The organism is Pseudomonas sp. FP2300, from assembly GCF_030687595.1.
GTDB classification, from domain to species: Bacteria; Pseudomonadota; Gammaproteobacteria; order Pseudomonadales; family Pseudomonadaceae; genus Aquipseudomonas; species Aquipseudomonas bijieensis.
The window spans coordinates 4875937-4930867 of record NZ_CP117440.1 but is presented as its reverse complement, the minus strand read 5'-3'; the positions used below and the strand labels follow the sequence as shown (position 1 = coordinate 4930867).

Annotated in this window: 58 protein-coding genes and 1 tRNA gene (2 of these 59 running past the window's edge); 34 read left to right on the top strand and 25 right to left on the bottom strand. The window is 59.6% G+C overall.

Annotated features, from left to right (window positions below; genetic code table 11):
- The 3 genes in view from PSH86_RS21665 to PSH86_RS21655 are tightly spaced (at most 9 nt apart) and all read left to right on the top strand, a layout consistent with a single transcriptional unit that may run on beyond the window.
- Positions 1-745, top strand: the 3' portion of a protein-coding gene (locus PSH86_RS21665) for a circularly permuted type 2 ATP-grasp protein (RefSeq protein ID WP_109754353.1). The gene continues 665 nt to the left of window position 1, outside the view; the window shows 745 of its 1410 coding nt (coding positions 666-1410); its start codon lies beyond the left edge, outside the window; its stop codon occupies positions 743-745.
- A 9-nt stretch (positions 746-754) separates the two neighbouring features.
- On the top strand, positions 755-1705 hold the full coding sequence (locus PSH86_RS21660) for an alpha-E domain-containing protein (RefSeq protein ID WP_109754352.1): 951 nt from the start codon (positions 755-757) through the stop codon (positions 1703-1705).
- Positions 1702-2505 (top strand): transglutaminase family protein, encoded by an 804-nt coding sequence (locus PSH86_RS21655; protein WP_109754351.1) that lies wholly within the window; start codon positions 1702-1704, stop codon positions 2503-2505. The genes PSH86_RS21660 and PSH86_RS21655 overlap by 4 nt, the downstream gene beginning before the upstream one ends.
- Before the next feature lie 164 nt (positions 2506-2669).
- Here PSH86_RS21655 and PSH86_RS21650 read toward each other — a convergent pair whose 3' ends face one another.
- The gene (locus PSH86_RS21650) at positions 2670-3482 is read right to left on the bottom strand and encodes a cytochrome c (RefSeq protein ID WP_109754350.1); all 813 of its coding nucleotides are present in this window, start codon (positions 3480-3482) and stop codon (positions 2670-2672) included.
- A 611-nt stretch (positions 3483-4093) separates the two neighbouring features.
- On the opposite strand from PSH86_RS21650, the gene PSH86_RS21645 reads away from it, so the two are divergent.
- The 3 genes from PSH86_RS21645 (at position 4094) to PSH86_RS21635 (ending at position 8294) form a co-directional block, all read left to right on the top strand.
- The gene (locus PSH86_RS21645; RefSeq protein ID WP_176689331.1) at positions 4094-5299 is read left to right on the top strand and encodes an acetyl-CoA C-acetyltransferase; all 1206 of its coding nucleotides are present in this window, start codon (positions 4094-4096) and stop codon (positions 5297-5299) included.
- A gap of 26 nt (positions 5300-5325) precedes the next feature.
- On the top strand, positions 5326-7470 hold the full coding sequence (locus PSH86_RS21640; RefSeq protein ID WP_305484816.1) for a 3-hydroxyacyl-CoA dehydrogenase NAD-binding domain-containing protein: 2145 nt from the start codon (positions 5326-5328) through the stop codon (positions 7468-7470).
- Between the two features lie 89 nt (positions 7471-7559).
- Positions 7560-8294 (top strand): amidotransferase, encoded by a 735-nt coding sequence (locus PSH86_RS21635; protein WP_305484814.1) that lies wholly within the window; start codon positions 7560-7562, stop codon positions 8292-8294.
- 184 nt (positions 8295-8478) lie between these two features.
- Here the strand turns inward: PSH86_RS21635 and PSH86_RS21630 are convergent, their stop codons facing one another.
- From PSH86_RS21630 to PSH86_RS21620, 3 genes are all read right to left on the bottom strand, one after another.
- Positions 8479-9450, bottom strand: a complete 972-nt coding sequence (locus tag PSH86_RS21630) for a magnesium and cobalt transport protein CorA (protein ID WP_092204682.1) — start codon at positions 9448-9450, stop codon at positions 8479-8481.
- 135 nt (positions 9451-9585) lie between these two features.
- Positions 9586-10308, bottom strand: a complete 723-nt coding sequence (locus PSH86_RS21625; RefSeq protein ID WP_109754347.1) for a 1-acylglycerol-3-phosphate O-acyltransferase — start codon at positions 10306-10308, stop codon at positions 9586-9588.
- Between the two features lie 375 nt (positions 10309-10683).
- Positions 10684-11373, bottom strand: coding sequence for a crotonase/enoyl-CoA hydratase family protein (locus tag PSH86_RS21620; protein ID WP_109754346.1), 690 nt, complete (start codon positions 11371-11373; stop codon positions 10684-10686).
- A 307-nt stretch (positions 11374-11680) separates the two neighbouring features.
- Between PSH86_RS21620 and PSH86_RS21615 the strand changes: the two genes are divergently transcribed.
- Together PSH86_RS21615 and PSH86_RS21610 are read left to right on the top strand one after the other, a co-directional pair.
- A tRNA-Ser gene (locus PSH86_RS21615) sits at positions 11681-11770 on the top strand.
- A 275-nt stretch (positions 11771-12045) separates the two neighbouring features.
- Positions 12046-12549, top strand: coding sequence for a nuclear transport factor 2 family protein (locus PSH86_RS21610; RefSeq protein WP_232200305.1), 504 nt, complete (start codon positions 12046-12048; stop codon positions 12547-12549).
- A 6-nt stretch (positions 12550-12555) separates the two neighbouring features.
- On the opposite strand, the gene PSH86_RS21605 is transcribed toward PSH86_RS21610, so the two are convergent.
- From PSH86_RS21605 to PSH86_RS21595, 3 genes are all read right to left on the bottom strand, one after another.
- Complete coding sequence (locus PSH86_RS21605; RefSeq protein ID WP_249016500.1) at positions 12556-13371, bottom strand: DUF1206 domain-containing protein; 816 nt, start codon at positions 13369-13371, stop codon at positions 12556-12558.
- 170 nt (positions 13372-13541) lie between these two features.
- Positions 13542-14018 (bottom strand): GNAT family N-acetyltransferase, encoded by a 477-nt coding sequence (locus PSH86_RS21600; protein WP_116833129.1) that lies wholly within the window; start codon positions 14016-14018, stop codon positions 13542-13544.
- A gap of 75 nt (positions 14019-14093) precedes the next feature.
- On the bottom strand, positions 14094-15029 hold the full coding sequence (locus PSH86_RS21595; protein ID WP_116833128.1) for an AraC family transcriptional regulator: 936 nt from the start codon (positions 15027-15029) through the stop codon (positions 14094-14096).
- A gap of 571 nt (positions 15030-15600) precedes the next feature.
- Here PSH86_RS21595 and PSH86_RS21590 point away from each other — a divergent pair.
- The 4 genes from PSH86_RS21590 to PSH86_RS21575 all read left to right on the top strand — a co-directional run bounded on the left by PSH86_RS21590 (position 15601) and on the right by PSH86_RS21575 (position 19690).
- Entirely contained in the window at positions 15601-16950 is a 1350-nt protein-coding gene (locus tag PSH86_RS21590; protein ID WP_109754298.1) for an MFS transporter, read from the top strand.
- A 101-nt stretch (positions 16951-17051) separates the two neighbouring features.
- Complete coding sequence (locus tag PSH86_RS21585; protein ID WP_109754297.1) at positions 17052-17744, top strand: fumarylacetoacetate hydrolase family protein; 693 nt, start codon at positions 17052-17054, stop codon at positions 17742-17744.
- Between the two features lie 41 nt (positions 17745-17785).
- Complete coding sequence (locus tag PSH86_RS21580; protein WP_109754296.1) at positions 17786-18544, top strand: SDR family oxidoreductase; 759 nt, start codon at positions 17786-17788, stop codon at positions 18542-18544.
- Between the two features lie 189 nt (positions 18545-18733).
- A complete protein-coding gene (locus PSH86_RS21575; RefSeq protein WP_305484807.1) occupies positions 18734-19690 on the top strand; it encodes a 2-hydroxyacid dehydrogenase in 957 nt (318 codons plus the stop codon).
- 43 nt (positions 19691-19733) lie between these two features.
- Here the strand turns inward: PSH86_RS21575 and PSH86_RS21570 are convergent, their stop codons facing one another.
- A complete protein-coding gene (locus PSH86_RS21570) occupies positions 19734-20084 on the bottom strand; it encodes a hypothetical protein (protein WP_109754294.1) in 351 nt (116 codons plus the stop codon).
- Positions 20085-20239: 155 nt separating this feature from the next.
- Between PSH86_RS21570 and PSH86_RS21565 the strand changes: the two genes are divergently transcribed.
- A complete protein-coding gene (locus PSH86_RS21565) occupies positions 20240-20572 on the top strand; it encodes a type II toxin-antitoxin system HigB family toxin (protein WP_109754293.1) in 333 nt (110 codons plus the stop codon).
- A complete protein-coding gene (locus PSH86_RS21560) occupies positions 20569-21207 on the top strand; it encodes a type II toxin-antitoxin system HigA family antitoxin (protein ID WP_109754292.1) in 639 nt (212 codons plus the stop codon). The genes PSH86_RS21565 and PSH86_RS21560 overlap by 4 nt, the downstream gene beginning before the upstream one ends.
- 16 nt (positions 21208-21223) lie before the next feature.
- Here the strand turns inward: PSH86_RS21560 and PSH86_RS21555 are convergent, their stop codons facing one another.
- Complete coding sequence (locus tag PSH86_RS21555) at positions 21224-22192, bottom strand: DMT family transporter (protein ID WP_109754291.1); 969 nt, start codon at positions 22190-22192, stop codon at positions 21224-21226.
- A 253-nt stretch (positions 22193-22445) separates the two neighbouring features.
- Between PSH86_RS21555 and PSH86_RS21550 the strand changes: the two genes are divergently transcribed.
- A complete protein-coding gene (locus PSH86_RS21550) occupies positions 22446-23006 on the top strand; it encodes a GNAT family N-acetyltransferase (RefSeq protein ID WP_305484804.1) in 561 nt (186 codons plus the stop codon).
- A gap of 34 nt (positions 23007-23040) precedes the next feature.
- Here the strand turns inward: PSH86_RS21550 and PSH86_RS21545 are convergent, their stop codons facing one another.
- Positions 23041-24084 (bottom strand): S1C family serine protease, encoded by a 1044-nt coding sequence (locus PSH86_RS21545; RefSeq protein ID WP_158285167.1) that lies wholly within the window; start codon positions 24082-24084, stop codon positions 23041-23043.
- Positions 24085-24352: 268 nt separating this feature from the next.
- Here PSH86_RS21545 and PSH86_RS21540 point away from each other — a divergent pair, with 268 nt between their 5' ends.
- The 7 genes from PSH86_RS21540 (at position 24353) to PSH86_RS21510 (ending at position 30074) form a co-directional block, all read left to right on the top strand.
- On the top strand, positions 24353-25516 hold the full coding sequence (locus PSH86_RS21540; RefSeq protein WP_305484802.1) for a PDZ domain-containing protein: 1164 nt from the start codon (positions 24353-24355) through the stop codon (positions 25514-25516).
- 127 nt (positions 25517-25643) lie between these two features.
- Positions 25644-26009, top strand: coding sequence for a VOC family protein (locus PSH86_RS21535; protein ID WP_305484800.1), 366 nt, complete (start codon positions 25644-25646; stop codon positions 26007-26009).
- Positions 26000-26803 (top strand): diaminopimelate epimerase, encoded by an 804-nt coding sequence (gene dapF, locus PSH86_RS21530; RefSeq protein ID WP_305484798.1) that lies wholly within the window; start codon positions 26000-26002, stop codon positions 26801-26803. The genes PSH86_RS21535 and dapF overlap by 10 nt, the downstream gene beginning before the upstream one ends.
- 75 nt (positions 26804-26878) lie before the next feature.
- Positions 26879-27325: an NUDIX hydrolase gene (locus tag PSH86_RS21525; protein WP_176689642.1), complete on the top strand. Its 447-nt coding sequence runs from the start codon at positions 26879-26881 to the stop codon at positions 27323-27325.
- Positions 27326-27450: 125 nt separating this feature from the next.
- A complete protein-coding gene (locus PSH86_RS21520) occupies positions 27451-28587 on the top strand; it encodes a sterol desaturase family protein (RefSeq protein WP_305484796.1) in 1137 nt (378 codons plus the stop codon).
- Positions 28544-29362, top strand: coding sequence for a suppressor of fused domain protein (locus PSH86_RS21515; RefSeq protein ID WP_305484794.1), 819 nt, complete (start codon positions 28544-28546; stop codon positions 29360-29362). The genes PSH86_RS21520 and PSH86_RS21515 overlap by 44 nt, the downstream gene beginning before the upstream one ends.
- A gap of 88 nt (positions 29363-29450) precedes the next feature.
- Positions 29451-30074 carry an SMI1/KNR4 family protein gene (locus PSH86_RS21510; protein ID WP_305484792.1) on the top strand — a complete coding sequence of 208 codons (624 nt, stop codon included), beginning with the start codon at positions 29451-29453 and terminating at the stop codon, positions 30072-30074.
- A 47-nt stretch (positions 30075-30121) separates the two neighbouring features.
- Here the strand turns inward: PSH86_RS21510 and PSH86_RS21505 are convergent, their stop codons facing one another.
- From PSH86_RS21505 to PSH86_RS21490, 4 genes are all read right to left on the bottom strand, one after another.
- The gene (locus PSH86_RS21505) at positions 30122-30808 is read right to left on the bottom strand and encodes a hypothetical protein (protein WP_370873683.1); all 687 of its coding nucleotides are present in this window, start codon (positions 30806-30808) and stop codon (positions 30122-30124) included.
- A 20-nt stretch (positions 30809-30828) separates the two neighbouring features.
- Entirely contained in the window at positions 30829-31218 is a 390-nt protein-coding gene (locus PSH86_RS21500; protein ID WP_109756474.1) for a hypothetical protein, read from the bottom strand.
- Between the two features lie 89 nt (positions 31219-31307).
- On the bottom strand, positions 31308-32363 hold the full coding sequence (locus PSH86_RS21495) for an alpha/beta fold hydrolase (protein ID WP_305484788.1): 1056 nt from the start codon (positions 32361-32363) through the stop codon (positions 31308-31310).
- Between the two features lie 97 nt (positions 32364-32460).
- Complete coding sequence (locus PSH86_RS21490; protein WP_305484786.1) at positions 32461-33138, bottom strand: phytanoyl-CoA dioxygenase family protein; 678 nt, start codon at positions 33136-33138, stop codon at positions 32461-32463.
- A gap of 143 nt (positions 33139-33281) precedes the next feature.
- Between PSH86_RS21490 and PSH86_RS21485 the strand changes: the two genes are divergently transcribed.
- The gene (locus PSH86_RS21485; protein WP_305484784.1) at positions 33282-33905 is read left to right on the top strand and encodes a hypothetical protein; all 624 of its coding nucleotides are present in this window, start codon (positions 33282-33284) and stop codon (positions 33903-33905) included.
- A gap of 163 nt (positions 33906-34068) precedes the next feature.
- On the opposite strand, the gene PSH86_RS21480 is transcribed toward PSH86_RS21485, so the two are convergent.
- The 3 genes from PSH86_RS21480 to PSH86_RS21470 all read right to left on the bottom strand — a co-directional run bounded on the left by PSH86_RS21480 (position 34069) and on the right by PSH86_RS21470 (position 35961).
- The gene (locus PSH86_RS21480) at positions 34069-34335 is read right to left on the bottom strand and encodes a hypothetical protein (protein WP_305484782.1); all 267 of its coding nucleotides are present in this window, start codon (positions 34333-34335) and stop codon (positions 34069-34071) included.
- 172 nt (positions 34336-34507) lie between these two features.
- Complete coding sequence (locus PSH86_RS21475) at positions 34508-34786, bottom strand: short-chain dehydrogenase (RefSeq protein ID WP_305484780.1); 279 nt, start codon at positions 34784-34786, stop codon at positions 34508-34510.
- A gap of 281 nt (positions 34787-35067) precedes the next feature.
- Entirely contained in the window at positions 35068-35961 is an 894-nt protein-coding gene (locus tag PSH86_RS21470) for a hypothetical protein (RefSeq protein ID WP_158285177.1), read from the bottom strand.
- Positions 35962-36257: 296 nt separating this feature from the next.
- Here PSH86_RS21470 and PSH86_RS21465 point away from each other — a divergent pair, with 296 nt between their 5' ends.
- The 7 genes from PSH86_RS21465 to PSH86_RS21435 all read left to right on the top strand — a co-directional run bounded on the left by PSH86_RS21465 (position 36258) and on the right by PSH86_RS21435 (position 42143).
- Positions 36258-38447, top strand: a complete 2190-nt coding sequence (locus PSH86_RS21465) for a response regulator (protein ID WP_109756481.1) — start codon at positions 36258-36260, stop codon at positions 38445-38447.
- A 157-nt stretch (positions 38448-38604) separates the two neighbouring features.
- Positions 38605-38790 (top strand): hypothetical protein, encoded by a 186-nt coding sequence (locus PSH86_RS21460; RefSeq protein WP_109756482.1) that lies wholly within the window; start codon positions 38605-38607, stop codon positions 38788-38790.
- A gap of 346 nt (positions 38791-39136) precedes the next feature.
- Complete coding sequence (locus PSH86_RS21455; RefSeq protein WP_072406201.1) at positions 39137-39553, top strand: glycine zipper domain-containing protein; 417 nt, start codon at positions 39137-39139, stop codon at positions 39551-39553.
- Positions 39554-40260: 707 nt separating this feature from the next.
- Positions 40261-40434, top strand: coding sequence for a hypothetical protein (locus PSH86_RS21450; RefSeq protein WP_162893857.1), 174 nt, complete (start codon positions 40261-40263; stop codon positions 40432-40434).
- 75 nt (positions 40435-40509) lie between these two features.
- The gene (locus tag PSH86_RS21445) at positions 40510-40713 is read left to right on the top strand and encodes a hypothetical protein (protein ID WP_109756483.1); all 204 of its coding nucleotides are present in this window, start codon (positions 40510-40512) and stop codon (positions 40711-40713) included.
- Positions 40714-40801: 88 nt separating this feature from the next.
- Positions 40802-41185, top strand: a complete 384-nt coding sequence (locus PSH86_RS21440) for a hypothetical protein (RefSeq protein WP_305484775.1) — start codon at positions 40802-40804, stop codon at positions 41183-41185.
- A gap of 262 nt (positions 41186-41447) precedes the next feature.
- Positions 41448-42143 carry an HAD-IA family hydrolase gene (locus PSH86_RS21435; protein ID WP_109756485.1) on the top strand — a complete coding sequence of 232 codons (696 nt, stop codon included), beginning with the start codon at positions 41448-41450 and terminating at the stop codon, positions 42141-42143.
- Positions 42144-42207: 64 nt separating this feature from the next.
- Here the strand turns inward: PSH86_RS21435 and PSH86_RS21430 are convergent, their stop codons facing one another.
- On the bottom strand, positions 42208-42954 hold the full coding sequence (locus tag PSH86_RS21430; protein WP_305484770.1) for a 3-oxoacyl-ACP reductase family protein: 747 nt from the start codon (positions 42952-42954) through the stop codon (positions 42208-42210).
- Between the two features lie 125 nt (positions 42955-43079).
- Between PSH86_RS21430 and PSH86_RS21425 the strand changes: the two genes are divergently transcribed.
- Positions 43080-44003 carry a LysR family transcriptional regulator gene (locus PSH86_RS21425; RefSeq protein ID WP_109756487.1) on the top strand — a complete coding sequence of 308 codons (924 nt, stop codon included), beginning with the start codon at positions 43080-43082 and terminating at the stop codon, positions 44001-44003.
- A 146-nt stretch (positions 44004-44149) separates the two neighbouring features.
- On the opposite strand, the gene PSH86_RS21420 is transcribed toward PSH86_RS21425, so the two are convergent.
- The 3 genes from PSH86_RS21420 to PSH86_RS21410 form a co-directional block, all read right to left on the bottom strand.
- Positions 44150-44878, bottom strand: a complete 729-nt coding sequence (locus PSH86_RS21420) for an aspartate/glutamate racemase family protein (RefSeq protein ID WP_109756488.1) — start codon at positions 44876-44878, stop codon at positions 44150-44152.
- Between the two features lie 61 nt (positions 44879-44939).
- Positions 44940-46469: an NCS1 family nucleobase:cation symporter-1 gene (locus tag PSH86_RS21415; protein ID WP_109756518.1), complete on the bottom strand. Its 1530-nt coding sequence runs from the start codon at positions 46467-46469 to the stop codon at positions 44940-44942.
- Positions 46470-46917: 448 nt separating this feature from the next.
- Complete coding sequence (locus PSH86_RS21410) at positions 46918-47661, bottom strand: phosphoadenylyl-sulfate reductase (RefSeq protein ID WP_013693959.1); 744 nt, start codon at positions 47659-47661, stop codon at positions 46918-46920.
- A gap of 174 nt (positions 47662-47835) precedes the next feature.
- On the opposite strand from PSH86_RS21410, the gene thrH reads away from it, so the two are divergent.
- The gene (thrH, locus tag PSH86_RS21405) at positions 47836-48453 is read left to right on the top strand and encodes a bifunctional phosphoserine phosphatase/homoserine phosphotransferase ThrH (RefSeq protein WP_163857562.1); all 618 of its coding nucleotides are present in this window, start codon (positions 47836-47838) and stop codon (positions 48451-48453) included.
- A 258-nt stretch (positions 48454-48711) separates the two neighbouring features.
- On the opposite strand, the gene pabB is transcribed toward thrH, so the two are convergent.
- From pabB to PSH86_RS21385, 4 genes are all read right to left on the bottom strand, one after another.
- Entirely contained in the window at positions 48712-50055 is a 1344-nt protein-coding gene (gene pabB, locus PSH86_RS21400) for an aminodeoxychorismate synthase component I (protein ID WP_176689353.1), read from the bottom strand.
- Between the two features lie 383 nt (positions 50056-50438).
- Positions 50439-51425 (bottom strand): alpha-L-glutamate ligase-like protein, encoded by a 987-nt coding sequence (locus PSH86_RS21395; RefSeq protein WP_305484764.1) that lies wholly within the window; start codon positions 51423-51425, stop codon positions 50439-50441.
- On the bottom strand, positions 51425-52957 hold the full coding sequence (locus PSH86_RS21390; RefSeq protein WP_109756492.1) for an inactive transglutaminase family protein: 1533 nt from the start codon (positions 52955-52957) through the stop codon (positions 51425-51427). Before PSH86_RS21390 ends, PSH86_RS21395 begins: the two co-directional genes overlap by 1 nt.
- Positions 52958-52962: 5 nt before the next feature.
- Positions 52963-53499, bottom strand: a complete 537-nt coding sequence (locus PSH86_RS21385) for an ATP-dependent zinc protease (protein ID WP_003179569.1) — start codon at positions 53497-53499, stop codon at positions 52963-52965.
- Between the two features lie 282 nt (positions 53500-53781).
- Here PSH86_RS21385 and PSH86_RS21380 point away from each other — a divergent pair, with 282 nt between their 5' ends.
- Positions 53782-54495, top strand: coding sequence for a GntR family transcriptional regulator (locus tag PSH86_RS21380; protein ID WP_003204063.1), 714 nt, complete (start codon positions 53782-53784; stop codon positions 54493-54495).
- Positions 54492-54931 carry the beginning of a methylisocitrate lyase gene (gene prpB, locus PSH86_RS21375; protein ID WP_046065801.1) on the top strand. Its footprint extends 451 nt past the window's final position, so only the first 440 of its 891 coding nucleotides appear in the window; the start codon lies at positions 54492-54494; the stop codon falls past the right edge of the window. The genes PSH86_RS21380 and prpB overlap by 4 nt, the downstream gene beginning before the upstream one ends.

Below are 54931 nucleotides of genomic sequence, written 5' to 3'. Positions count from 1 at the left end.
TTTCAACAGTGCGTTCTTCGAGCACGCCTTCCTGGCCCGGGAGATGGGCGTGGAGTTGGTAGAAGGCGCCGATCTGTTCGTACGGGATGACAAAGTGTTCATGCGCACCACCGACGGCCCGAAAGCGGTTGATGTGATCTACCGTCGCCTCGACGACGCATTCCTTGATCCACTGGCCTTCAACCCGGATTCGATGCTCGGCGTACCGGGCCTGTTGTCCTCCTACCGTTCCGGCAACGTAGTGCTGGCCAATGCCATTGGCACGGGTGTGGCGGACGACAAGTCGGTGTACCCGTTCGTCACCGACATGATCCGCTTTTACCTGGACGAGGAGCCGATCCTGAAGAACGTTCCTACATGGCAATGTCGTAATCCTGCCGAGCTTTCCCACGTGCTGGCGAATCTTCCCGATCTGGTGGTCAAGGAAACCCAGGGCTCCGGCGGTTACGGAATGCTGGTGGGACCGGCCTCGACGGCGGCGCAAATCGAAGCCTTTGGCGAGCGAATCAAGGCCAAGCCGCACGCCTACATCGCCCAGCCGACGCTGTCGCTTTCGACGTGCCCGACCTTTGTCGAAAACGGCATCGCCCCGCGTCACATCGACTTGCGTCCGTTTGTGCTGGCCGGCCGCGAGACCCGCGTGGTCCCTGGCGGGCTGACACGAGTGGCGTTGCGCGAAGGCTCCCTGGTGGTGAACTCATCCCAGGGCGGGGGTACCAAGGACACCTGGGTGGTCGAGGATTGAGGAGCTGCCATGCTAAGTAGAACCGCCTCGGACCTGTACTGGATGTCGCGCTACCTGGAGCGTGCGGAAAACCTCGCGCGGATGCTCGACGTCAGCTATTCGTTGTCGCTGATGCCCCAGGACGGGCGTGGAGATGGCCTGCACGAGTTGGCCATGCCATTGCTGATCACCGGCACGCTGGATGATTATCGGGAGCGACACGGCGATCTGCACGCCGAGCGCCTGCTGCATTTCTTTGCCCTGGACGCGGCCAATCCAGCCAGCATCTACAGTTGCCTCGGCTCCGCGCGAGCCAGTGCCCATGCGGTACGTGGGCGAATCACTGCCGACATGTGGGAAAACATCAACGCCACCTGGCTGGAAATTCGTGGTATTGCCGAGCAAGGCTTGAATCGCTACGGCATGAGCCGTTTCTGCGAGTGGATCAAGGAGCGCTCCCACCTGTTTCGTGGCGCAACCTACGGCACCATCATGCGCAACGATGCATTCAGGTTCATTCGCCTGGGGACTTTCATCGAAAGGGCCGACAACACCTTGCGCTTGCTCGATGCCCGTTACGAAATGGCCGGTGACCAGGCCGACGCGGTCAGTGATGGCACGGCCCACGCGTATTACCAATGGAGCGCCTTGTTGCGGGCCTTGTCGTCCTTCGAGGCTTATACCGAGATCTACCGTGAGGCCCCGGGCGCTCGCCATGTGGCTGAGTTGCTGCTGTTGCGCGCCGACGTGCCGCGTTCGCTGCGCGCCTGTACCGAAGAAATCGACCAGATCCTCGCAAGCCTGCCGGGCACCAACGGCCGGCAGGCACAACGACTGGCGGCGGAAATGGACGCCCGCCTGCGCTACACCGGCATCAACGAAATCCTCGACGGGGGCCTGCATGCCTGGCTTACCGAATTCATCCCACTGGTCCGTGAACTGGGCAATGCCATCCACAGTTCCTACCTGGAGGTCATATGAGACTCTCGATCAGCCACGAAACGGCCTACCACTACGAAGATCAGGTTCGCGCCAGCATCCAGTACCTGCGCCTGACGCCCCACGACAGCGAACGCCAGCATGTGCTGAGCTGGCAACTGGATTTACCACGGCCGGTGCGGGCGCAGCTGGATCCGTTTGGCAACATCCTTCACGTACTGACCCTGGACGAGCCCCACGAAACAGTCATCATCGGTGCTCGCGGACAGGTGGATATCGACCCGTCTCGCGAAGCCGAGCACGAGAGCCAGTCAGCGCTGCCGTTCCTGCGCTTCACCCGGCTGACCGAAGCGGACGAGGCCCTTCGCGTCTTCGCCGCCCAGCTCTGCCAGCAGCGTCGCGATCGTACGGCGCTGATCGACCTGATGCACGGGCTGAACCAGCACATGATCTACACCCCGGGCACTACGGCGGTCGAAACCAGCGCGGCCCAGGCTTTTGCCGGGCGTAGCGGGGTATGCCAGGATCACACCCACGCATTCCTGGCCTGCGCTCGTAGCCTGGGAGTGCCGGCGCGGTATGTGTCGGGGTATCTGTTCAGCGAAGAGAGCGAGCACCTGGCAAGCCATGCCTGGGCAGAAGCCTGGCTTGACGACGCCTGGTACAGTTTCGACGTGACCAACCAACTGGCCCGTCCGGAGCGACACCTGAAGCTGGCCGTGGGCCTGGACTACCTGGACGCTTGCCCGGTGCGTGGCATGCGTCGCGGCGGCGGTTACGAGCAGATGCACGCCAAGCTGGTCGCGACTCCGGCACCAGTGATCACCGTGCAACAACAATAACTGCTTGATGAGCGAGCTTTTGTGGCGAGGGGATTTATCCCCGCTGGGATGCGTAGCAGCCCTAAAGCAGTGAACTCAATCTTGCTGGCACACCGAGTTGCCTGGTTTGGGGGCCGCTTCGCAGCCCAACGGGGATAAATCCCCTCGCCACAAAAAAAGCAATCTTACGGGGCCAATGGCTGCTTGCGTCCTGCCATATGCTTCAAATAACCCACCAGCAAATCCAGCTCTGAATCCGGCAGCACCGCTGCCGAGAACCCGGGCATCTTGCCCTGGGGCCAGTGGCGCAGGCCTTGCGGGTCGCGAATGTAGCGCTTGAGGAAATCCCCGGAGAAGTATTCGGTTGGATTGAAGGGGATATTCAAGTCTGGACCGAACTGTGCGTCGCCCGCGCCGTTGAGTCGATGGCACGCCAGGCAGTTTTTCTGGAACAGCTCGAAACCTTTGTTGATCGGGTCGTCCTTGGCCAGGTTGGGCGCCGGCAGCAGGGCCGGAAAGCGGTCGGCCACGGCCGATAGGCGTTTGATGGTCGCCACTGCGTAGGGCCATTGTTCCGGGCTGATATGGCCAGCCTGTGGATCGGTCCAGACCAGGTAGAAAGGCCCGGCGCTGTGCTTGCCTTCCCCCAACGGTGGCCAGGGCTTGGCCGGGTCCTCGATCGCCAGCCAGGCCCGGGCCCCGCTCTTGTTGAGTAACGGTGCTGCGGGCATTTCGGCAGCGAAGCCATCCAGGGCAACGGCTTGCAGATGATCGTCCGCTTGAACGCCCGTCAATAACGTCGTCAGCGGCACGGCTCGATAACTCATGGGTTTCTTGTAGGAAACGTCATCCGTGATCTGGACCGTTTGAACGTCCGGGTGCTTGAGCAGTTCTTCGGTTTGCCAGGTGCGCGAGCTTGCGCCCAACTCCAGCACCAGTTGCGCGGCGTAAAGGGGCGTGCTGAGTAGCAACGCCCCGAACACAATGAGAGCTTTCAAGTCGATCGCCTTCCATGTCGAGGGGGTGCCGCAAAGGTTGGCACAGCCATCGCAGCTCGAACAGCGAACCCGTCACATTTTTTGGCGATACAGCCAGTGGAATAATGCAGATGCCTGCGCTCAGGGTTCAGCCAATCACCTTGGTGATATTCGGCAAAATCAACAGCAGCGTCGTGGCGAAGAGAATGAGTCCGGCTTGGCGAACTTTCGAATGTTTGAACATGGCTGACCCGCCTTTATTGTTATTTCCTAAAAGCCAGCCTGCATATCCGTGGCGACTGGCGTTGCACTTCCTGTCCGACAAGCGCCTCGGCAAAACCCGACGACTTTCTTGTACAAGGATTACATTAGGGGCCGCAGCGGCCTTGGCTTAGATCCAATTCGTATCAGCTTGGTGCGCATAGCTCTAAAAAAGCTATGAGGCCTATTGCCACCTTCCTGCCGGCCCTTTTGCTAGACAGCTTGCTTTCCTGAATCGGTTAACCCGATAGCTCGCTACCGTTCGTCTGAGCGTGGCCGTCAACGCCATTGAGCACTGTGGTCATTGAATCCGGCGCCGCTGGGCTTATGGTTGAGCTCATCGCATTACGCCCGTGGTTTTCGAGGATGTCATGACCCAAGCTTTGATTTTCGACGCATTACGCACGCCCCGTGGCAAGGGCAAGGCCGATGGCGCCTTGCACAGTGTCAAGCCGGTGAACCTGATGGGGGGCTTGCTCAGCGCCTTGCAGCAGCGCATGGATCTGGATACCAGCCAGGTCGATGACATCGTGCTCGGTTGCGTGACGCCAGTGGGCGAGCAGGGGGCTGATATCGCCAAGACCGCTGCATTGGTGGCCAATTGGGATGTCAGCGTGGCGGGGGTGCAACTCAATCGGTTTTGCGCCTCAGGCCTGGAGGCGGTGAACCTGGCGGCCATGAAGGTGCGTTCCGGGTTCGAAGACCTGGTGGTGGCGGGCGGTGTCGAATCCATGTCCCGGGTGCCCATGGGCAGCGATGGCGGCGCATGGGCGTTGGACCCGCAGTCCAACCTGCACGGTCACTTCATTCCCCAGGGCATCGGCGCCGACCTGATCGCCACCCTGGAAGGCTTCAGCCGCGAGGATGTCGACCGCTACGCGCTGCACTCCCAGCAAAAAGCGGCGCGCGCCCGGGCCGACGGCTCGTTCGCTAAATCCCTGGTCGCCGTACGGGACCAGAATGGCATCGTGCTGCTGGACCACGACGAATTCATCCGCGCCGACTCCACCCTCGAAGGTTTGGGCAAGCTCAAGCCGAGTTTCGAAGCCATGGGCCAGATGGGCTTCGATGGTACGGCGCTGCGCGTCTACAGCCATGTCGAACGGATCAATCATGTGCACACGCCAGGCAACAGTTCCGGCATCGTCGACGGTGCGGCGTTGATGCTGATCGGTTCCGAGGCCAAGGGGCGCGCCATGGGCCTGCAACCCCGGGCACGGATCGTCGCCACGGCCGTCACCAGCACCGACCCGACCATCATGCTCACCGGCCCGGCGCCGGCCACCCGTAAGGCCCTGGCCAAGGCCGGGCTGCGGGTCGAGGACATCGACCTGTTCGAAGTCAACGAAGCCTTCGCCTCGGTGGTACTCAAGTTCATCAAGGACATGGCCATCGACCCCGACAAGGTCAACGTCAACGGTGGCTCCATCGCCCTGGGACATCCCTTGGGCGCCACGGGTTGCGCGATCCTCGGCACGTTGCTCGACGAGTTGGAGACGCGTCGCCTGCGCTATGGCCTGGCGACCCTCTGTGTCGGCGGCGGCATGGGCATCGCCACCGTCATAGAACGCCTCTGAGCCCCGACTTCAAGGAACACTTATTCATGACCGATGCCATCCGTTACGAAATCGGCCAGGACCGGATCGTCGTCCTGACCCTGGACATGCCGGGCCAGAGCGCCAACACCATGAACGCGGTGTACCGTGAGGCCATGGCCGCCTGCGTCGCCCGTTTGCAGGCAGAAAAGGACTCGATTGCCGGTGTGATCATCACCTCGGCCAAGCACACCTTCTTCGCGGGTGGTGACCTCAACGAACTGGTCAAGGTCGGCAAGTCCGAGGCCAAGGCTTTCTACGACAGGGTCCTGCTGCTCAAGGCGCAACTGCGTGCCTTGGAAAGCTTGGGCAAGCCCGTAGTGGCAGCCATCAATGGCGCTGCCCTCGGCGGTGGTTGGGAAATCTGCCTGGCCTGCCATCATCGTGTGGCGTTGGACTTGCCATCGGTGCAGCTCGGTCTGCCGGAGGTCACTCTTGGCTTGTTGCCGGGCGGTGGCGGGGTGGTGCGGATGGTGCGCCTGCTCGGTTTGGAAAATGCCTTGCCGTATCTGCTCGAGGGTAAGAAGATCAATGCGCAACAAGCGCTGCAGACCGGTTTGATCGATGAGCTGGCCCGGGATCGGGATGAACTGCTGGCCAAGTCCCGGGCCTGGATTCTTGCCAACCCCAGCGTCGTGCAACCCTGGGATGCAAAGGGCTATCGACTGCCGGGCGGCACGCCGTCCGACCCGAAAATCGGGCAAATGTTGGCGATCGCCCCCTCGATCTTGCGTAACAAGACCCAGGGCTGTTTGCCGGCTCCGGAGAAAATCCTCTGCGTAGCGGTGGAGGGGGCCCAGGTTGATTTCGACACCGCCCACCTGATCGAAACCCGCTACTTCACCGAACTGGCCACCGGCCAGGTGGCGAAGAACCTGATCGGTACCTTCTGGTTCCAGCTCAACGAGATCAAGGCCGGCGGCTCTCGCCCACAGGGTTTTGCGCCTTATCTGACGAAAAAAGTCGGCGTGCTCGGCGCGGGCATGATGGGGGCGGGTATTGCCTATGTCAGTGCTGTGGCCGGCGTTGCCGTGGTACTCAAGGATGTCGACCTGGCAGCCGCCGAGAAGGGCAAGGCCCGTTCGGCGGCGTTGCTGGATAAAAAAGTCGCCCGTGGCCAACTCACCGCCGAGCAGCGCGAAGCTACGTTGGCGCGGATTCGCACCACCGACAGCGACGCGGACCTGGCCGGTTGCGACCTGATCATTGAAGCGGTGTTTGAAGATCGCGCCCTGAAAGCCAGCGTGTCGGCCGCCGCCCAGGTAGTGGTGGGACATGATGCGGTGATCGCCTCCAACACCTCGACCTTGCCGATCACCGGCCTGGCCATGGCCGTGCCGGACCCGACGAAGTTCATTGGTCTGCACTTTTTCAGCCCGGTGGAAAAAATGCCCTTGGTGGAGATCATCAAGGGCATGCGCACCAGTGACGAGACCCTGGCCCGGGGTTTTGATTTTGTCCTGCAGATCAACAAGACGCCGATTGTGGTCAACGACAGCCGCGGCTTCTTTACGTCCCGGGTATTCGGCACCTTTACCAACGAGGGCATCGCCATGCTCGGCGAGGGCGTGAGTGCGCCGATGATCGAGACCGAAGCGCGCAAGGCCGGGATGCCAGTCGGGCCTCTGGCGATCTCTGACGAAGTTTCCCTCAGCCTGATGAGCCATATCCGCGCGCAAACCGCCAAGGACCTGCGTGCAGAAGGGAAAAGGCCGATGGAGCATCCGGCGTTCGCCGTAATTGATTTGCTGCTCAACGAATACAAACGCCCCGGCAAGGCCGCTGGCGCCGGTTTCTATGATTATCCGGCCAATGGGCAAAAGTACTTGTGGCCGCTGCTCAAGAGCCGCTTCGAGAAAGCCGGTGGGCAGATTTCCCCCCAGGATATCCGTGACCGTCTGCTGTTCATCCAGGCCCTGGAAACCGTGCGCTGCATGGAGGAGGGCGTACTGACGTCGACGGCCGATGCCAACGTCGGCTCGATCTTCGGCATCGGCTTCGCGGCCTGGACCGGCGGTGCGCTGCAATTCATCAATCAATACGGCTTGCAGGACTTTGTCGGCCGCGCCCAGTATCTGGCTGAGCAATACGGCGAGCGCTTCTCACCGCCGACCCTGTTGTTGGAGAAAGCCGCCAGGCATGAACTTTTCTGACAGACCCGGGGAGGGGCTTGCCTTGGAACCGTGTTTCAGGGCAGGCTCTGGGGTGTGCAATATTCCCATCATCGTGTCAGGTATTTTTTATGTCGCTACGCATCTGCATTCTGGAAACCGATATCCTGCGTCCGGAACTGGTCGACCAATATCAGGGTTACGGGCAGATGTTCCAGCGTCTGTTTTCACAGCAGCCCATTGCGGCCGAATTCGTCGTATACAACGTGATGGAGGGGCATTACCCCAGAGATGACGAGCAGTTCGACGCTTATCTGGTGACCGGCAGCAAGGCGGACTCCTTCGGCACCGATCCGTGGATTCAAACCCTCAAGACCTACTTGCTGGAGCGCTACCAGCGCGGCGATAAATTGCTGGGCGTGTGCTTTGGTCATCAATTGTTGGCGTTGTTGCTGGGCGGCAAGACTGAACGCGCCACCCAAGGCTGGGGTGTCGGCACCCATCGCTACAAACTCGCCGCCAAGGCGCCTTGGATGAGCCCGGTGATGGAAGAACTGACCTTGCTGATCAGCCATCAGGACCAGGTCACCGAACTGCCCGAAAGCGCGACCGTCATCGCCTCCAGCGATTTCTGCCCGTTCGCCGCCTACCACATCAACGACCAGGTGCTGTGCTTCCAGGGCCATCCGGAATTCATCCACGATTACTCCCGGGCCTTGCTGGAGATTCGCCAGCAACACCTCGGCGAGCAGATCTACAGCCAGGGCGTGGCGAGCCTCGCCCATGAGCACCATGGCACCACGGTGGCGGAGTGGATGATGCGTTTCGTTGCTCACAAGCCACAGGCCGAAGCCACCCAAGGCTGAAGATCACCACTATCTAATGTGGGAGCGAGCCTGCTCGCGATAGCGGTGGATCAGTTGGCGATTCTGTTGGATGTGCCATCGTCATCGCGAGCAAGCTCGCTCCCACAGTTGTTTCGGATTGGGAGTTACCTTTTGTGGGAGCGAGCCTGCTCGCGATGAATCCCACACAAATCCCATTGTTTGCCTACAACCACCCCGATCGCTTGAAGCTCCACCACAACGAGGAGCATCCCACCGCAATGACCCCCAGCACGGCAAAATAGCCGTATTGCCAACTCAACTCCGGCATGTCCTGGAAGTTCATCCCATAGATCCCGGCCACGGCCGTGGGAAACGCCAGGATCGCCGCCCAAGCCGCGAACTTGCGCTGCACTACGCTCTGGCGCGACGCTTCGAGCAGCACGCCGACTTCGATGGTCTGGCTGGCGATGTCGGCCAGGGTCGCCAGGTCTTCCATTTGCCGCGTGACATGAATCTGTACATCGCGGAAATACGGGCTCATGTTCTTGTCGATGAAGGGGAAGTCCAACCTCTGCAACTCTTCACTGATCTCCACCATCGGCGCCGCGTAGCGACGCAGGCGCAACACGTCGCGGCGCAAGCTGTGCAGGTTCTGGATATCCCGCTCGTTAAGGGAGCTGCACATGACGTTGCGCTCTAGCTCATCGATCTCGGCGTGAATGGCTTCTCCCATGGGCTGGTAGTTTTCAATCACGAAATCGAGGATGGCGTAGAGGACGAAATCTTCCCCGTGTTTCAGCAAGAGAGGACGTGCCTCACAGCGTTGCCGGACGTGGGCGTAGGACGCTGAGTGCCCGTTGCGAGCCGTGATGATGTAACCCTTGCCAGCAAAGATATGGGTTTCGATGAACTGCAGCTTGCCGTCCTTGCGTATCGGTGAATACGTGACAATAAACAGCGCATCGCCAAAGGTCTCCAGCTTGGGCCGGCTGTGTTTTTCCATGGCGTCTTCGATCGCCAATTCATGCAGGTTGAATTGACGCTGCAGGTTGGTCAGCTCCAGGGCGCTGGGTTCTTCGAGACCGATCCACACAAAATGACCAGGTTTGGCAGCCCAGGCACTGCCTTCGTCGAGGGTAATATTGGTGACTTTCTTTCCGGCGCTGTAGACCGCAGCAGCAACGACTCTACCCATAATGGTGGTTCACTTCTTATTGGAAAATGGCAGTGACAGAGAGCGTCCAGCTTAACGCGCCCTGTAGTTTGAGAGTCAGCAAAATCCGCGGAGTTCGGCGGTAAAAGAAAACCCGCCGAGAGGCGGGTTTTCCATTCAGGCGGCTTGCAACTGCCGGTCCATTGTCGCGATGCACTCGCGCATCTGCTCACGGCATTGGGCGATGAGCCGGGGCATGTCATCCATGCTCAACCCGGCTGTAGGAATTGCCGGCAATGAGCGTATGAGGATGTCACCGCTGCGCCAGCGATTGAGGCGCATATGCTTGATGTAGCTGCTGACGCACACCGGAATAATCGGTACCCCGGCGGCTATTGCCATCTGGAATGCGCCTTTCTTGAACGGCAGCAGGTCCTCGCCCAGATTGCGCGTGCCTTCCGGGAAAACCCAGATCGAGGTGTCCTCATGCTGCAAGGTATGGGTGGTGGTCAGCATCGACTTTCGCGCCTTGATCGCGTTGCCGCGGTCGATCAAGACGTTGCCCGCCAGCCAGAACAATTGCCCGAACAGTGGCACCCATTTCAGGCTCTTCTTGCCGATGCACACGGTCCGGCGCGGCACCACGTTGCCGAACATGAACAGGTCATAGTTGGATTGGTGGTTGGCGATGATGACGCAGCCGTTGGGCTTGTCCACCAGCGTGTCGACCTGCGCCCGGACCCGCAAACGCAAAATGCACATCGCCGGCAATGCGTACAACCTTGCGCATAAACGGCTGTTGTCCGGATTGAACGGCCGGCACAGGCCCAGAATCACCCCGAGCACGCCAGCCAGGACAAAATGCAGGCCCATCAACGACATACGCAATACAAACAGCATCTACAGGCCCCATCGGGACAAAAGGTGGCGCAGTGTACGGATGTGCACTGTTTTCGGCAATTGCCCCTATAGAGGTAGGAAATGGACGATGTTTAAGCGCATGTTTCCACATGGCGCGACAGAAGCGGCCTAGAGCGGTTGCGGACTTCTAAACGGGGCGTGTAGGAAAAATGCCCAGTGCTGAGGGTTTAAGGAAGGTCACTACCCCGTGGCGAGGGAGCTTGCTCCCGCTGGGCTGCGCAGCAGCCCCAAAACCACACGCCGCAGTGCATCATGAAAAAGCGGCATGCAGTTTTTTACGACTACGGCGCAGCCGAGCGGGAGCAAGCTCCCTCGCCACGGTGATCCGTGTAAGCCTTGAGTGACCAGGGAGCGTCAGCCCATATGCTCCTGATCCAGCAAAATCGCGCTGTCCAGCGTTTCCAGCAGGGCCTTGCGAACCTTCAGCTTGGTGTTCTTGTGGGCGGTCATGTTGATTTTCTTCAACTGACGCGCCGCTTCCAGGGCTGCGCCCTGCAGTTCTTCGGCCGACACCACTTTGTCGAGGAAACCGGCATCCACCGCGCTCTGCGGGTTGAACATCTCGGCATTGATCACCGAGCGATGAAACGCCGACTTGCGCAGGCGATCACGGGCCAGCTCGATACCGGCGTGGTGCATGGTCATGCCGATCTGCACTTCGTTCAGGCCGATGCTGAATGGTCCTTCCACACCGATGCGGTAGTCCGCCGACAGCAGCAGGAACGCACCCTTGGCCACAGCATGCCCGGGGCACGCGACAACGACAGGGAAGGGGTGCGACAACAGGCGACGGGCCAGCGTCGAGCCAGCGGTGACCAGGCTCACCGCTTCCTTGGGACCGGCGGTCATCACTTTCAGATCGTAACCACCGGACAAAATCCCCGGCTGCCCGGTAATGATCACCACCGCCCGATCCGCCGTCGCCTGGTCCAGCGCAGCGTTGAACGCGGCAATCACATCCGGCGAGATGGCATTGACCTTGCCGTTGTTCAAGGTCAGGGTCGCGATACCGTCTTCGAGATGGTAGGCAATCAAGTCGCTCATGACGCTATTCCTTGTAAGAGAAGTGACGCCGACGTTACCCACCGTCGCAGGCCAGGTAAAGCGCCGTGACTGACTCACCGGTCAGCCCAAGGCCCTACAAACAACCTGGCCCGCCCAACCGGCCATGCCTTCATCTATAGTGCAGTGCAGACACAAACCCAGAGATTGGCCGATTTGCCATGCTCCGAGGCGTTTGAAATGCCCGACCACCTTAACCACATGAAAATTCTGAAAAAAACCTTTGCCATCGGAAAAGCTTTCGACTACATTAGCGCGCCTCGACAGACTGAACAGTTTGCCGAGATACGGTGAAGTGTCCGAGTGGCTTAAGGAGCACGCCTGGAAAGTGTGTATACAGGAAACTGTATCGAGAGTTCGAATCTCTCCTTCACCGCCACATTCTGCAAACACAAACCCCTGATTTTCCTAGAGAAAGTCGGGGGTTTGTGGTTTTTGGCGTCTGAAAAAGGGCGATATGGGAACAATATGGGACCACGAGGTGTTTTTCTTGATGAAGCGCCATCCCAAGTCAATGGTCGTTATGCCTGCAATGGTTGGAGCACCGCCAAACAGTATCAGGCAACCCCGCAGCAGTATTGAGCACGGACTTCTAGGCGCAAGCCGTTAAGGTACTCTTGAAGAGACTCCTATCAACGGGCGTGAGAGAAGATCATGACTATATGGATGAGTTCGGCGATGCGCCTTCAGGCTGCCGCACTGTGTTTGTTATTTTCAATCAGCGCAGTTAACGCGTCGGAAACAATGACACAAGACGCCAATGCACATCAGGTGCGCCAAGCCTTCACGAACTGGCAACAAGGCAAAGGCACTGTGTTCGATCTGCTGGCGCCTGACGCTGTATGGACTGTTGCCGGATCAAGCCCGGTGTCTGTTGTATATAACAGCAAGACCGATTTAATGGAGCGGGCCGTTAAGCCGATCAGCGCTCGGCTGGCCAGCCCTATCTCTCCCACCGTCCAAAGCATTATTGCCGAGGACGATGTCGTGGTCGTTCTATGGAACGGCAAGGCCACAGCCCTGGATCAAAGGCCCTACAACAACACCTACCTCTGGCACATGACTTTCAAGGACGGCCGGGTCACTGAAGTAACCGCCTTTCTGGATACCTACGTACTGGACGATCTTTTGCGTCGTGTAAAACCTGTTCGGCAATAAATAACGCTATGTTCCCGACATTCCAGGCACATCCATGTTTATCTTGCGCCAGGCCGCTTCGGAAAAGCTGTAGACCGAAAACGCGATCAGCCCCAACGCCATGACCATTAAAACCACGCCACCGGCCGGCAGGTTTTGCAGTGCATCGAGGGCGTCTTTCATGCCGGGTGGGTCCATGGCTTTATAAGTCGAGCCACTGATGATGAGCAGCACGGCGATTTCAATGAAGACGACGCCACGGGCGATTAGACCGAAGCGCGACACCGGGCGCACATACCGCATGACGTCCTCGTCAGCTTCGAAGTACTTCTCGAACGACGCCTTCCAGCCCTTGATGATGTGAGCAATGCCGACGCCAAACGGTATCAGTGCAATGAGGTAAATCAGCACATTCGAGTGATCCCAGGACAACAGGCGCGCCAGTAGGTCCTGGGTTTGATCGCCGCCTGAGCCGCCTGAGCTTTTGAGGCCACTGATCAGCAAACCCAACGCAAAAAATGCCAGCGCGCCGTTGATCAAACCTCCCGCCAACAAGCCTGCCCGAATCACCAAGCCTTTGGGTTCTTTACCGTGATGATCGACATCACGGGTTGCCTGCAACACCCGCCATCCGGCGAAGGCAAGTAGACCCATCACCACCAGGCCGACTAAAGCATGGCCGAATGGCTGGCTTAACAATACTTCCAGACTGCTGTGGCTATCTTTCGATTTGCTCGAGTCTTGCGCCGCCAGCAAGGCGAAGATGCCGATGATCAGGTAAATAACGCCTCGAGCGGCATAACCGCCGCGCGCAAGTAAAACCAGGCTTTGGTGGGGGGACATAGGCTTGAATTCCGGATAGGTCATACAGGAGCAGACCTATGGCGTTGTGCGGGGTTCTATTGGCATTTCCATGGAGCCGTTCGCTTTTCCACACAGCGCAACCCAAAAGCGACGCTTGATCCAGGAATAAAAACCGGAAATGGCTAGTCTTTTCTGAACTCAAACGCCACTTACCCAGAGGTTTCACTAACGCTCTGCCGAACATAATAATTGTCGAACTCACTGCTTTCGACGAATTGGAAACCGTGGCGGATATAAAAGCGATTCGAAGCGCTTTCTTTAAGGGCGCCAACCCTTATCGGGAGCGCGGCCGCATCCGCTTCCTTGAAAATATGGTCGAGGACAGCAGAGCCTGTTCCTGACCCTTGCGAATCTGGTTTCACATACAAGTGGTCAAGCAAAAGCTCATTGTTGTGATGCTTGACCACAACGAATCCAACCCTCTCTCCCGACACCTCTATGTGGCGCGTGTTGCGAGGTTCGAAACCACTAAGGAACCGCTCGCGTGCGCGTATTGGATCAAATCGTCCCACACGCTCCAGACTTTCGCGCATGGCCTCGATTCGAACACTCACCAGAGCGTCCGCGTCGCTTTGTTGAGCAGGGACCAAAATGACGGGAGAGTTTTGATTGGGTTTGTGGGGCATTATTCACGCTCTGTTTTTCGTCCGGGAAGCCAGTATAGATAACCTGACGATGCCGGTTCATGGCGTGGAATGCAGCTAGCCATTGTTCAACGGCAACTGCGGACTGTCCGGATTCAGTTGCTGGCGCCTGAACTGCCCCGGCGGCTGGCCATGTATCTGGCGAAAGCGCCGGGAGAAGTAAGCTTCGTCGGCAAACCCGCACAACCTCGCCACTTCACCCACCGGGCGCGTGCCGTTGAGCAGGTAATTGCGCGCCGCGTGCATTCGACGTTCAAGTACCAGCTCGGTGAAGGTCTTGCCGATTTCCTTGCGCAGCCAGTGAGTCAGGTACGTGGGGGACAAGTACGTCGCCGCTGCCACCTTGATCAGGTTGAGGTCGGGGTCGGCGATGTTCTTGCGCAGGTATTCGGACATCCGGCCCAGGGCATCGCGCCGGCTGACTTCGGCGGCGTTCTCTTCGGCCAGGCGCTTGAGCGGCTCGGCATATAGGGCGCAGACGCTGCCGATCAGTTGCAGCAACAAGCCCTTGAGCATCTCGCGGGTGCCGAACTGGCGGTTCTCGTCCAGTACTCGCATCTGTTCGATCAGGGCGCAGACTTTGGCGAAGTCCTCATCGCCCAGAATGAAGTCCAGGTGTTCCTGGAAGCGGAACGGCGAAAGTTCGGGCGCCAGCAGAATCGAGACTTCTTCCAGGTCCATTGGGTCGCACTGCAAATGCGGCAGAAGAAAGGTCTGGGAAAAATTGATCACCATGAAATTGCTCTCGGCCGGGTGCGGGATCACATGCACGCGGTGGGGCAGGATGAAGGCCAGGGTGTTGCGTGGAAACGGGCGCTCGACGTTACCAATGTGCTGCACGGTGTCGCCGCCGAGGTTGATCTGGATCTGGAAGTACTCGTGGCGATGGGGGCTGGTTTCGGCGCGCCGGCCCTTTTTGTCGCGGATGTAAAAGTCCGTCAATTCGCTGCGTTGCTGCATGACGTAGGTAGGGACTCGGCTCGGTGTTGACATCTCCTGGGAATCCTCTACAGGTGCATGGCGACGACTATGAAGCGGATTGTGACGGTGCATCTGGCCGACTTTCAAGAACTTATACGATGATGAGGCGCTGTGAGTGAATTTTCGCAGTCCTGAGGGAGAAGGGCGGCTGTCCAAAAACGATAAGCCACTGGATCTATAGTTTTTTCTTTAAAAACATATGGTTAGATTTAATTAAAAAGAGGATGAAAAAAACAGCAGATTTGATTTTTTTGGACAGGTTCCTCCGACGCTGTTTTTACGGGGAAAAATGATCTAACGCCTTGGTTGATTTTGGATGGTTGTACGACCACTGTTGAGGCCACGCAACCCGACCTTATCCAAAAACAAATCCAAAGGTGCGCACATCATGAAGCTATTTCGATTCCTCGCTGATCCTCCCGGCACCTCCCTCGACAGATCCTGTTGCAGAGCGTTTTCGAACATCTGACATCGGCTGTCCACGCCTCTCATTCCAGTAGCGATTGTTTTGCCCCGGCATCGAGGGCAATGGCTTCGGCTGCTCGTAGACATTTCGACTCTTCTAACAATAACGAGGTTTTTCATGTCGAATTCCCACACCTCCCAGGCCACCGCCGCGCCGGTGATTGCCGGCGCCCGGGACGCCATAGTGCCGCAGCGGCTGCCATCGCGTCGGCGTTGGTTCATGCTGTCGTTGCTGCTGATCGCAACGATCATCAACTACATCGACCGGGTAAACATCTCGATTGCCGCACCATTCCTCGCCAAGGACCTGGGCCTGGACAAGATCGAAATGGGCCTGATTTTTTCTGCATTTGCCTGGACCTACGCCATTGCGCTGGTGCCCGCCGGGTTCATCGCCGATCGCTTTGGTTCTCGCTTCACCTACGGGGTGTCGCTGATCAGTTGGTCGACCGTTACCGTGTGCCAAGGCTTGGCCACAGGGTTCGCTTCGCTGTTCGGCCTGCGCCTGGCGGTCGGCGCGATGGAAGCGCCGGCGTTCCCGGCCAACAGCCGTGCGGTCACGGTGTGGTTCCCGGCGCGTGAGCGGGGCCTGGCCAGCAGCATTTACGTCTGCGGCCAGTACCTGGGCACGGCGCTGTTTACCGGCGCGCTGCTTTGGTTGGCGACCACCTACGACTGGCGCCATGTGTTCTACAGCACCGGCGCACTCGGCATCGTTTTCGGTGTGGCCTGGCTGTTCCTGTATCGCGACCCGTTGAACTGCAAGAAAGTCAGCAAGGAAGAACTCAAGTACATCGAAGCCGGGGGCGGGCTGGTCAAGAGCAGTCAAGAGCGCACGCGGTTCAACTGGCGGCAGATCGCCGAGCTGTTCAGCTATCGGCAGGTCTGGGCGATTTGCATCGGTAAGTTCGCCAGCACGTCGGCGCTGTACTTCTTTCTCACCTGGTTCCCCACGTACCTGATCGAAGAGCGTCAACTGACCATGATCAAGGCCGGGATCTTCGCCGTGCTGCCGTTCGTGGGCGCGACGGTGGGCATCCTGCTCGCCGGGATCGTCTCCGACCTGCTGATCCGTCGCGGCTATTCGCTGTCTTTTGCCCGCAAGTTGCCGCTGGTGGTCGGCTCGATGCTGGGCATGTCCATCGTGCTGGTGAATTTCACCGATTCCAACGTGATCTGCATCGCCGTGCTGACAATTGCCTTCTTTGCCCAGGGCATCGCTTCGTCCTCGTGGGCGGCGGTGTCGGAAGTGGCGCCCAAGGAACTGATCGGACTGACCGGCGGGATCACCAGCCTGGCGGCCAACATCGGCGGCATCGTCACCCCCATCGTGATTGGCGCAATCGTCCACAAGACCGGTTCATTTGCCTTGGCCTTCTGGTTCATCGGCGGTGTGGCGCTGGTCGGCACCTTGTCCTATTCGTTGCTGCTCGGCCGCTTGTATCGCATTGAGCTCAAGGCGCGCTGAACCCGGAAAAAACCGTTTTTCTCCAACACGAGGCGGCATTCCTCCAACTTCGCCGCGGATTGCCGCCGTACGCTGACGCTTCCAACAGGACTTTTATCAGGATGAACATGCTCGAGTATGTCTTTACCCCGGACCTGCCAGTGACCTTGCCGGTTGTCGGCACCCAACAGCGTTTTCCCGTCGGCCGGGTCTTTTGCGTCGGTCGCAACTACCCTTGGCCTGATACCCAGGGTGAGTCCCGGGTGCCACCGGTGTTTTTCATGAAACCTGCCAGCAGCGTGGTGGAGGCGGTCGGCGAAGTGGCGTTTCCATCGGTGACCGAGGAGTTTGTCCACGAAATCGAACTGGTCGTGGCCATCGGCGAGGGCGGCGCTCATATCCCGGAAAGCCAGGCGCTGGCCTATGTCTGGGGTTATGCCGCCGGCCTGGATCTGACCCGGCGTGACGTCCAGCGCATGGCCAAGCGCAACGGTTTGCCGTGGGAGGGCGCCAAGGTGTTCGACGGCGCCGCGCCAATGACCGCCATCGTGCCGGTCTCGCGGGCGGGGCACCCCGAAGGCGAGTTGTGGCTGAACGTGAACGGCGAAGAGCGCCAGCGCGACAGCCTCGATAGTCAGATCTGGTCGGTCAGTGAAGTCATCGCCCGCATCTCCCAGTCGGTGGCGCTGCGGGCCGGCGACCTGATCATGACCGGCAGCCCGGCCGGCGTCGATGTGCTACAGCCGGGCGATGTCATCAGCGCCGGCATCGACGGCATCGGTCAACTGGAAATGCGCGTTGGTCCGCGACCTTGAGTCCGCGTTTGTCTTACTGATTTCGAGAGGGGAGAACCCACATGTCCAACACATTGAAAGTGGCCTTGGTGACCGGTGCCGGCAGCGGGATTGGCCGTGCGGTGGCCCTGGGCCTGATGGAAGACGGCTACACGCTGGTATTGGCCGGCCGCCGTCCAGAACCGTTGCAAGCATTGGCCGAATTGGCGGCCAGCCAGGGCCGCGAAGCCTTGGCGGTGCCCACCGATGTGCGTGATCCGGCCAGTGTCGATGGGTTGTTTGCAACCATCGCCGAGGTCTACGGACGCCTCGACGTGGTGTTCAACAACGCCGGGGTCAACGCGCCTGCCGTGCCGCTGGATGAGCTGACGTTCGAGCAGTGGCGAAACGTGATCGACACCAACCTCAACGGTGTCTTCCTCTGCGCCCGTGGCGCCTTCGGCCTGATGCGCCGACAACAGCCCCAGGGTGGACGGATCATCAACAACGGTTCGATTTCGGCCCACACTCCGCGGCCATTCAGCAGTGCCTACACCGCCAGTAAACACGCAGTGCTGGGGCTGACCAAATCCCTGGCCCTGGACGGGCGTGAATACAACATTGCCTGCAGCCAGATCGACATCGGCAACGCCCTCACCGAAATGTCGGTGCGCATGACCAAAGGCGTACGCCAGGCCAACGGCACCATCGCTGTGGAGCCGATGGTGGACGTCAAGCACGTGGCCGACGCGGTGCGCTACATCGCCGGCCTGCCGTTGTCGGCCAACGTTTTGAACATGACAGTCATGGCCACGGCCATGCCGTTTGCCGGTCGCGGTTGAGCCGGCGTGCTGTTCATTTGAGGACGCGCATCCGTGGCGAGGGAGGTTGTTCCTGCTTGAGCGCGAAGCGCTCAAAAAGAAGTGGGGCCGCTGCGCAGCCCAGCGGGAGCGAGCTCCCTCGCCACATTGGTTCGAGCACGTCTTGATTGCGCTTGAATCAGTTTTTTCCTATTTCGTTACGAGGTCTACATGAAGCCAGAAGTCTTGCAGCTCAGCCCGATTCTGATCCCTGAAATCAACGCCCGGCTCAACGAATTGTTCACGGTGCGGCGCTATTTCGAACAGGCCGACAAACAAGCCTATCTACAAGAGCACGGTGCCAATATTCGTGGCGTGATCACTGGCGGGCACACCGGCATCAGCCAGGTGCTCATGGCACAACTGCCCAAGCTGGAAGTGGTGGCGGTCAACGGCGTCGGTACCGATGCCGTTGACCTGGCCTACGCCAGGGATCGCGGAATCCGCGTGACCGCCACCATTGGCGCGCTGACCGAAGACGTTGCCGACCTGGCCATCGGCTTATTGATTGCCGTGTGCCGCGGCCTCTGCACCAGTGATCGCTACGTGCGCTCCGGCCAATGGCCCCAGAGCCCGACGCCATTGGCCCCACTGCCATTGGCCCGCCAAGTATCCGGCATGCGCATCGGCATCGTCGGCATGGGCCGGGTCGGTCGCGCCGTGGCAACCCGCGCTGCCGCGTTCGGTTGTCCGATCAGCTACACCGACCTGCAGCCCATGAGCGACGTGAACCACACCTACGTCGCCGACCTCAAGCAACTGGCCCGCGACAGCGACGCCCTGATCCTCGCGGCCGCCGCCGACAAGGCCGAAGCCATCATCGATGCCGAGGTGCTGCGCGCCTTGGGCAAGGGTGGGTACCTGATCAACGTGGCTCGGGGCAAACTGGTCAACGAGGCTGATCTGGTGGCGGCGCTGACTTCTGGTGACATTGCCGGCGCGGCGCTGGATGTGTTTGTCGATGAGCCGCATGTGCCCGAGGCATTGTTCGGCAGTGAGCAGGTGGTGCTGCAACCGCACCGCGCGAGTGCGACGTTGCAGACCCGCACGCGGATGGGGGAGATGGTGGTGGCGAGTCTGGTGGATAGTTTTGCCGGGAAGGTGCCGTTGGGGTGTGTGACGGGTTGAACGGGTGCCTCTTCAGGGAAGCTTGAAGGGGCGATGCATCGCGTCAGTCATATCCGGGTGGGAGCCGCGTCGCGACCTGGCTCCAACACCTGACAATCTCCTTGGCAATGCTGCCGCGGCCTTTCCTGGGCTCAATCCCATCGCTTGCACTGAGGTGCTCCAGCAGCCACTCATCCGTCCATCCCGCCCATTCACCCGCAACGGACCTGAGGTTGGCTTCGAGCACCGGGAATACTTCATTCCACAGGATGCTGTGGATTTCCTTTGGCGAATAATCGGTTTCAACGACCACGCGAGCGATGTAATCGTAGGTCAACTCGTCGATCTCGGTATCCAGGAAGAGAGATGAAAGGGCTTGCCAGATTTTCAGGCGGGTCGGGTCGACAGGGTTCATGTTTTTGTCTCGGGATGTGTAGGTGATAACCCGTATGGCCCAATGCTGCCGGCCCAATCGTCTGCTTGCCACAGTATGAGTCCAGTTGCCGCCAATAAACCGTAGTTGTGAAAAAACACAACCAGAGTACCATCGGCTCAAAGACAAGGACGCCCATGGATATACTCACGCCATCACGTTTTGACGACGCTGCGATTTTGTACCCAAACGACAAGGCCGGGCTTGATCGTTGCCTGCGCATTTTGAAGATGGCTCGCCCCAAGGCGTTCGCGGACCTGCAAAAGCTTTTCGGTACGCACGGTGTCGACTTGTTCAAGCCCAGAGCCGTAATGAATTGGGTGGTGATCGACGTAGGTGGCAATAACCTCAGGGTGATAGGCGGAGTCAACTACGCCCGGCAGAAGTTCTACGTCAAACACATCTACACGCATGCCGATTACGACGTTGCCAATGTCTGGTATGCAAGAAACAAAGGGGTAAGACGATGAGCGCAGCCCGGAACGACTTTCAAACCGTGATCGCAACGCTTGGCGAACTACACGCCGTACTGGATCGCCTGCGCGGTGAGTTTGTGCATGGCATCAAGACCCCTGCCGACTATGAGCGTGCGACCGATTTGCTCGATGAGCTCACCGACGGGCGCGAACTGAGCAAGACCGAGGAGAGAGTTCTCGTTGAACTCGAGGATGAAATCCTGGCCTACCAGCGCGACTCCGACCAGTTTCGCGAATCGAATGCTGCTTTTGAGGCGACCTGCACGCCTGTGCAATTGATCAAGGATCTGATGGAGACGCACGGGCTCACGGGTTCAGACCTTCCTGAAATCGGCGATAAGACGGCAGTGTCCAAGGTCCTCAATGGCGATCGGCCTATCAGCCACAAGATGGCGTACGCGCTGGCAGAGCGGTTTGCGATGGAGCCGAGTGCTTTCTTGACCGCAGGCCCGGCAGAGGCGGCTCATATCGAAACTGTTCGTCTTCCCGTCAGGAAAACCTCAACGTATGACCGTTTTCGCAGTGACTCCATGGTTGCACATTCAGTGGAAGAGGCCGGCGCCGGTGAATACAAAGTGATGGCTTCGAAGGCCCGCAGAAAGACAGTCAAAGAGCCAGACAAGGAGTAGGGCAATCGTCTGCTGATCAAGGGGCAGGGTCGCTTGTCGATCCACGGGAATTGAGGATGATCCGCACCCCCATGATCACTCCCACAAGCACAGCCGCAAGACCTGACATCTCCAGAAGTGTCGGCAGCCGACCATGAAACCACAAGCCAAGTAGCGTCGCGAACAGCGACTCCAGGGCGATCAATTGTCCGGAAAGCACCATGGGCAAACGCCGGGACGCGGCGTTCCAGGCCCAGGCCCCGACAACGGATGACATCAGCGCAATCACGAAACCCCAGAGATATAAATCCCCCGCAACGGAGACACCAAAACCCAGGCTCGGCAGTTTGAGCAGGTCGAGCGTTTGTACCGCCGGTAACAAGCACAAGGTACCGATTCCGGCGCCAGCCATCATCAGGCCCGTCCATGCGCCTGCCGCGTGGGGTGGCAGCGTTAGCAGGGCGCGCTGGTTCAACCAACTGAAGGCGAGCCACAGGAGCACGGCACCGATTGAAAACAACAAGCCCATCAGCCACGAGCCATCGCTTGCAACGGGTTGATGGATGGCGCCGAGATTCGATAGCAGCAAACCAACCGTCAAGAAAACCAGTGGGATCGCCAGCTTTCGCCATTGGAGGGTCTTGGTCGTGGCGTTGCCCAGCAGTGCCAGCAAGACCGGCACCATTCCAATGAAGGCTGGGGTCAGCACCGGCCCGCCGAAGATGATGCCGGCGGCGATGCAGGCGCTATAGCCAAGGTAGCCGATCACGCCCAGGCCGGCGGCCAGAAGCACTTGATCGCGGCGCAGGAGCCGAAGTTGGGCGCGATAGAGCAGCACGACACCCAGCCCCAGCGTGCCGGCGATCAGGAACCGGACGATCATCAAGTCATAGATCGTGTAGGCGCCGGTGACGTAGGGCGCAATGAAGTTCAACGCCCAGCTCAGCGTCGCGACGACTGCGAGGGCCAATCCGGCGATGAGGTTTGAGTGGGGCTTCACTGTCACGCGGATTCCCCGTCAAACCACCAATGAACGTCGACTTTAAAGGGGGTACCTCGGAGTTTTTTGTCGCTGAGGGTAAGTTGTCGCAAGGTGATGTCCTTATGCGGTTCAATGGGGCTGAGCGCATCCAGTGTAGGCCGCGAAGTGACATGATTGGATGTGCAACCTGGTTTTTCCGACATCCGTTCTGCAGGTCAACGAGTAATTTCGATAGGGAAGTTCCCCTGGACGTAAAACGTTAGAAAAGGAATTCATCTTGGAAGCCATCCCCACGTTCCAAACCCACCGCCTCATCCTCACCCCACTTGAACTGACGGATGCGCCGGCGATTCAACGGTTATTTCCACACTGGGAAGTGGTCCGTTACCTGGATAGGCGCGTGCCCTGGCCTTACCCGGATGACGGTGCGTTGACGTACGTGCGCGACCATGCGCTCCGCGCGATTGCAGCCGGACGCGAGTGGCATTGGATGATCCGTCTTGCCGAAAATCCGGCACAGAGCATCGGCAGCATCAGCCTGTACGACCAGCCCGGCAACAACCGGGGTTTCTGGCTGGCGCCGCAATGGCAGGGGAAAGGCTACATGAGCGAAGCGTGCGAGACGATCAACGCCTATTGGTTTGAAACGCTGGAGCGTCCCGTCATGCAGGTCCCCAAGGCGGTGGGCAATGATGCTTCGCGCAGGATTTCGGAGCGCGAAGGCATGCGCATGATCGGGACGCAGCAGGGGGACTTTGTCTGTGGGACATTGCTCAAGGAAGTTTGGGAAATGACGCGTGAGGGATGGCTTAAAGCGAAAGCTTTATCGAACACCTGATTCCCACGTCGTCCAGAGCATCCCCTCGAGGTGGTTACTGACCCGCCAAGGGACGCCACGCGGTGGTCTGCAGATAAGGCCACTGTTTGAGCAGTAGACCGCGCGTTGTTTCTACGTCCTGCAAGGTTTCAGTGCAATTGACCATCGCGGTAAAACTGCGAGTGGTCAGCATGAAACTCTCCGATCCCATCGCCTGGCACTGCTCGCTGGCGCCGATGGGTTGGCAGAACATCGGTTGCATTTTCACGTCGTAGCCTTGGGCCCGGGTGAATGCCTGGAACTCTGGCATGGCCAGGCGAGCCGGTGTGCCGGTCAGTGCCGGGCCTTGCCAGACGGGGGTGATGAGGCCTCTTGATGGATAGTCGCTCAGTCCCTGGACTTGCCTGGCCTCGAACAGGGCAAAACAGAACGAAATATTTGCTGCGCTATTGCTCGCCGGGGAAGTGACGGCAGTGGCCAAGGGACGCGTCGGCGCAGCGACAGCCGCAGGCGCCACCGAGGGGGCCAAGCCCGATGAGTCGCCTATTTCCACCAGCACGTCGATGGGTGCCCGGTAACGCCATACCTTCAGCGGCGCTGTGAAACCAGGTCGAATACGGCTGGCGACAGCGGTCAGCTCGGCCGGGCTATTGACCGAGGTCCCGGCAATTTGCAAAACGATATCGCCGGCCAACATGCCTGCTTTTTCAGCGCCACTTCCTGGCACGGGTCCCAAGACCAAGACGCCGCTAACCGCGGCTAAGCCGAATTGCCGAGCCACCGTTGGTGTCACAGGGGTGATGTGCAGGCCCAATACACCCGACTGATTAGACATCGGTACGGGCATTGCCGCTGACGTCACGGGCGTCGGCGCCACCGCAACAGCACTGGGCGCAGGGACGCTGCCAGCGGAACAGTCGCGTTGTGTGGCGACCTGTTGGATCACCAGGTTGACGGGGTCGGCTGCCATGTTGGGATGTTGTTCCCAGCCCCGTTTGGTGGCCAGGAACGTTTCACAATCCATGGCGTAGTAGGTCGCCGGGTCTCTGACCTTACGCAGGTATTCTGCTGTTTCGGCTCGCTCGGCGGCGCTGTACATGGGGTTGACGCAAGACGCCAGGAGAGGGAGGAGCACCAGCATTCCGGCAAGGCATTTTGTCGACATGGGCTTCTCTGAGGTCGTGGCGTTTAGGCAGGTCCAGGCAAGGTACTATTTGGCCATCATCCTGTCCAACCTCAACCAGGCACTGTGCTGTCGTGGTGATTGAGACGAGTGACATCCGGGCAAACGTGCATTCGATATACAACTTAAAGGCACTTTGCCATGATGCGGCACGATCCATTCGAATCAAGCACCGAGAAGCGAAATGTTTGCTACCGCCTTCAAATCAAGCGCCAGGCTCGCCGTTGTACTGTCTTTCACTGGCCTGACGGGCTGTGCCTCTGATGGTGGGCTCGGTGAGGCCGCAGTGGTCGGTGCGATGCTGCTTCCCATGCCGGGTGGCGTCGACACCAGCGTAATGACCAGTGCCGTAGGCCTGGCGGCCGGCGCCTACGTGGTCTCCTCGGTCGCGACTGCGGACTCTGCCAGCGTCTCTCCCGCGACTTCCACGGTCGCCGTGCCCCAAGGCCTGCCGCCCATTGACCTGCAAAAACTGGTGACCCGGGAAACACCTGACCGGTATCGCTCCAAGTCCTGTGAGTACATCGAAATGTCCCTCAGCGAGGTGCCGATGTACCAGGCAAGCGCTGAGCCGATCATGAAGCAGGTCGCCACGGCTCGAAAAGAAGCGGCCAGCCAGGTATGGCTTGAGAAGGGTTGCCAGCTTGCCAATTTACCTCGCGGTAAGATCGGCGCCAGCATCGATACCATCGATCCGAAGCGGGCCATGGCTTTGGCGCAGCCACCTGCCGGTGTTGTTGTGTTGGCGACCGTTCCGGGTAGTGGTGCTCAGCAGGCCGGGATAGTGCCTCAGGACGTGATCGTGGCAGTTGATGATCGGCCTATCGCCGATTCAATCGATTTCAGGGTAGCCGTTGCAAAAGCGTCAATTGGCTCGCGGGTGAGTCTGAAAGTATGGCGAAACAACGCGTTTAGCGTCGTTCCGGTTCTGGTGGGGCCTGGCGGCACTCAAGTCTCGATGACCCCAACGGTGATGGCGAACGGTGTAGCGGCTGCGATCCCGGTGAATGCAATGTATTGCACTGCCGTGCTGACCACCCAGCATACGTACGGCGCTGCCGTCAGCCCGGTCAAATTGATCGCCGGAGTGACGAGCGACATGCAACCCTCACTCAAAAGCTATATCGCCAAAGTGAAGCAGGAACAGCCCGGCGTTTGGGGGGATTTCAAACTCAACAGTGCCGTTTGTGCCCCCGGCGCTGTTGTTTGCATGGCCGAGGCCAAGGGACCGACCGGCAAGACACAGAACGCTTTCGAGTTCTGCCATGCGACACAAGCCAAGGCAGATGCTGAACTGGCCCAGATGCGCCAGGGGGATCCGAAAGCGGTGCTTGTTGATTGGCCTTGAGCTGTAATCGTTCTCTGCGGTTATGATCGGACGGTTTGAAGCGCTGGAGTGCCCGTGATGCCAAGGCACTGGGCAATCATGCTTCGTGCAAAGGGCTTCATCTTCAACAGCGATCAAGGAAGACCACATGCAACCGTCACTCAATCGAATCATGCTGTATGTCCGGGACGTTCAAGCGACCTGTGATTTTTACGAGCGTCATTTCGGCTTCAGTCGTGAAAAAAAAACCGATGACCGCGTCACCGAATTGAGCCCTGCAAACGGCGGCGCGATCCTGATGGTTCACCCGGCGGGCAAGGCCGTTAAAACAGGACAAGTCACCGTAAAGCTGGTCTTTGATCTCCCGGATGTCGAGGGTTTCAAGGCCAAGTGCCTGGCCCAAGGCCTGAAATTTGGCGCTACCCACAAGGCGGACGATTACTCTTTTGCCAACGCCAAAGACCCCGATGGTAATTCCATTTCTATCTCCAGCAGAGCGTTTGCATGCAACTGAGCTTTCATAAGATGCATGCCAATGGCGATGACTTCGTCATTGTCGATGCGCGAAATTCGGCCAACCCGGTGACAAGTGCCGTGGCCCGGCGCATGGGGGATCGGAACCGAGGTGTAGGCTTCAACCAACTCGCGGTGCTGCTCGATTGCGACGATGCCGATGCGCGTGTGATGTTCTGGAACGCGGATGGCTCTGCATTGGACGTTTGTGGCAGCGCGACGCGGGGGGCTGCGGACCTGCTCATGCGCCAGGCAAATGTTTCTTCGGTAGTGCTGCGCACCAACCGTGGCCTGCTCACCTGCGAGCGCGTTTCAAACGGCGACATTTGCGTCGCCATGGGCGTGCCGCTTTTTGGCTGGTCGGACATTCCCTTGGTGCAGGAGTTGGACTCCGCTGTCCTGCCACTGGCCGGCAGTCCCGCCGCATGCAGTATGGGAAATCCTCACTGCACTTACTTTGTGGATGATCTGGCAACCATTGATATCGCGACGGTCGGCCCAGCCATCGAAACCAACGCACTATTCCCACTCAAGACCAACGTTCATTTCGTCCAGATCATCGATCGCACGCATATTCGGTTGCGTATATGGGAGCGCGGGGCGGGTATTGCACTGGGTTCAGGCTCTTGCTCGTGTGGGGCGGTTGTTAACGGGATTCGTCGTGGTTTGTTGGACAGCACCGTTGAAGTTGAATGTGATGGCGGAAGTGTGACGGTGCAGTGGGATGGCGTGGGGACGGTTTTTCTTGTCGGGCCGGTGGAGGCGAGTTTTTCGGGGACGATGAGTCAAGGCTGAGTCGATATGTTTTTCAACCCTGACGCAGGGATTGCAGAACGTTATGCATCATTAAATCAAAAGGAAGTTTTACTCATGTCGGAGCAACGCATTCGCGCCCTCGCTCTCTGTATCTTTCATCATCACGGAAAAATACTGGTCAACCAGTTTTACGATGCGATCAAAAAACAGACGTTTTTTCGTCCCGTAGGTGGTGGCATTGAATTCGGTGAAAGGAGCCACGATGCCATCGTCCGAGAAGTGCAGGAAGAACTGGGCACCTCGATCAGCGACCTTCGACTGATTGGCACTTTGGAAAGCATCTTTACCTACGCTGGCAAGCCGGGGCACGAGATCGTCCAAGTCTACGATGCAAGGTTTGACGACGCCGAACTCTACGCAAAGCCGTGGCTGGAAGGCTTTGAAAGCGACGGTGCATCATTCAGGGCAACGTGGTGCTCCAGTGACAGTTTCACGGCTATATCGCCGCTGGTGCCTGAGGGGCTTTACGATTTGCTCAAGTCGGCTTCGCTCCTGGAGTGAGGACGACACGTCGGACCTGAAGCCTCCTGGGCTTGCAGAGTCTGCCCAGAAAATGCCTGAAAACCCAAGCCGAGCCCAACGCGACTGATTTACAATACCGCTCCTTCGACAGAGGCCGGCATTTCGTGGATGCGTTTTCCCTTGTCTACCAACACCTGAACGCGTGGGTCATCGCGCCCGTCACCCAGCAGTTCCTCGGCATTTTCAACCTGAACGGCCGGTTCGGAGTCCTGTTTCTCTGCGCCTCCTACGGTGTCGCCTATGGCCTGTTTCGTTTCAGAAAACACCGCCGCCTGACCGATGCTCGTTCGTTCTGGCAATTCATCGGTGGCAGCCAGGTGTATCTGCATCGTTCGGCGTTGCTGGACTATCGCTACTACTTCGTACGGGCCATTCTCAAGATTGCCTTGGTGTTGCCCATTGTTCATCTGGTGGACCCGTACATTCTGCGCTCTGGAGACTATTCGGCTTTTTTCAACAACCTCTGGGGCGCGCGTCCGCGTCTGGGGGAGAACCTTTCGCTGGCGTTGTTCTATGGGCTGGGGGTGTTCCTGGTGAAGGATTTCGTCCACTACTGGGCGCACCGGGCGTTTCATTCGCGCTGGCTCTGGGCTTTTCACAAGGTGCATCATTCGGCGCCCGTACTGGTGCCGGCCACGGCGAGTCGCGTGCATTTCGTGGAGAAGATCGTCGAGAAACTCGGTATCACCGCCTGCCTGGGCCTGTTCGCGGGTGGTTTCTGGTATGCCTGTGGGGGGGAGATCAGTCGCTACACGTTGTTCGGTGTGACGTACCTGGTATTCATTTTCAATAGCCTGGCGGCGAATTTGCGTCACACCCATGTCTGGCTGTCTTTTGGCCCGGTGCTGGAACACGTGCTGAACAGTCCGGCCCAGCACCAGATCCACCACAGCGATGCGCCCCGTCATTTCAACCGCAATTTCGGCGTCAACCTGTCGCTATGGGACTGGATGTTCGGCACGCTCTATGTCACCCGTTCGCAGCCCGAGCACTTGCGTTTCGGCACCGGAGAACAGGACCACCAGCGTTACCTGACGGTGTATAGCCTGATTGTCACGCCTTTCGTCGAAACTGCTCGCAAGTGCCTGCCCGCGTTTTCATATCCAGGCCAACACGCCACAATGCACGCCACGCCAGCCATCGGATCAGTGAGTGCTGAGACGAGAAAGGCCGAGCGAAATCCAGCAAGGAACGCCCATGAATTTCTTCAAGAAGCTCCTCGGTTCGTCGAAAAGTCCTGAGCCCCAAGCCCAAGACGTGCCGCAACCCCACGAACAGAGCAACCTGACCGAGGCTGAAGCGGCCAACCTGGCCGTCCGGGAAGCCGGCGAAGCTTGCCTGGATCGTCATTGGAATTCTGTCGGCACGGTCGAGCGGGATGTCCTTTCCTACCTGATCAGCCCGAGCTTTTCCGGCGGCCCATACTGGCCTTCGACCCGCCAGGCCTACCGCGTGGTGCGCCGGGGCGACACGATTATCCTCGCCACCGAAGGCCTGTCCGATCCATTCGATGACACTGAAGGAATGGGCAACGGTTTCGAGATGGAATTGTTCGTCGAAACCGCAGATATCCCCGAGCACGCCCGCGGCGCCGTGGGTGAGGTCGATCCTTTCAAGCGCAGTTGGGTATTCGAGCTCCTGGAGCACGTTGCTAAAACAGTGGCCGACGCTGGCGGCATCACCCACCAACTCGACCAGTACGGGGCGCTATCCCTTGAGCTTCCCGGGCTCAGCCAATCGCACCACATGAGCGATCAACTGCCCAAGCTCTTCGTGACCGATGACGACTCCACCGGCGTCCTGCTCGGCGCCCCCGAGCCGGATTTCCCTACCCAGCTGGATGACATGCCCTTGTCCCCGGTCAGATTGGTACCGGTGGTCTTGATCACGGCGGCGGAGCTGGAATACGTCCGTTCCGGTGGGCGAACGGCGCGGGAGGATCTGGTGAGCCGTTTGAAGGCGGCGGGGGTAGGGCTAGGGCACATGAGCAGCCTGCATCGGGCGAGCGTGGTGTGATACCGAATGGGGTCGCCCCCACAAAATGCCCAAATGAACGGTCGCTAGATTTGGTACCCCATCCCACCCAATACCTTTCGAGATATCAATGACTGACTACCGCGGACTCATCCTCGAAGACACCCGTGAAGGCGCCACCGACCAGGCTATCGCGCAACTGGAAGCCAGCCTGGGCGCCCGCTTGCCGGACGACTATCGCCAGTTCCTCAAGACCTGCAACGGCGCCTACGTGGAATACGATGTGCTGGCCACGCTCGCCAATGGCGATGAGGAATTGCTCAGTTTTTCGCTGTACGGGCTGGATCCGGACCAAGAGTATGAATCCAACCCCTTTGAACTGGAGCAACTGCGGGCACAGCCAGGTTTCCCCGCGACGGGATTGTTGCCGATTGGGCGCGACGGCGGCGCGAGTATCTTGTTGCTGGATTTGCGGGAAGGGCGCCAGGACGTGGCGGCGATGGTGGCGGGGTTACCTGCCTGGACTGGGCGCCGTCAGCAGGGCGATGAATATGTGGTGTTGGCGGATTCTTTCAATGGTTATCTGGACTCGCTGCATTTATCGGAAGAGCGGATCGAGGAGCATATCAACCACTTCATCATCAGCCCTGAGAGTATTGAGGCGACGTTGGAGTGGTTGGATAAGGGGAGTCCGGGGTGGCGGGAGCGGTATCGGGAATTGTGGAATGCGAGGGTTTTGGATCGGTTGATTTGAAGCCTGATCGGATCGCTGAAACCCGACTCCCCGAATGACGCCAGTCATCAGTCGAGGCGGTCAATGGCGCGTGCAAGATTCGCACGTGCCTGCTGCTCGAATGCGTCGAAGTACGGTGCAGTCGTATAAATGCGCCCACGTGCCAGAAAGCCTTCAAGGACCTGACGCCGTTTTTGGCGGTACACAGGCAGCGGCACAAACTGATACTCGCGGCGAATTTGCTGGTCGTATTCCTCGAACCGCTCGAAGGATGCCCCAAGGATCGCCAGATCCGTGTCCACCAATACCGCTTCGTCTGCCGACGCCGGGGCGCAGTCGTGTCGCGTCACCATCACCAGATCGTAAAGCCTGCGTCGCGTTTCATCGCCCAGGCCGTTAGCGCGTGCCACGTCATCCAACCATTGCGCACTGCGCAGCTCGTTGTCGCTGCGAAGGGGGTCGTAGATCGCATCATGAAACCACAGCGCGAGGTCGACTTCGGCGGGGGCCTGGCAGGCCGCGTTGATGACTCGGCGCACCTGAAGGCATTCCTTCAGATGCTGGAGGTTGTGGTAAGCGCGATGCGGCTCGCAGTAGTGTCGAATGAGTTCTTCGTACGTCTCTCGTGACGCGCATCCGACGCCAAGCTCCGCCCAGACGCGAGCCCAGGCGGCGAAGCCCGTGTCATCAGCCACGTCCAGGTCATCGGGCGTGCTGGCCGGGAATAGACCGCTCCCTTCTGGCGACCCCGTCATCGTATTTTTCCCCATATGAATTATTGGGCGTCATCCGCCGGCGCGTCGTCGGCATCCTCCGGTGGCGCTCCGTAAGGTACGCCAATCTCGACCCGATCAGCCTTTACCCAACCGGTATAGTCGTCGCCGCTTTTGGCGATGAAGTTCACTTCCAGCCACGATTCGTCTTCAAGGCTGGAGTAAATGGTGAGGGCGTCGCCGGGTATTACGAAAATCTTCTTGTTGGCACAGGCTTCATCTGGCGCTTCGTGGAAATGCAGGCGTCCGCTACCGATGACTTTGCCTTGCACCGATGGATGGAATTCGGGCACCGTCCCGGAGAGCTTTTCCGCCAGGGCAGAACAGTTAACAGCGGCTTGGCTAAGGCCGCTGAAAAAGCACAGGCACAATAAGCTTGAACGCAGATACATCTTGGCGAATCCGTTTGGGGTGGAGGCGTAGGATAGTTAAGTCGGAAACTGTTGGGAAAGAGACCTATTTTTGACGAGGATGGGGCAGTTCACAAACTGCCTTCTTTGTGCGCAGATGGCTGCGCCAAAAACTCTGCGATCAATGATGCAACCTGCTGCTGAATCACCCCCCGAGCACGACCGCCATCGCCATCCCGACAAATGATTCCATCCCCTGGCACGTCCTCTTCAAGCATCTCCTGCGCACCCGGCTTACACATCGACATGAAACTGAAATGGCTCGCGTCTTTGATCTCAACGTAACGGCTTGACGCCTGGGGCAGACGCTTGGCTAGGTTGGCAGACTCCAACTCGGCGGGGAGTTCACGCGACGGTACGCCGGCAGCGATCACCAGTGCAGGGACAGGCAGCGCGGCCAAGCTTTCATCGGTCAGGCCCCGTGAAAGGCCCAGGTCCAATGTCACCACCGCAGTGACGCGTTTATCCCGCCAATCGGCGGCCAGTTCGGCCTTGGCTTCAGCGGTGCTGGCAGGGTTCATCTGCTGGTAGACGGTGCAACTGGCTAACTGCGAATGGGCTTTGCAGTCCTGGGCGAAGCGCTCGGGATCGAAGCGAGCGCCAGCGATCTCCAGGGCGGTCCAGCCGCCGAGTGAGTGGCCCACGGCTGCAATTCGGCCATTGGCGACCCGGCCAAATTTTTCCGGTTGAGTCGTGACCGCATCAATGGCCCGACGCAGATCAACCGGCCGTTGCCAAAGCTGTGCCGCTGCTTGAGGGCTGCGGTCATGGGTGGTGCTGCCGGGGTGGTTGATGGCGGCGACGATGTAACCCTTCTGGGCCAACGCGCTGGCGAGCCAGATCTGGTTGCTCCAGTTGCCCCTGTAGCCGTGGGAGAGCACTACCAGTGGATGCTCGCCGGCAGTGGGCGGCGCGTTACGCACGGCAGATGCACCGACAAATACCGCGTTATCGGCGATCAGTTGCGGGGTTGCGGTCGTTGCGCTGGGGTACCAAACGACCATCTCCAGTGCGCGACCGTTGTGCGGATCCGGGAGGGTGGAGGATTGGAAACCGACGGGGTTCTCGTCAGCCAATGCGGTAGTCGTCAGGCAGGCCAACAACAGGGCGCCGAAAGCTGTTTTCAATGTCGTTTCTTCCTTGATTAGACGAAAGGGGGCGATGAGCGCCGGCATTAAAGCTCAGATTCGAAGCGCTGCGCATCACTTTCATCGAGCAAAAATCCTAGTTTCTGAAAGCAAAGTCCGCAGGGGCGAATCGATCGCGGGTGTCCATACGAATATTTCGTAGCGCCGCGGTTTCCAGGTGTGATGCGTATAACGACTCCGAGCAATAGCTGATCAGAATTGATCGACGGCGTGTGCCGATCATGTTCAGGCTACCTGCGTGCACCAGATCGACATCGAACACCAGGATGTCACCGGCGCAGCCTGACAACTGTACAGAGCGGGACTCGTCATTGAAGTCCAAGGGTGGTGCTCCCGGCTTCGGGCGATGGCTGCCGGGGACGATCCGTGTCGCGCCGTTCTGGGGGCCGTAATCGTCGAAGAAGGCCAGGGCGATAGCGATGTCGCCTGGCCGCTGGGCCGACAAGTCGCGGTGCAATTGTTGGTGGCCGCAACCGACCAGGGGCTCGCGTCCTTCCACTTGGGAGAGGAAGAACCGTTCGCCGATCAACTCGCCTGCCACCGCCAGTAGCTGGGGCAGACGACACACCGCCTGAATCTTCGAATCATCGTCCAGCATTGAATAGCGCCAGTCCATGCCACGGGGCACAGGCCATTGGTCCGACGGTCGCACGCCTGCGTCGAACACGCTACGCAGGTCAGCCAGCCATTCGTTCGGGATTGCTTGGCGGAGCAGGACGTAGCCGTCTCGATGGAGTTGTTCGCGATCAGCCATGGAGGTCTCGACTTCCTTGTGGGGACGTTTGCAAGGCTAGTATTCAAACCAACAGAGGGCTACCGGACACTGGAAATTGACCGGAGCAAACCCGGGAGGTTTGCAGTTATCATCGGCCACCATCCAAGAAAAGGACTTCATCGATGAAGCGTTTGTTTGCCTGCACTCTCCTGGCGCTGGCCGTCGTCGGCTACGCCAAGGCCGACCAGAGCACCTTCGAAGAAACGAACCAGTGCTCGGAAGACATCGACTGCCAAGGGGATTTCATTTGTAAAAACGGCCTATGCGATAGCCCTCAACTCCAGCGAAGCCCTGTTACAAAACCCATCGCCAAGACTCAAGCCGCACCTCCCGCGCCCCCGGGTGTTGCCTATCAACCGTTGCCCGTCAACACCGAGCGTGCCGGGCCTTTCACGACCCAGACCGAGGCGATGGGGACCGCGCTGAATTATCAATCGCGGGCGGGTGTGATGAACGTCATGGAATCAATTGTTGAGCAGGCCGAGTACACCGGTTATGTGACGATTGAAAAGGCTTACACGTTTGGCCCGAGCAAGTATGTGCTGGTTGTTTCCACGGGAGAGGGGGGCAACGCGTGCCCGGCGTCGACCTACGTATTCAGTTTCGACACCCAGGCCGAGCGCGTTGATGGGAAGCGTGAAGTGGAGGGATGTTCTGAACTGGTCGAGGCCATGGCGCAGGGGAATAAGCTTGTGGTCAAGAAGGAGGGGAGTGCGATGGTTGTTTATAACGGGGTTGTTGAGTAGTTCCCAGTAGATGGCGTTGAGCTCATCGCTTGCTTTAGACCAGAAGCTGTTTCCTGATACGTTGCTTTACTCAAGGCTGGCCTTTGTTATCGAAGACCCCGCTTTTTGAAAGTTCGTAGATCAGCATCCATATGACTCGCAGCAGAGTGGGCCGATCATTTGGTTAGAGGGTCTCAAAACGTTTCTTGGCGTGTCGCTTCTCCTGAAGGTACTTGCTCTGGAGTATCAGGATCTCCGATTTGCTTAGAATGCCTTTTCTCTTGAGATTGACGAGCAACTGTTCGACCTTATCCAGCTCGACGACGTCGCCAGCTAGACGGGTGATGGCCGCGGCCATACGACTTATGGCGTCACGCTCAGCAGTGACATTATGGGTTTCAGCAAGCCTGCGGACCTGAGCTGCGACGCTGTCGATAGCGGTTTGCGCCATTGGGAGTCCTCTTCTACAGACCAACCACAGCATAGAGCTGTTTCTTTCGTGGCGAGGGAGCTTGCTCCCGCTTGAGTGCGCAGCGCTCACAAAAGGGGCCGCTGCGCAGCCCAGCGGGAGCAAGCTCCCTCGCCACGGGTTATCGGCTGGCTGGTTTATTCGATGGGCAGGTCTATAGAGTGGAGCCGGCCGGTGCCGCATCTAGTCTTTGGGCAATCACATCCATCACGTCGCACCCGTCACGCAGGGGGATGCAGCAAAGCTGTGCCAGATCCTGAAGGGTCGCGGGGTCGATGGTCAGTTCATCACGCATTGCCAAGTTTTCCAGGAACTGGGTGGCGGCACGGATTCGGTAGGCGGCTGAGTCGAGCAGGATGTGTAGCGGGGCGGCGGTATCGACGTAGAGGGGTTGGTCGTCGGCGTTGCTGGTGAGGCCCATATATTGGTTCATAACAATTCCCTGTGTGATTGGAATTGTGTCAATCGAGTCGCCAAACCCGGTCGCCACTTGGGCGACGCCAGAACTATAGACGTCACCGCAAAAAATACGCAAGAGATCGATAGGGAGAGGATTCCCAATCCTATGTAGGACGTTGCCATCGTCGTAAGCATCCGAGCTGTACGTCTTACAACTCGGTAGGACGTCATCTATATTTTTCGATGGGTAATATCGTGGGAGTATGAGTAGCTACTAGCGCAACTAGGTACGGATGGGGCGGGACTTCAATATCCCTAATAGAAGATCCCTGCGAGATTGCCGTTCTCTACGAGTTCACGCGGCTCGCGTAAAACTTGCTCCAAAATTGCGGGTCTCGAGCCGCTTTCCTGGCGTAGAAGGGTACCGACGAGTAAGCCTCTTTTAAACGTTGCGAGCCCAGCGCCCGCCTTTCGGCTTCCTGGATGCTCAAAGCTCCACTTTGCCAAATCTTCATCCAGAAGCTGTCCGCCCGCAACGTCGCGGAAGGTTTTACTTTCGAAGTCGTAGCAAGCATTTCGTACCTCCGGCACGTGGAAGGCTAAGGATTCATATGCTGTCTCAAGCATACGTTGGATATTGCCGATAGTATCATCGTCTATCCATTTGATCGACGGGATGCCTAGCCGTTCATCACCGTCAATCTGGCGTTGATGCGGCCTAATGTGCTTGGTCGTCCCTTGTTTTAGTGCGGAAGAGAGCATCGCGTCAGTCCGGCGGCGCGCAGCAATGTCTGAAAGCCCCTCAGGATCACCAATGAATTCTCTCGTCGTATTCGCTGCAAATGCGCCTACCGCAGCGTAGATACCGTTACCTCCTCGACCAGGATCAACCAAACTGACGTCGATCCAAACCTCGCCAGGCGTCACCATTACCGAAAAATAGTGACCATTTGTTCCCCCCGTACGGAAGGTGTAGACCTCAGTGTCGACGTAATGTTTTTCGGCGACGACACTTACGAGCTTAGTGCCAAGGCTCACTTCTGGCATTAAATGGCGCAGATCGGTGGCATTGCTGTTTTGGTATAGAAACAGGTCTTCGGTTCCTGCCAAAATTTGTAAGCATCTGGCTGCAAAAGCATCATCGTATGACTTGTCTCCTGCTGCCCTCTCGTCTTTTAGGCCGCGCTGAACCTCTTCGATGTTCTCCATCAATGCCAGATGCTCCTTCTATCGAGTCAGCAACCCATTTAACATCTGGGCAATCGCAAGACTATGACCTCCTTCACAAAAAATACGCAATAGGTTGATCGGCGGGGCAATTCTCAACGATATGTAGGATATTTCTGTAGCCCAACCTCCCGTTTCCGCCATTCACCCCCCATCTACAGCCCGACACGTCCCACAATCCAATCGCGCATTCCCACCCTGCGCGGGATAATACGGCCGTGCTTGAGGTCACAAGCTTTTCCCTCGTTGGTATTGGCGTCTCAGAAGGATCGAACGCAATGACAGATTGGCTCCAGAGCTATGGAGAAATGGCCGAACGGATTCGCCGCCATCCGTGGGAAGGCACGCCACTCGGGCCACCTTCGCAGTGGCCCGATGTGTTGAAGACCACCGTGGCGCTGAGCCTCGCCTCGCATTTTCCCCAGGCCATCGTATGGGGGCCGGACCTGATCACGTTGTACAACGATGCGTTCCTGCCGATCCTCGGCAACAAGCCCGAGGCGCTGGGCCGGCGGTTTGATGAGGTGTGGCGGGAAGTCTGGAGCGATATCGAGCCGATTGCGCGCGCGGCCTTTGAGGGGCAAGCGACTTATATAGAGAACTTCCCCCTGGTCATCGAGCGCGGTGGCGGTCCTGAGCAGGCTTATTTCACTTTCTGCTACAGCCCGATTCGTGATCAGTTCGGCAAGGTCGTGGGCATGTTGGATACGGTCACCGAGACCACCTCGACGGTGTTCATGACCCAGCGCCTGGCCGTGCTCGATGCCATCGGCACCGCCGTGGCGAACGCCACCGACCCGCAGAGCATCATGGCGACCACCACGCGGATTCTGGCGGCGCACTTGAACCTGTCCAATTGTGCCTACGCGGACATGGATGAGGACGAAGACGGTTTTACCATTCGTGGCGATTGGGCCAGGGCGGGCTCGCCCCATATCCTCGGGCATTATCGGCTGGCTGATTTCGGTCGTCTGGCCGTCGCCAAGCTGAGGGCCGGCAAGCCGTTGGTGATCAACGATAACCTCAAGGAACTGGCGCCGGAGGAAGCGGCGACGTTCCAGGCCATTGGCATCGCGGCCACCATCTGCGTGCCGTTGATCAAGGGCGGACGCTTGACCGCGCTAATGGCCATTCACGATAAAACGCCACGGGTCTGGTCATCCAACGACCTGGCGCTGTTGGTGGAGGTCACGGAGCGGTCCTGGGCCCACATTGAGCGCGCCCGTGCCGACGCTGCCGTGCGCGAAGGCCTGGCGGCCCTGGCCGAATTGAACGCGACGCTGGAAGAGCGGGTCGAGGAGCGCACCGCACGCTTGAAACAGACCGAAGCGGCACTGCGCCAGTCGCAAAAACTCGAAGCCATCGGCCAGCTCACCGGTGGCGTGGCCCACGACTTCAACAACCTTCTGACCATCATTCGCTCTTCGGTGGACTTCCTGCGCATGCCCAACCTGTCGCAAGAGCGCCGACAGCGCTACATGACCGCGGTGTCCGAAACGGTGGAGCGCGCCTCCAAATTGACCAGCCAGTTGCTTGCATTTGCCCGGCGCCAGCCGTTGAAGCCGCAAGTCATCGATGTGGGCAAGCAAGTGCAGAGCCTGGGGGACATGCTGCAAACCGTGACCGGGGCGCGGATCCAGGTCAGCGTCGAGTTGTGTGATCGGCCCTGTTACATCCGGGCGGACTTGAGCCAGTTCGAGACGGCGCTGATCAACATGGCCCTCAATGCCCGGGATGCGATGAATGGCCAGGGCACGCTGTGGCTTCGGGTCAGTTGCGGCGGTGGCATGCCACCGATCCGTGGTCATGCCGGGGCCGGGCAATCCTTTGCCGCCATTGCTCTGGCGGACACCGGTACTGGCATTGCCCCGCAAGTGCTCGAGCACATCTTCGAGCCCTTCTTCACCACCAAGGAAGTGGGCAAGGGCACGGGGCTGGGCTTGTCCCAGGTGTTCGGCTTTGCCAAGCAGTCCGGTGGCAACGTCGATGTTTGCACCGTGGTGGGGGAAGGGACGGTGTTCACGTTGTACCTTCCAGAGGTCGCCCCCGAAACCCACCACGAGCCTGTCAGGGACGAACCCACGCACGTGGTGCTGGAAAAGGGCAAGCGTCGGGTGCTGATTGTGGAAGACAACCTGGAGGTAGGGCGTTTTGCCAACCAGATCCTCCAGGACCTGGGCTACGAGACCGCCTGGGCGACCAACGCCGAAGAAGCGCTGGAGATGGTCGGTCCGGATGCGATGGCATTCGACGCGATATTTTCTGACGTGGTGATGCCGGGCATCAGCGGTATTGCCCTGGCCAGGGAGCTGCGCCAGCGTCGTCCGGATCTGCCCGTGGTACTCACTTCCGGTTATAGCGAAGAGTTGGCCCACAGTGGGCATGAGGGCTTTGAGTTCCTCGCCAAACCCTATTCGGCCGATCAGGTTTCCCGGGTTTTAAACCGGACGATATTGGGGGCTGAATGAGTGTTTCCGTTTTGAAACAGTGAGTTCCATTCGTCGGCCCAGGGCTTTGTTGAATCAACAGTCTGTTGATGACCGACTAGTCTCACTATCGTGAAGGTCGATATTTTCAGGCAACCGGTTGTTGCCGATATGGGCCTCGATGAAAAGGGGAAAGGCAATGGGAACACCGTACAGCGAGGAGAACACCGCCGCGTATCCGATCAATGAAGGGTTGCAGTGTGGTCAGTCGACCTATCATGCGGATTTTGGTGACGAGCCGATCAAGTCCATCAGGACGAAGGTGGCTAAAGTACAACGAGGGGAGAAGGCCAAGTTCCTGCCCAGGGTTCCGGTCAAGAAGTGACGGGGATCGTGGTAGGGGAGCTTGCTCCCACCGGGCTGCATGGCAGCCCTTTTTTTCGTTCCCAGGTTCCCGCGTGGGAATGCCGCCAGGGACGCTCGGCGTTCCGATCAGAATCTTTTCTCAAGTAGCGTTTCCTTTCACGTTTCTTTCACAAGCAGGTACGTACTCTGAGCTCATCCGTTAGAAAGCAGTACCTGCCCGTTTCCCCAGCGGGCTTTTTTTTGCCTGTCATAAAATAAATCGCCGTTTCGTTGTCCAACCGTCATGGCTGACGCTGTTTGGCGTAAACTCGCGCCCGCGTGCACCGGCCATTTCTCCCCGATGCGGCATTCTTGAGGTTTCTATCATGCGTTTGACTTTGTCCACCTTGGTACTGGGGTTAGTGGTTGCCCAGGGCGCGATGGCTGCCGGCGACGGTACCGCCGCGGTCGGCGGTGGTCTGGGCGGTGTGTTAGGCAACGTAGTCGGCCAGCAGATGGGCGGCAGCACCGGTGCCGCGATTGGCGCGGGCGTCGGCGGCGCAGCCGGCAGCGCCGTGGGCGCGCGCAAGGGCAGCCGCACCGAAGCCGCCATCGGCGGTGGCCTGGGCTCGGCCGGTGGCTCGATCGTCGGTAACCGCCTGGGCGGCTCCACCGGCTCCACTATCGGTGCTGGCGTCGGCGGCGCGGCCGGCGGCGCGTTGGGCAGCAACCTGTCCAATGACAACGACGGTCACTCCGGTGGCAAGAAGCACAAGCATAAGCACAAGAGAAATCATCGTTAAGCGGATGCTTGGATGAAAAGCCCCGGCCTTGTGTCGTAATGCTGTTCATCTAGAAAAAACGGCGCTTCTTTCAGAAATGGGAAGCGCCGTTTTTTGTGGGGCTTCTTTTGACTGACGGAGCGTCGAAATCATGAGCCCAAAGCAAGGGCAACAGACAGCTCCAGCCGCTGTGCAACAGCACCACTGTCATCGCGAGCAGGCTCGCTCCCACTCAGTTTTTTGATCGTTTATAAAATCAGTGTCCGCCGCCGATCCCTGTGGGAGCTGAGCTTGCTCGCGATAGCGGTGGGTCTGCTTGCATCAATGTTGAATGTACCGCCGCCTTCGCGAGCAGGCTCGCTCCCACAGTTGGATTGGGTACACCCGCAAGAGCAGGTCGGCTATAAAACCGCCTCGCGAGCAAGCTTTGCTCCCACAGGTCCAGCTCAAACAAGATCTGATGGGTGTACACCCCCCGCAAGAGCCAGGTCGGCTCTCAGGCCGCCTCGTGGTGGGGCATAAGCGCTTTGGTTACTCTCGACTGGGCCGGCTTCCGGGCTTTTCGAAAGTGACCCGCCGTCAGGGCGGAACCATAAGCAGCCGTTACCGAAGAAACGGATATACACCCCCCTAAAACACCCCCAAAAAACGACAGATCAAATCCCCCGGAACGATTGCCGCCCCCCCACCTCAAATTCATACATCCATCAGCAATCGCGAGGTGTGCCATGACGCCGGAAACCGAAGGCAAGGAAGAAAAAGGCCCGACGGGCGTTCCCTTCATCAATGATCCGGGCCCCAACGACCCGGGCAATGAAGACCCCGGTTCCTTGATGGACGACGCCCAAGTGCCCTTGCTAGACGATGAAGACGCTGAACTTGAGGACGAATCCTACAAGTGAAGGCGCTCAAACGGATCGCCCGCGTTCTTTAAGCTTTAGCCGCAGGACAGGTGCGTGCACCTGCCAGGAGGTTGTATGACTGCCGATTCCCCCGTCCCCGATGACGAAGAAACCCCTGAATACCCACTGCCATCGCCCACTAACCCGCTGAGCCGCGACCAGCGTCCACCGGATGACGATTCGGGAGTGGAGCAGGTGCCCAGCGAGGATGAGGACGTCGAGGCGACCCCGGATGATCCGGACATCGCCGGTGACGATGCCTCCGGCACGCCGAGCTGATTGTCAGTTCCGCCTGTCGATCCAGTGGCACCATCGGCCCGCCACGCCTGCCAGACATCAGGTAAGGACCTTGAAAAGGAGACTCACCATGATGAAGTCCAACATGACAGCGCTGACACTCGCCGGGATTCTTTCCGTCAGTTCATTGGCCGCTTTCGCACAATCTTCGAGCAGTACGCCGCCCGTGGACAAGGGCGGGATGCCGCCTTCCTCGGAAATGGAAGCCGGCTCCAAATCCGGTGCCAATGGCAACGCCTTGCCTCCGGGCACCGTGGGGGGCGGCAACGGCGGCGATGCCAGCGGCAGCAGCACCAGCCCCGGCACGGGCAGCGGTTCGATGAGTGGCGGCAGCACGATGGGCGGTGCCGACGCCGGCGGCGGGACCAACGGCGGAACCGGTACCAGCGACAGCGGTGGCAGCTCGGGCGGCAGTGGCTCGGGATCGGGTGGCTCCGGTAGCTCGGGTCAATAACCGCTGCGCCGTCATCCAACACCCATCCGTTTTTGTGGCGAGGGAGCTTGCTCGCGCTGGGTTGCGAAGCGACCCCAAGATCCAACGGCCGCTACGCAGCCGAGCGGGAGCAAGCTCCCTCGCCACGGACCCCATTCACCGATTTCCCATTGCCGGTTCCAAGCACCCTTCGTTATCCTGCTGAATCCTTTAAGGCGAACACGCTGCCCTGGCCGCACCTGAGCCATCCCTGGAATGTTGTGTTGATAACGGATCAGATGCGATGAATGCACCGCTGAAAGAGTTTGGCCCGATCAAGGCTGTGATTTTCGACATGGATGGGCTGTTGCTGGACACCGAGGGTATCTACACCGAGGTCACCTCCATCATCGCCGAACGCTATGGGCGCACCTTCGATTGGAGCGTCAAGCAGAATATCATCGGCCGCGGGGCCACGGACCTGGCCAATTACGTCGTCCAGGCGCTGGAGTTGCCGATCACTCCCCAGGAGTTTTTGGTCATCCGCGAGCCCTTGATGCGCGAGCGTTTTCCTCACGCTCTGGGAATGCCCGGCGCCGAGGAACTGGTGCGCCATCTCAAAGCCCACAACATTCCGATTGCGGTGGGTACCAGTTCGTCGAGTCCTACGTTCGCGCTGAAAACCACGCTGCACCGGGACTGGTTCGCGCTGTTCGACTGCATTGTGACGGCGGACGACCCTGAGGTCGGTGCGGCGAAACCGGCGCCGGATATCTTCCTCACCGCTGCCCGACGCCTGGGTGTAGCGCCGCGCGACTGCCTGGTGTTCGAGGATTCGCCGTTCGGTGTGACGGCCGCGAAAGCCGCCGGGATGACCGCCATTGCCATTCCGGATTCGGCCATGGCGGACGAAAAATATGCCCACGCCGATGGGATCATCCGCTCCTTGAAGATGTTCCAGCCAAGCCTTTGCGGTTTGCCGGAATTGGAGTGGGCCTGAGATAGGAAAGGGCTGCTGCGCAGCCCAGCGGGAGCAAGCTCCCTCGCCACATGGTTAGCCTGGATCAGGCGCCGAAACCACCGTCGATGGTCAGGCTGGCACCGGTGATGTAGCCGGCTTCCGGCCCTGCCAGGTAAGCGACGAAGCTGGCGATTTCATCGACGTTGCCATAGCGCCCGATGGCCATCAGCGACATCAGGCTGGAGGCGAAGTCGCTGTCGGCCGGGTTCATGTCAGTGTCCACCGGGCCGGGCTGCACGTTGTTGACGGTGATGCCGCGCGGGCCGAGGTCACGGGCCAGGCCTTTGGTCAGGCCCACCAGCGCGGATTTGCTCATGGCGTACGTAGCGCCGCCGGCGAAGGGCATGCGGTCGGCGTTGGTGCTGCCGATGTTGATGACCCGGCCACCTTCGCCCATGTACCGCGCTGCCGCTTGGGTGGCGACGAACACGCTGCGCACGTTGACGGCCAGGGTCTGGTCGAAATCTTCGAGTTTGAATTCATCCAGCGGCGCCATGGCCAGCACGCCCGCATTGTTGACCAGGATGTCCAACCGCCCAAAAGCCTCGACGGTGGCGGCGACGGCGTTACGGACGGCCTCGGCGTCGGCGCTGTCGGCCTTGATCGCCAGGGCCTTGCCGCCTGCTGCGGTGATGCTGTTCTGCAGTTCTTCAGACTTGGCGCCAGAGCTGACGTAGGTGAAGGCCACGGCGGCGCCTTCTGCCGCCAGGCGTTTGACGATGGCGGCGCCGATGCCGCGAGAACCGCCTTGGATCAAGGCGACTTTGCCGTTCAGTGCTTGGTTACTCATGATGTTCTCCAAAAAGTGCCGGGGCGAGATGCCGCGGTGATGGAGCGAGTATCAAGAAGGCGTCGTGGGCTGTGTAGACCTACATTGCTATAGTCTGTCTAAACCAAAAGTTTAGAGTGTGGCGCATGGAGACCTTTAACAGTATCGAATGCTTTGTGCGTAGCGCGGAAGTCGGCAGCTTTGCCGAAGCGGCGCGACGCTTGAGCGTGACCCCCGCAGCGGTGGGTAAAAGCGTTGCCAAGCTGGAGGCGCGCATGGGCGTACGCCTGTTCCAGCGCAGCACCCGCAGCCTGAGGCTGACCGAAGCCGGTCAGTTGTTCCTGAGGGAAGTCGGCAGCAGCTTCAACACCATCCAGAACGCCGTCGCCAACCTGGCCAGCGCCGGAGGGCAACCGGCGGGGACGCTGAAGGTGAGCATGGGCACGGCGTTCGGTCGATTGTATGTCGTGCCCTTGCTGGGAGAGTTTCTGCGGCGCTACCCGGCGATCAACCCGGACTGGCATTTCGATAACCGCCAGGTGGACCTGATCGGCCAGGGCTTCGATGCCGCCATCGGCGGCGGTTTCGAACTGCCCCAGGGCGTGGTGGCGCGCAAGTTGACGGTGGCCCATCGGGTGCTGGTTGCATCCACGGACTATCTGCAAAGCCATGCCGCCGTGACAGAACCGGAAGATCTGTCACAACACCAAGGCATCCTGATTCGTTCGCCCCAGACCGGGCGCGTCCGTTCCTGGCAACTGACCAGCCGCAGTCGAGAACACAGGCCACTGACGCTCAAGACGCGCATGACCATGAGCGATTCGGAAGCCGACTGCGCGGCGGCCGCCCAAGGCTTGGGCATCGGCCTGGTGAGCATGCCGATCGCCGTTCCCTTCCTGGAGTCCGGCGCGTTGCAGCGAGTGCTGCCGGACTGGTATGTCGATGATGGCAACATCTCCATCTACTACGCCGAGCACAAACTCTTGCCGGGCAAGACCCGGGCGTTCGTGGATTTCATCATCGAGCAGTTTGCCGCGCAGGGGCTGGCGCAGCGGTTCAGTGCGGTCTGAGCTGGGCTTGGGACCGAGTTGGCCCCAATCGCGAGCAGGCTCGCTCCCACAGAGTTGGATGTGTTCACAGACTTCTGATCACCACCCATCACCTGTGGGAGCGAGCTTGCTCGCGATTCGGGGCGCCTCGGCCCAAGGCTATGAACTCACCGCCCAAATCGCCCCGGCCAGCCAATGATGGTCTTGGGCCGAGGTGTCGCATAGGTGCGCACTTTCGACGTCGACAACCCCAGCCGCACCAGCGATTCGGCAATGGTCACCGCCGCGGTCACCCCATCGACCACCGGCACCCCGGTGCGCCGGCGGATCTGCTCATCGAGCCCGGCCATGCCGCCGCAGCCCAGGCAGATCACCTCGGCCTTGTCCTGGCTGACCGCCAGTTCGGCCTGCTGCACGATGGCTTCGACCGCCCGCTGCGGGTCTTGCTCCAGTTCCAGCACCGCCAGGCCGCTGGCCCGTACCGAGGCGCAGCGGTCGAACAGGCCGGAAAGCTTGAGCCGATCCTCGATCAGCGGCACGGTGCGGTCCAGGGTCGTGACCACCGAATAGGCATGACCGAGGAACATCGCGGTGCTGGCACCGGCATCGGTGATGTCCACCACCGGCACGTTGAGCAGTTCCTGCAGGCCTTCACGGCCATGCTCGCCGTAGCCGGCCTGGATCACCGCGTCGAACGGCTGGTCGTAGGACATCACCCGGTCCATCACCGCGATGGCCGCCAGGTAACTTTCAAAATTGCCCTCGATGGAATCGGCACCGAAGTACGGCGTGAGCCCGACGATCTCGGTGCCCGGCGCGGCGACGGCCTGAGCCTGCCGGGCGATGGCTTGGGTGATGGATTCGGTGGTGTTGACGTTGACCACGAGAATTCGCATGAGCTGTCCTCCTTGATGTAGAAAAATAAGCGACCCGAACCTGGCGAGCCGCTGGGGCCAATTAATGACTGACGTTATCCACCGCGATGGCTTCGCCGCTGACATCTTCGTAATACGGTTGGCGTTTGGCGATGATCAGGTACAGCAACCCTGCAATCGAAGCGCCAATCAGCCAGGAAAACGGTGAAACGGCGTCAAAACCTGGCACCAGGGCCAGGACAATCGCGATCAGCGCGGCCGGAATGAACGCCGCCACCGCACGCAGGTTGACCCCATTGCTGTAGAAGTACGCACCGTTGGGGTCTTCGCTATACAGTTGCGGCACGTTGATGCGGCCTTTTCGCAGCAGCCAGTAGTCGACCATGATCACCCCGTACAGCGGCCCGAGCAGGGCGCCGAGGCCGGACAGGAAATACACGATCACCAGTGGGCTGTTGTAGAGGTTCCACGGCAGGATCAGCACGGCAATGGCGGCGCTGATCAGCCCGGCGCGGCGGAAGTTCAGGTACTTGGGCGCCAGGTTGCTGAGCACGAAGGCCGGGGCGACGAAGTTGGCCATGATGTTCACTGCCACGGTGACGATCAGGAAGGCCAGGCAGCCCAACACGAGGAAGAAGGTATTGGGGATCGAAGCGATCACCTGGGTCGGGCTTTCGATGATCTGCCCATTGATCTGGAATTGCGCACCGCAGAGCAGGATGGTGATCCCGGCGAACACCAGGATATTTACCGGCAGGCCCCAGAAATTTCCGACGACGATGGTCCGACGGCACGGCGAGGAGCGGGCGAAGTCGCAGAAATTGAGAATCAAGGTGCCGTAGATCGACAGCCACAGCGCGCCGCCGGCAAAGATGTTGCGCCACATTTCACCACCGGTCAGCGGTTCGCGGATCGACCAGGCAATGGTGGCGCCGGCCTGGGTGTACATCCAGCCGGCCAGGGCCGCGACGGTCACCAGTATCACTGGGCCGGCAAAGCCTTCGTAGCGGCGCACTGTTTCCATGCCGTAGGCCAGGATCACCAGTTGCACGAACCAGATCGCCACGAAACACACCCAGCCCAGGCTCGACAGGCCGAGGATCGAGTCGTGGTCATAGTCGGCGAAGCCGGGATGGATCGCCACCAGCAAGACGCGAAAAACCACCGACGCCAGGTAGGTCTGGATGCCGAACCAGGCAATCGCAATCACAGCCCTGATCAACGCCGGGATCTGCGCCCCGTGGATGCCGAAACTGATCCGGCTGATCACCGGAAACGGCACCCCGGTTTTCTGCCCCATGTAGCCGGACAGGTTCATGAAGCCGTACACCAGCGCCGCGCCGATCCCCAGGGACAACAAGATCTGCCAGCCGCCCAGGCCCAGGGCATAGAGGCCAATGGCGAAGGAATAGTTGGCGATGTTGTGCACGTCGTTGGTCCACAGGGCAAAGATGCTGTAGCGACCCCAGCGTCGACCTTCGGCCTTGGTCGGCGCCAGGTCTTTGTTGTGCAGCCGCGGGCTCAGGGCCAGGGGCGCTGCGGTGTGGTCATCGAGGGCAGTGGTGGAGGAGGGCAGATCCAGCGCGATGTTATTGGAGAGACTTGTACGCATTCCGGCAGGCTCCTGATTCTCGGCGCCGCGATGACTGTGCATGAGCTTGAGGCTCGACAAATCTTCGTCGCGGCGGGTGAGCATCATTGGTTACGGGGCATCTGCAGCCTGTACGGGATAGGGCGCTTCAGGCTTGCGGATCTAAAGTGTGTGTATGTTTTATAAATGTTGTATACAAAACACCTGTCGACTAAAGCCAAATTTATGCCACTTACGGATCTATCGTCCGTAGCGCTAATTTCGTTTTGTTATTGAGTCTGAATAACTAACTGAAATACCGTGATTTAAAACTGACCGTTTAAACAGGTATTTATTTTTTGGCGAACGCCAGTAGGGTTGGATGGGCAGGCGAGGCGGGAAGGTGTGTGTAACCTTTCGGGGCATAAACGATATAAGTGCACACAAAAATGCCACTTGTAGTGACATTTTTGTGTACAGGGTGAGAGGCTCAGACGGTCTTGGATTTGGCGATGATGTTCCCGGCATGCAGCCCGCATTCTTTCTGCGTGGCTTCTTCCCACCACCAGCGGCCTTCGCGCTCGTGCTGGTTTGGCAGCACCGGGCGGGTGCAGGGCTCGCAGCCGATGCTGATGAAGCCGCGTTCATGCAGGCTGTTGTAAGGCAGCTCCAGCATGCGGATGTAGCCCCAGACTTCTTCGCTGGTCATCTGCGACAGCGGGTTGAACTTGTACAGGGTGCGCTCGGGGGTGGAGAACGCCGTGTCGATTTCCAACACCGCCACCTGGCTGCGGGTGCCGGGGCTCTGGTCGCGGCGCTGGCCGGTGGCCCAGGCACGGACATCGGTCAGTTTGCGTCGCAACGGTTCGATCTTGCGGATGCCGCAGCACTCGCCATGACCATCCTTGTAGAAGCTGAACAGGCCTTTTTCCTTCACGAAGGGTTCAAGTTTCGTGTAGTCCGGCGAGACCAGTTCGATGTCGATCTTGTAGTGCTCGCGTACCTGATCGATGAAACGATAGGTTTCCGGGTGCAGGCGGCCGGTGTCGAGGCTGAACACCTTGACGTTCTTGTTCAGTTTCCAGGCCATGTCCACCAGCACCACGTCTTCGGCGCCGCTGAAAGATATCCACAGCTCGTCGCCGAATTCGGCGAAGGCCAGCTTGAGGATGTCCTGCGGGGACTTGTTGGCATAGGTCGTGGCGAGTTCCACGACATCAAACGATGGGCTCATCAGGGCGGTTTCCTACAGGTCGGTGGCGCTGGGCGCTCTATATGGGGCTGATGGTAACAAAAGCTGTCGGGGCTGGCGCGTTCCTCTGCGTTGCGCGGACTTCGGCGAATGGCTAGAGTCGGCAGGCCTTTTGTTCGCTCAACCGATAAACATCAAAAAAAGTGGGAGTGTCTTGTGGAAATTGCCTGTCTCGACCTGGAAGGTGTGCTGGTCCCGGAGATCTGGATCGCCTTCGCCGAAAAAACCGGTATTGAGTCCCTCAGGGCGACCACTCGGGACATTCCCGACTATGACGTGCTGATGAAGCAACGCTTGCGTATCCTCGATGAGCACGGCCTCAAGCTCTCCGACATCCAGGAAGTCATCGCCACCCTCAAGCCGCTGGACGGCGCCATCGAATTCGTCGACTGGCTGCGCGAACGCTTTCAGGTGGTAATTCTTTCCGACACGTTCTACGAATTTTCCCAGCCGTTGATGCGCCAGTTGGGCTTCCCGACATTGCTCTGCCATCGGCTGATTACCGATGACAGTGGGCGGGTGACCGGTTATCAACTGCGTCAGAAAGATCCCAAGCGCCAGTCGGTCCTGGCTTTCAAGAGCCTGTACTACCGGGTGATTGCGGCGGGGGATTCCTACAACGACACCACGATGCTGGGTGAAGCCGACGCCGGGATTCTGTTCCATGCGCCAGAGAATGTGATCCGTGAGTTCCCGCAGTTCCCGGCGGTGCACACGTTTGCCGAGTTGAAGCAGGAATTCCTCAAGGCTTCGAACCGCAGCCTCAGTCTGTAAACCCAATCCCCTGTGGGAGCGGGCTTGCTCGCGAAGGCGGTGGTCCAGCCGGCATTGATGTCGACTGACACACTGTCATCGCGGGCAAGCCTTGCTCCCACAGACTGGCGCTATACCCCCTGTGGGAGCGGGCTTGCTCGCGAAGGCGGTGGTCCAGCCGGCATTGATGTCGACTGACACACTGTCATCGCGGGCAAGCCTTGCTCCCACAGACTGGCGCTATACCCCCTGTGGGAGCAAGGCTTGCCCGCGATGCTTTTAGAGGTTCTGCAAGGTCTCAAGCAACACCCGAACCTTGGTAATCGACTCCTGATATTCGGCCTGCCAATCCGAGTCTGCGACAATCCCGCCACCGCCCCAGCAACACACCTGTCCATCCTTGACCAGCAAACTGCGGATAGCGATGGAGCTGTCCATTTCCCCGCGTACGTCCAGGTACAGCAACGAGCCGCAATACAACCCGCGGCGGGTCGGTTCGAGCTCGTCGATGATCTGCATGGCACGGATTTTCGGCGCGCCGGTGATCGAGCCACCGGGAAAGCTGCCGGCGATCAGGTCCAGGGCGTCCTTATCCACAGCCAGTTCGCCGGTCACGCTGCTGACCAGGTGATGCACGTTCGGGTAGCTTTCCAGGCTGAATAACTCTGGCACCCGCACCGAGCCGATGCGGCAGGTGCGGCCCAGGTCGTTGCGCAGCAGGTCGACGATCATCAGGTTTTCCGCCCGGTCCTTGGGGCTGGCCAGCAGCTCGGCGGCGTGGGCCGCGTCTTCCGCGGGCGTTGTGCCGCGGGGCCGGGTGCCTTTGATCGGCCGGGTTTCCACCTGGCCTTCGCTGACCTTGACGAAGCGTTCGGGGGACAGGCTCAGCACCGCGCCGCCATCGGGTAGGCTCTGGAAGCCGGAAAACGGCGTCGGGCAAGCTGCGCGCAGCGCCTGGTAGGCGGCCCAGGCATCACCCTGGCAGGGCGCGCGAAAGCGCTGGGCAAAGTTGACCTGGTAGCAGTCGCCGGCCTGGATATACGCCTGGATCCGTTCGAACGCCTGTCGATAGGCCTCGGCGCTGAGGTCGGGCGTCATGGGGCCTTCAAGGCTGAACGGGAGAACGGGCGCGGTGGTCGGCTGGCTGAACAGCGCTATCAGGCGTTGGCGTTCGTCTTCGGCGCAGTGGGGGTGGAACACCAGTTGGCTGGTGCCCACCTGGTGATCGCTGATCAAGGCCCAGTCGTACACGCCAAAACGCGCATCGGGCAGTTGCAGGTCGTCCTTGGCGTGGGACGGCAGGGCTTCGAGATGTCGGCCGAAGTCGTAGCTCAAGTAGCCGATCAGGCCGCCGGCGAAGGGCAATTGCACCGTGGCCGGTAGTACCGCGTCGCCCAGTTGCGTCAGCTGAATGCGCAGGCGTTGCAGGAAATCGCTACCGCTCTCGTCGGGCAACACTGCCAGTTGCTTCAGCGGCCAGGCACTGAGCAGGTCGTAACGTCCGCGCTCGGCACTCGGCCGTCCGCTGTCGAGCATGACGCTGCCAGGAGCGTGACGGATCGCCGCGAAATACTCGGCGGGGTTGGCGCGGTAGGGCAGCGGGTGTACGGAGCAGGTTGGCATGGGCGGGGCGGGTCAGCCGTTCAGGCGGGGGGGCGATTGTAATCCCCTGTGGGATTTGCTCCTAGAGGGATGTCGGAGATGAGCACGTCTGTGGTTATTGAAGCTATTTGGGTATAAGAGCTTTGTGGCTACCAGAAGCTATCTGGGGATGAACACTTTGTGGCGAGGGAGCTTGCTCCCGCTGGGTTGCGAAGCAACCCCCAGGGCAGTTGAACGCAATCACTCCGATGCACCGCGGTGCCGGGCTTTGGGGTTGCTGCGCAACCCAGCGGGAGCAAGCTCCCTCGCCACAGGGTTTCATGCTCCAGCCTCTTACTCCAGTCTCCAGTCTCCAGTCTCCAGTCTCCAACCTTAGCCTTAGCCTTAGCCTCCAGGTTAAAGCCTCAACCCTCAACCGGCGGAATATGTCCAAACAGCTCCTGGGCAAACGCCACGCGTTCTTGCGCGGTTTCGGTAACGTCCCGGGCTTGGAGTTCTTCCAGGCGGGCCTCCACCGCGTGGGTGCGCAGGGTCAGGCCGCAGTCATTGGCGATCTGGATGTTCAGGCCCGGCCGGGCATTCAGTTCCAGGATCAGCGGCCCTTTCTCCTGGTCCAGCACCATGTCCACGCCGATGTAGCCCAGCCCGCACAGTTCATAGCAACCGGCGGCCAGTTTCATGAAACCGTCCCAGTAGGGCAGTTGCACGCCGTCCACCGCGTTGGTGGTGTCGGGGTGCTTGGTGATGATGTTGTTCAGCCAGGTGCCGCGCAGGGTCAGGCCGGTGGCGAGGTCGACGCCCACGCCGATGGCGCCCTGGTGCAGGTTGGCCTTGCCGCCGGATTGACGGGTCGGCAAGCGCAGCATGGCCATCACCGGATAGCCCATCAGCACGATGATGCGGATGTCCGGCACGCCTTCGTAGCTGATGCTCTTGAAGATCTGGTCCGGCGTCACGCGGTACTCGATCAGCGCCCGGTCACGGTGCCCGCCCAAGGAATACAGGCCGGTGAGGATGCTGGAGACATGGTGCTCGATTTCCTCATGGCTGATGATCTTGCCGGACACTGTGCGATAGCGGCCTTCGAAGCGGTCGGCGATGACGATGATGCCGTCGCCACCAGCGCCCTGGGCCGGCTTGATGACGAAGTCGGTGCGCCCGCCGATGATCTCGTCGAGCTTGTCGATTTCCTTTTCGGTGGAGATCACCCCGTACAGCTCCGGCACATGAATGCCGGCGGCGATGGCCCGTTCCTTGGTGATGATCTTGTCATCGACGATGGGGTACAGGCTGCGCTTGTTGTACTTGAGCACGTAGTCGGCATTACGCCGGTTGATGCCCATGATGCCCCGGGCTTCCAGGGCCTTCCAGGTCTTCCAGAAACCGAACATCAGGAGTCTGCCTTGAGGAAGGCCTTGAACCGGACCAGCTCGGTCAGGCGGTAGCCGCGATAACGCCCCATGGCCAGCATGAAGCCCACCAGGATCAACAGGACCGCCGGGAAGGTGAACACGAAGTACACCAGCTCCGGCACGCTCATGATCAGGTGCGCCAGGGACGCGGCGAACAAGGTGCCGATGGCGACTTTCATCGCGTGGCCGGCGCCGCGTTCTTCCCAGGTGATGGACAGGCGCTCGATGGTCATGGTCAGGATCACCATAGGGAACAGCGCCACCGACAGGCCGCGCTCCAGGCCCAGCTTATGACTGAACAGGCTGATGGCGGCGATCAGCACCACCACGAACGTCAGCACCACCGAGAGCCTTGGCAGCATTTGCAGCTTGAGGTGCTCCAGGTACGAACGCAGCGACAGGCCCAGCGTGGTGATCACCGTGAACAGGATGATCCCGAAGCCCAGTTGAGTTTCGCGGAAGGCCAGGGCGATCAGTACCGGAGTAAAGGTGCCCAGGGTTTGCAGGCCGATCAGGTTGCGCAATATCAGAATCACCAGCACGCCGATCGGGATCATCACCATGATCATGAACGTCTGCTGGGTTTGCAGCGGCAGACCGTACAGCGAGTATTCGAGAAAGTTGGCGTCGGTGTTCTCGTCCGTCAGCTTGGCCAGGCGAATGGCGTTCATTTCGCTGTTGTTCATGCTGAAGGTCACGGTGGCTTTCTTGCCGCCATCGACGGTGATCAGGTTTTCATCGCCGGTCCACCACAACAGGCGGTCGGTGGGCAGGCCCTGTTCGCCGGAGTCCGGGTTGAAATACAGCCAGTCGGTGCCGTTGAAACTGCGCAGCCACAGTTCCGGTGCCTGCGGCTGGTCGGCCACCAGGCGAATGGTATGGACCTTTTCCACCGGCACGTGGGCGATGGACAGCACCAATTCGACGATACGCGCCTTGTTGGCCGAAGAAGGATCGCCGGCCAGCAGCAGCTTGACGTTGTCGTCGTTGAGGTTGTTGACCCGCTTGATCGCTTCGCTGATGAACGTCTCGACGTCGGCCGAATGTTGGCGGATCGGTGCGAGCAGGGCTTCGGCGGCCAGTTTTTCCGGGCCTTCGACGGCGATGCTGTCGCGGAAGGTCGGGCCCTTGACCTTGGTTTTCTCGGCGCTGTAGCGCTTGGTCAGCACCAAACGGTAATAAAGGGTCTGGTTGCCCTTGGCCCGACGGGCCGACCACGTCACCTTGCGGTTACCGTCGACCCGGTTCACCGCCACACCGTAATTATTGGAGATGAAACTCTCGTTGAGGCTGACGTAGTCGCGGCTCAGGGGCGGCACGAACATCTGGATCTTGACCGGATCCTTGGCGTTGGGCACGAACTCGACCTTGGCGTCGATGTTCCACAAGTCGTCGGTGGCGTCTTCGGTGACCGGGATGCCGAGCACGAAAATCTGATAGGCCGTCACCGACAGGCCCAGCACCACCAGGATGGCGATCAGCATTTTCAGATGGAGGGTAAGGGAGCGCATTGGAATTACTCTGCGGTTTGAGCGGCATTGGCGCAGGCGGGTTTGCCGGCAGCGTATTTAAGACTGGGGTCGACCAGCGCATCGAAGCGCTTGAGCGCCTCGGAACCGATCAGCAACGGGTATTGGAAGGCGCTACGGTCGGTCAGGTTCACTTCGATGCTGCGCAGGGCCGAGCCCATGCAGATGTCCAGTTCGATGACTGGACGGGCCGTGTACTTCTTGCCTTCTTCCGGGTCGTAGTCGCCGGCGCGACGCTTGATCTTGCTGACGCGGGCCAACGGACGTTCGATGGGGTGCGAGTGGGCCGCGTCGATGGCCAGGTAAAAGCGCACCCAGGATTCGCCATTGCGCTTGAAGCGCTTGATATCACGGGCGCTGAGGGAGGCGGTCTTGGCGCCGGTGTCGAGCTTGGCGGCGACCTCCAGGTCGATGCCTTGCAGGGCGGCGTATTCGTTGAGGCCGTACACGGTTTTTTCACCCGCCGCGGCAAGCCCCGGCAGGCACATGAAATAAAGAGCGGCAGATAAGGGCTTGAGTGTCATAGATCCTGGTGCGCAGCGTTCCGTTTATCGGTTCAGGCCCTGGCATTACTGCACAAGCTCCTTCAATAGCCTTCCCTATATAAAAGAGAGCGGCGAATAGCGGCGGCATTCTAGCACGGTGGTTTTCTGACGCCACCGCTGGCCGGACGCTACGAGTCTTCATGCAGAAGGGTTATCGCCAGGGCGCTTATTAGACGATTGTCGACAATGTTGATTTTTGTTTTGACGTTTACGCTGCTATTGGATAGTTTTTGCCTTATTGATTTTCAAGGTGTCGACAATATGCTCGATCAGCTCGAAACCCCGGTGATGGCCCAGGACGACTCGGAGACCCTGTCCGAGAACGTCTTCCGGCGTATCCAGGCCGCCATCGTCAAAGGCGAGATCGCCCCCGGCAGCAAGATCTCCGAGCCCGAGCTGGCGCGTACCTACGGCATCAGCCGCGGTCCGCTGCGCGAGGCGATCCATCGCCTGGAGGGCCAGCGCCTGCTGGTGCGCGTGCCTCACGTCGGCGCCCGGGTGGTGTCCTTGAGCCACGCCGAGCTGCTGGAACTCTATGAAATCCGTGAGTCCCTCGAAGGCATGGCCTGCCGTTTGGCGGCTGAGCGCATGACGTTGGAAGAAATCGACGAACTGCGCCGGGTCCTGGAGACCCACGAGCGCGATGCGGCGTTCCAGGCCGGTGTCGGCTATTACCAGCAGGAAGGCGATTTCGACTTTCATTACCGGATCATCCAGGGCAGCGGCAACCGCACCCTGACGCAAATGCTGTGCGGTGAGCTGTACCAACTGGTGCGCATGTACCGCATCCAGTTTTCCACCACGCCCAACCGTCCGCGCCAGGCCTTTGCCGAGCACCATCGGATTCTCGATGCCATCGCCGACCGTGACGGCGAACTGGCTGAATTATTGATGCGCCGACACATCGGCGCCTCCAAACGCAATATCGCGCGTCATTTCCAGGACAGCGCCGCCACTGAACGAGGTGAGTCATGAGTTCCAGCAAGAGCACGCCAGGCCAGCGTTTCCGCGATGCGGTCGCCAATGAGCATCCGCTGCAAGTGGTGGGCACAATCAACGCCAACCACGCGCTGCTGGCCAAACGCGCCGGTTTCAAGGCGATCTACCTGTCGGGTGGCGGCGTGGCGGCCGGTTCCCTCGGCGTGCCGGACCTGGGCATCACCGGCCTGGATGACGTGCTGACCGATGTGCGCCGTATCACCGACGTCTGCGACCTGCCGTTGCTGGTGGACGTGGACACCGGTTTCGGTTCCTCGGCGTTCAACGTGGCCCGTACGGTCAAATCGATGATCAAGTTCGGCGCGGCGGCCATCCATATCGAAGACCAGGTCGGCGCCAAGCGTTGCGGCCATCGTCCGAACAAGGAAATCGTCTCGCAGCAGGAGATGGTCGACCGCATCAAGGCCGCCGT

Bases quoted from the DNA above. Each gene is read 5' to 3' on its own strand.
- PSH86_RS21660 (WP_109754352.1), top strand. From the start codon at position 755: ATGCTAAGTAGAACCGCCTCGGACCTGTACTGGATGTCGCGCTACCTG.
- PSH86_RS21655 (WP_109754351.1), top strand. From the start codon at position 1,702: ATGAGACTCTCGATCAGCCACGAAACGGCCTACCACTACGAAGATCAG.
- PSH86_RS21645 (WP_176689331.1), top strand. From the start codon at position 4,094: ATGACCCAAGCTTTGATTTTCGACGCATTACGCACGCCCCGTGGCAAG.
- PSH86_RS21640 (WP_305484816.1), top strand. From the start codon at position 5,326: ATGACCGATGCCATCCGTTACGAAATCGGCCAGGACCGGATCGTCGTC.
- PSH86_RS21635 (WP_305484814.1), top strand. From the start codon at position 7,560: ATGTCGCTACGCATCTGCATTCTGGAAACCGATATCCTGCGTCCGGAA.
- PSH86_RS21630 (WP_092204682.1), bottom strand. From the start codon at position 9,450: ATGGGTAGAGTCGTTGCTGCTGCGGTCTACAGCGCCGGAAAGAAAGTC.
- PSH86_RS21625 (WP_109754347.1), bottom strand. From the start codon at position 10,308: ATGCTGTTTGTATTGCGTATGTCGTTGATGGGCCTGCATTTTGTCCTG.
- PSH86_RS21620 (WP_109754346.1), bottom strand. From the start codon at position 11,373: ATGAGCGACTTGATTGCCTACCATCTCGAAGACGGTATCGCGACCCTG.
- PSH86_RS21610 (WP_232200305.1), top strand. From the start codon at position 12,046: ATGACTATATGGATGAGTTCGGCGATGCGCCTTCAGGCTGCCGCACTG.
- PSH86_RS21605 (WP_249016500.1), bottom strand. From the start codon at position 13,371: ATGTCCCCCCACCAAAGCCTGGTTTTACTTGCGCGCGGCGGTTATGCC.
- PSH86_RS21600 (WP_116833129.1), bottom strand. From the start codon at position 14,018: ATGCCCCACAAACCCAATCAAAACTCTCCCGTCATTTTGGTCCCTGCT.
- PSH86_RS21595 (WP_116833128.1), bottom strand. From the start codon at position 15,029: ATGTCAACACCGAGCCGAGTCCCTACCTACGTCATGCAGCAACGCAGC.
- PSH86_RS21590 (WP_109754298.1), top strand. From the start codon at position 15,601: ATGTCGAATTCCCACACCTCCCAGGCCACCGCCGCGCCGGTGATTGCC.
- PSH86_RS21585 (WP_109754297.1), top strand. From the start codon at position 17,052: ATGAACATGCTCGAGTATGTCTTTACCCCGGACCTGCCAGTGACCTTG.
- PSH86_RS21580 (WP_109754296.1), top strand. From the start codon at position 17,786: ATGTCCAACACATTGAAAGTGGCCTTGGTGACCGGTGCCGGCAGCGGG.
- PSH86_RS21575 (WP_305484807.1), top strand. From the start codon at position 18,734: ATGAAGCCAGAAGTCTTGCAGCTCAGCCCGATTCTGATCCCTGAAATC.
- PSH86_RS21570 (WP_109754294.1), bottom strand. From the start codon at position 20,084: ATGAACCCTGTCGACCCGACCCGCCTGAAAATCTGGCAAGCCCTTTCA.
- PSH86_RS21565 (WP_109754293.1), top strand. From the start codon at position 20,240: ATGGATATACTCACGCCATCACGTTTTGACGACGCTGCGATTTTGTAC.
- PSH86_RS21560 (WP_109754292.1), top strand. From the start codon at position 20,569: ATGAGCGCAGCCCGGAACGACTTTCAAACCGTGATCGCAACGCTTGGC.
- PSH86_RS21545 (WP_158285167.1), bottom strand. From the start codon at position 24,084: ATGTACAGCGCCGCCGAGCGAGCCGAAACAGCAGAATACCTGCGTAAG.
- PSH86_RS21540 (WP_305484802.1), top strand. From the start codon at position 24,353: ATGTTTGCTACCGCCTTCAAATCAAGCGCCAGGCTCGCCGTTGTACTG.
- PSH86_RS21535 (WP_305484800.1), top strand. From the start codon at position 25,644: ATGCAACCGTCACTCAATCGAATCATGCTGTATGTCCGGGACGTTCAA.
- dapF (WP_305484798.1), top strand. From the start codon at position 26,000: ATGCAACTGAGCTTTCATAAGATGCATGCCAATGGCGATGACTTCGTC.
- PSH86_RS21525 (WP_176689642.1), top strand. From the start codon at position 26,879: ATGTCGGAGCAACGCATTCGCGCCCTCGCTCTCTGTATCTTTCATCAT.
- PSH86_RS21515 (WP_305484794.1), top strand. From the start codon at position 28,544: ATGAATTTCTTCAAGAAGCTCCTCGGTTCGTCGAAAAGTCCTGAGCCC.
- PSH86_RS21510 (WP_305484792.1), top strand. From the start codon at position 29,451: ATGACTGACTACCGCGGACTCATCCTCGAAGACACCCGTGAAGGCGCC.
- PSH86_RS21505 (WP_370873683.1), bottom strand. From the start codon at position 30,808: ATGACGGGGTCGCCAGAAGGGAGCGGTCTATTCCCGGCCAGCACGCCC.
- PSH86_RS21500 (WP_109756474.1), bottom strand. From the start codon at position 31,218: ATGTATCTGCGTTCAAGCTTATTGTGCCTGTGCTTTTTCAGCGGCCTT.
- PSH86_RS21490 (WP_305484786.1), bottom strand. From the start codon at position 33,138: ATGGCTGATCGCGAACAACTCCATCGAGACGGCTACGTCCTGCTCCGC.
- PSH86_RS21485 (WP_305484784.1), top strand. From the start codon at position 33,282: ATGAAGCGTTTGTTTGCCTGCACTCTCCTGGCGCTGGCCGTCGTCGGC.
- PSH86_RS21480 (WP_305484782.1), bottom strand. From the start codon at position 34,335: ATGGCGCAAACCGCTATCGACAGCGTCGCAGCTCAGGTCCGCAGGCTT.
- PSH86_RS21475 (WP_305484780.1), bottom strand. From the start codon at position 34,786: ATGAACCAATATATGGGCCTCACCAGCAACGCCGACGACCAACCCCTC.
- PSH86_RS21470 (WP_158285177.1), bottom strand. From the start codon at position 35,961: ATGGAGAACATCGAAGAGGTTCAGCGCGGCCTAAAAGACGAGAGGGCA.
- PSH86_RS21465 (WP_109756481.1), top strand. From the start codon at position 36,258: ATGACAGATTGGCTCCAGAGCTATGGAGAAATGGCCGAACGGATTCGC.
- PSH86_RS21460 (WP_109756482.1), top strand. From the start codon at position 38,605: ATGGGAACACCGTACAGCGAGGAGAACACCGCCGCGTATCCGATCAAT.
- PSH86_RS21455 (WP_072406201.1), top strand. From the start codon at position 39,137: ATGCGTTTGACTTTGTCCACCTTGGTACTGGGGTTAGTGGTTGCCCAG.
- PSH86_RS21450 (WP_162893857.1), top strand. From the start codon at position 40,261: ATGACGCCGGAAACCGAAGGCAAGGAAGAAAAAGGCCCGACGGGCGTT.
- PSH86_RS21445 (WP_109756483.1), top strand. From the start codon at position 40,510: ATGACTGCCGATTCCCCCGTCCCCGATGACGAAGAAACCCCTGAATAC.
- PSH86_RS21440 (WP_305484775.1), top strand. From the start codon at position 40,802: ATGATGAAGTCCAACATGACAGCGCTGACACTCGCCGGGATTCTTTCC.
- PSH86_RS21435 (WP_109756485.1), top strand. From the start codon at position 41,448: ATGAATGCACCGCTGAAAGAGTTTGGCCCGATCAAGGCTGTGATTTTC.
- PSH86_RS21430 (WP_305484770.1), bottom strand. From the start codon at position 42,954: ATGAGTAACCAAGCACTGAACGGCAAAGTCGCCTTGATCCAAGGCGGT.
- PSH86_RS21425 (WP_109756487.1), top strand. From the start codon at position 43,080: ATGGAGACCTTTAACAGTATCGAATGCTTTGTGCGTAGCGCGGAAGTC.
- PSH86_RS21420 (WP_109756488.1), bottom strand. From the start codon at position 44,878: ATGCGAATTCTCGTGGTCAACGTCAACACCACCGAATCCATCACCCAA.
- PSH86_RS21415 (WP_109756518.1), bottom strand. From the start codon at position 46,469: ATGCGTACAAGTCTCTCCAATAACATCGCGCTGGATCTGCCCTCCTCC.
- PSH86_RS21410 (WP_013693959.1), bottom strand. From the start codon at position 47,661: ATGAGCCCATCGTTTGATGTCGTGGAACTCGCCACGACCTATGCCAAC.
- pabB (WP_176689353.1), bottom strand. From the start codon at position 50,055: ATGCCAACCTGCTCCGTACACCCGCTGCCCTACCGCGCCAACCCCGCC.
- PSH86_RS21395 (WP_305484764.1), bottom strand. From the start codon at position 51,425: ATGTTCGGTTTCTGGAAGACCTGGAAGGCCCTGGAAGCCCGGGGCATC.
- PSH86_RS21390 (WP_109756492.1), bottom strand. From the start codon at position 52,957: ATGCGCTCCCTTACCCTCCATCTGAAAATGCTGATCGCCATCCTGGTG.
- PSH86_RS21385 (WP_003179569.1), bottom strand. From the start codon at position 53,499: ATGACACTCAAGCCCTTATCTGCCGCTCTTTATTTCATGTGCCTGCCG.
- PSH86_RS21380 (WP_003204063.1), top strand. From the start codon at position 53,782: ATGCTCGATCAGCTCGAAACCCCGGTGATGGCCCAGGACGACTCGGAG.